Origin of the sequence: Bradyrhizobium sp. (genome assembly GCF_035309285.1) — a bacterium.
Classification (GTDB): domain Bacteria; phylum Pseudomonadota; class Alphaproteobacteria; order Rhizobiales; family Xanthobacteraceae; genus Bradyrhizobium.
On record NZ_DATGFH010000110.1, the window covers coordinates 1 to 57671 of the forward strand.

Below are 57671 nucleotides of genomic sequence, written 5' to 3' on the forward strand. Positions count from 1 at the left end.
CACGTGGGAATTGGCGGTGCCTTCCTCCAGCACCAGCCCGCGCAGCCGCTTGCGGTCGTAGTCGAGCAGTGCCGCCGGCCCCATCGCACGGGCGATCAGGATGGCATTGTCGGGCAACAGCTCGCGGGATGGCGCGTGATCCTGTCCCACCAATTGCCGCATCAGGCGATGACCGAGGTCTTCGAGGTCATGCAGACGATCGCGCAAATAGGGATCGGTGGAACGCAGGATCCGAGCGCGGGTGTCGGACTGCACGCGTTCGACGGCGGCCTCCGCGGTCAGGCCGGTGGCGACCGCCTCGTGCAGCTTGTGCGACCAGCCATGGTCGTTGGCGAACATCCGGTAGGCTTCCAGCACGTCGCGGTGCTCGCCGCCGTCGGCGACGTCGCCGCGCTCCAGCATGCGATCGAGGTCGGAGCGCAATTTGGCGAGTGCGGTCTCGAGCCGCTTCAATTCCTTTGGCAGGTCCTCGGCGATGTAGTCCTTGATGACGACGCGCGGCTCGTGCAGCACGACGTGGCCGAGCGCGATGCCGTCGGACAGGATCGCGCCTGTCTTGTGCATGGAATGCCGCGCCGCAGGCTCGGCGCCGGGCTGCGCCAGCGAGGTCAGTTCACCCGAGGCGATCAACTCCGCCAGGACCATCGCGGTGGTCTGCAGCGCCTCGAGCTCTTCCTCGACATAGGTGCGCTTGGCGCGGTTCTGCACCACCAGCACGCCGAGCGTGTTGCCGGCGCGCAGGATCGGCACGCCGAGGAAGGAGTGATAGATTTCTTCACCGGTCTCCGGCCGGTAGGAGAACGCCGGGTGGCTCTGTGCGTCGGAGAGGTTGAGGGGCGTCGCCTCGCTGGCGACGAGACCGACCAGGCCCTCATGGGCGCTCAGCACGGTGCGGTGCACGGCGTCGCGGTTGAGGCCTTCGGTGGCGTAGAGCTCGAGCGTGTTGTCGATGCGCAGCACATAGCAGGAGCACACCTCGGCCACCATGTTGGCCGCGATCAGGACCACGATCTTGTCCAGCCGCTCCTGGGCCGAGACCTGCTCCGCCATGGTTTCGCGAAGCCGTCTCAACAGGACGCGGGGGCCTCCCGACGCGCTTCGCATGAGCTTAAATCCCCCTCCCTCGAAGCCAGCCCGGCGGGCGGCCGCGAGCAGGCGTTAAGAACCGGAAAAACACCAAATTTTATACATTCGGCGCCGCCGCAATGCCGATCATGCGGGCCGAATCAGGAGAGGCAACCGTGGCACACTTTGCGGTCGCCCTTCCTGTCCGCCGTATAGCGAATTGAGGCTTGTTTTGCCAAGCAAAACGCCTGCCAGCAGGACGTGTTGCCACCAGCGAAATTGCTGCGCCAGCGAAGCGCGTGAAATCCGGAATCGGGAACACGGTGTGGTGCCCCCGGGAAAAAATTTCTACGTCTGGTCGAGTCCGTAGAGCGTGTGTAGCGTCCGCACCGCCAGTTCCGTGTAGGCAGCGTCGATCAACACCGAAAACTTGATCTCGGAGGTCGTGATCGCGCGGATATTGATGTTGCGCGCCGCGAGCGCAGCGAACGCTTGCGCAGCGACGCCCGCATGCGAACGCATGCCGCTGCCGATCACGGAAACCTTCGAGACGTCGGTCGCGGTGTCGAGCCGGGCGAAGCCGATTTTCGCCCTTGCAGCAGTAATGGTCTCCTTGGCGCGCGTATAGTCGGCGGCCGGTACCGTGAACGTGAGGTCGGTGGTCTTGCCGTCCTCGGAAACGTTCTGGACGATCATGTCGACATTGATGTTGGCTTCGGCGAGTGGGCCGAAGATCGAGGCGGCAACGCCGGGCTTGTCCTGGACCTGGCGTATCGAAATCTGCGCTTCGTCCCTGGAGAAGGCTATGCCGGTAACGACGTGGCTTTCCATGATCTCCTCCTCGCTGCAGATCAGCGTGCCCGGCGGCTGGTTGGCGTACGGGTCGATATCCTCGGGCTTGTCGAAGCTGGAGCGCACGAAGATCGGCATGTTGTGCACCATGCCCAATTCCACCGAGCGCACCTGCAGCACCTTGGCGCCCTGGGAAGCCAGCTCCAGCATATCCTCAAAGGCGATCCTGTCGAGCCGGCGCGCCTTCGGCACCACGCGCGGGTCCGTCGTATAGACGCCATCGACGTCGGTGTAGATATCGCAACGGTCGGCCTTGACGGCGGCGGCGACCGCGACCGCCGAGGTGTCCGAGCCGCCGCGGCCGAGCGTGGTGATGCGGCCAGTCTGCGGATTGAGACCCTGGAAACCGGCGATGACGGCGACCTCCTTGCGATCCTTGAAGCGGCTGATGATCTCGCTGCCGTCGATGTCGAGAATCCGCGCGGAGGCATGCGCGTCAGAGGTCTTGATCGGAATCTGCCAGCCCTGCCAGGAGCGCGCCTGGATGCCCATGCCCTGCAGCACGATGGCAAGCAGGCCGGAGGTGACCTGTTCGCCGGAGGCGACCACAGCGTCATATTCGCGCGCATCATGCATCGGAGACGCCTCGGTGCACCAGGCCACCAGCTCGTTGGTCTTGCCGGCCATCGCCGAGACCACGACGGCGACCTCGTGGCCGGCATCGACCTCGCGCTTCACATGGCGCGCGACGTTGCGGATACGGTCGATATTGGCGACGGATGTGCCGCCGAATTTCATCACGAGGCGGCCCATGACGACGCGCTTTTTTCTCCAGTGGTCCACTAGGGATAAGTATACCCGACTGCTCAAAAGCTGAGGCGCGCGGGCCGAAACGCGCGTATACATAGCGGCGCGGCCCGCCGCAAGCCGGTTCCGCGCTGGGCGGGTCCAGTGGGGTTGAGTTAAGGGTAGGAGATGGCGCGTTATATCGACGAAATCCTGCAGCCCGGCGAAAAGGTGCTGTATTCGACCAACGCGCACTGGATCTTCTACCTGCCGGCGATCGGCGCCTGGATCGTGGCGCTGATCCTTCTCATTGTCTCTGGACTGGCCGCGGCGGTGCCGGCCCTCGTTCTCGCGTGCCTCGCGGCGGCCGCGGTCGTGGCGCTGATCGCGCTTTATCTGACCATCAAGGCCTGGTTCCATCGCTGGACCACCGAGACCGACGTCACCAACATGCGCGTCGTGCACAAGACCGGTTTCATCAAGCGCCGCACCTTCGAGATGGCGCTGGACAAGGTCGAGAGCGTCGACGTCAATCAGAGCATTCTGGGACGCCTGCTTAATTATGGCGACGTCACGATCATGGGCGTCGGTGAGGGCCGGGAGACCATCTCCACCATCGCATCCCCGCTGGCGTTCCGCAGCGCCATCACCACGCGATAGGATGCCTGCCATGGCCGCGCAATCCAACGCTTCCAGCACGACCGTCGACGCGAGCGAGATCGCGAAATTCTCCAAACTGTCGGCAGAGTGGTGGGACCCGAACGGCAGGATGGCGCCGCTGCACAAGATCAATCCGCTGCGGTTGACCTATATCCGCGACGCGGCGGCGCGCAAGTTCGAGCGCAACGTCAAGAGCCTGAATTGCCTCTCGGGCCTGCGCATCCTCGACATCGGCTGCGGCGCGGGGCTTCTGTGCGAGCCGCTGACGCGGCTCGGCGCGCAGGTGATCGGTGTCGACGCTTCGGCCTCCAACATCGCCGCCGCCAGGCTGCACGCCGACAAGGGGCATCTGTCCATCGACTACCGCTGCACCACCGTGGAAGAGATGGACGTGCGCGAGCGTTTTGACGTCGTGCTGGCGATGGAGGTGGTCGAGCATGTCAGCGATGTCGCGCTTTTCCTCTCCCGCTGCGCGGCGATGCTCAAGCCCGGCGGGCTGATGGTGGTGTCGACCTTGAGCCGTACCTGGAAGAGCTTTGCGCTCGCCATCGTCGGCGCGGAATACATCTTGCGCTGGCTGCCGCGCGGCACCCATCGATGGGAGAAATTCATCACCCCCGACGAGCTCGCCAAATACCTGCTCGACAACCGCCTTATCATCACCGAGCAGACTGGCGTGGTCTACAGCCCCTTCACCGACAAATGGAGCCTCTCCTCCGACACCGACGTGAACTACATGGTGATCGCCGAGGAGATGACGTGACGGACTCGCCGTCGTCCCCGCGAAGCAGGGACCCATACCGGGCGATCCCTGAATTGGGCAGGCCGGTCGTAGCGATGTTCTTCGCCAAAACTGCTCCCTGGGGTTACGGGTCCCTGCTTTCGCACGCGTTCGCCGGGACGACACTGAATTTGTGCTAGCTGCATGCAATCCAGCCGGTTGACCGCGCGAGCCGCGCCCGGCACGGTGGCGACCCCTTTTCACCCCGGTCATCGCATGCTGTCGGTCGCCTCGCTCTGGATTCCCTTCACGATCGTTGCCGCGCTCGGTCAGGTCGCGCGCAATGCGATGCAGCGTTCGTTGACGGGGCCGCTCGGAACCTGGGGCGCGACCAATATCCGCTTCCTGTTCGGCTTTCCGTTCTCGATCGTGTTCTTCGCGAGCGTGCTGATCTTCTCCGGCGATCACGTGCCGTGGCCGGCCGCGACGTTCTGGCCGTGGCTGTTGCTCGGCGCGCTGAGCCAGATTGTCGGCACCGGCATGATGCTGGTCGCGATGAACGACCGCTCCTTCGTGGTGACGACCGCGTATCTCAAGACCGAGGCGATCCAGACCGCGATCTTCGGCTTTGTCTTTCTCGGCGACCATCTCACAGCATGGAAGGTGATCGCGATCCTGATCGCGACCGCCGGCGTCGTCATCACCGCGCTCAGACCTGGTGGCGAGAAGAGCTTTGCCGAGTTGAAGCCGACAGTGGTTGGCCTTGTGGCTGCGGCGGCCTTCGCGCTGTCGGCGGTCGGCTATCGTGGCGCCATCATCACGGTACACGGCGTCAGCTTCGTCACCGCCGCCTCCTACACGCTGGTGTGTGGCCTGTTCGTGCAGACCGTGGTGCTCACGATCTACCTTTTGTGGCGTGCGCCCGACGTTCTGAACAAGATCCTCGGCCTGTGGCGGCCGTCGATGCTCGCGGGCTTCGTAGGCGCGTTCGCCTCCCAATTCTGGTTCCTGGCGTTTGCGCTCACCGCCGCGGCCAATGTCCGCACGCTGGCGCTGGTCGAGGTGCTGTTCGCGCAAGGCGTCGCCTACTACTCGTTCAAGCAGCCGGTCTCGGCTCGCGAGATCTCCGGCATCGTGCTGATCGTGATCGGCGTGGCGCTCTTGGTCGCCGCTTAGCGAGAGGGACCGGCTTCGGGCGCCATCTGTCCCACTTCTGCAAGCGGAGTTTAACGGCTACGATGACCGTCCCTTAGTGCGGGGATCGGATGAGGCGGCGGGAGTTCATAGGCCTGCTCGGAGGCATGACGGCCTCATGGTCTTTTGCCGCATACGCGCAAGAGACGATGCGGCGCATCGGCGTGCTCTCCAACCTCGGCGAGGACGACGCCGAAGGCCGCAGCCGGAATGACGCTTTTGTGCAGGGGCTGCAGCGACGCGGCTGGGTCGTTGGACGCAATCTGCAGATCGACTATCGCTGGAGCAATGGCGATGCCGACAAGCTTCGAGCCGATGCGGCCGACCTCATCGCCCTGAAGCCCGACGTCGTGCTGGCAACGTCGGGCGTTTCGATCCTGCCGTTGCAGCGGGCGAGCCGCGACATCCCCCTGGTGTTCGCGCAAACCATCGATCCGGTGGGTCTCGGCGTCGTTGAAAGCCTGTCCCATCCCGGCGGCAACGCCACCGGATTTACTCAAATCGAGTTCGGCATCACGGCCAAATGGCTGGAGCTGCTCAAGCAGATGGCACCCGCGACGACACACGTAGCGGTTCTGCGCGATCCCTTCGATCCCGCAGGAATAGGTCAATGGGCAGCGATGCAGTCGGTGGCTCCAGTGCTTGCCCTGGAGCTAAGCGTGGTCAACATCCGTGACGCCGACGCGCTGGAAAGCGGCGTGAACAAAGCCGCGCGGCTTCAGAACGCAGCGCTGCTGATCACGTCCTCGGCGCCGGGATCGGTTCATCGAGACCTGATCATCCGTCTCGCCGCCCGGCACCGGCTGCCCGCGATCTATCCCTACGGTTTTTATGTCAAGGCGGGCGGTCTGTTTTGTTACGGGCCCGACACTCTTGATCAATATCGCAGCGCGGCCGGCTATGTCGACCGCATTCTCAAGGGCGAAAAGCCGGCCGATCTGCCGGTGCAGGCGCCGACCAAGTATGAATTGGTGATCAACCGCAACACCGCCAAGGCGCTAGGCATTAACGTGCCCGCCGCGCTGCTTGCGGCAGCCGATGAGGTGATCGAATAGGGACGATCGGCCAGGCTAGCTCTTGACCGCGATCAGCACCGCGCCGGCTGAGATCAGCGCAATTCCGAGCCAGCCGTTGAGCGAGGGACGTTCGCCGAGAAAGGCGACGCCGAACAGCGCCACCAGCACCACGCTCAATTTATCGATCGGCGCGACCAGCGTGGCGGGACCAAGCTTCAGCGCGCGGAAATAGCAGAGCCAGGACGCGCCGGTGCCGAGCCCCGAGAGCAGCAAGAACAGCCAGCTTTTGGCGGAGATCGGCCCGGGATGGCTGAACTGTCCGGTGGCGAACAGGATCAGGGTGAGCGTGATCAGCACGATCACGGTGCGGATCAGCGTCGCGAGGTCGGAGTTGATGCCTTCGACGCCGACCTTGGCAAAGATCGCCGTCAGCGCTGCGAACACGGCAGAGAGAATGGCCCAGAGCTGCCATGACGATGTCAATTGCGGTCTTCCGGCAGCACCGGCAGCGGTGACACCTCGACGCCTTCCTCGATCAGCGACTTGGCTTCCTCGGGGGAGGCCTCGCCATAGATCGGGCGGTGCTCGATCTCCCCGTAATGCATCTTGCGGGCCTCGTTGGCGAAGCGCTCACCGACATTGTCGGCGTTCTTTACGATGTGGTCGCGCAATTCCTTCAGCTTGGCGCGCAGCTCGCGCTCCTGCGCCATCATCAGCGGCGTCGTGCTGGTCGCGGGCGTCTCGGCAACAGCCGGCGCGGGCGGCGTAGGCTCGGCGACGCGCTCGCGGCCCTTCTTGCTCACGATGCGCGGGGCCATGATCGCCTTCTCGATCTTGACCGAGCTGCAAACCGGGCAGCTCACAAGCTTGCGCTTGATCTGCTGTTCGTAAGCCGAAGAGTCCTGGAACCAGCTTTCGAAGGCGTGGTCGTGCTCGCAGTGGAGCGCGTATCGGATCATGCCGATCCCCGCACCAGATGCAGATGTTCCGGGCCGGCCTTCGGATCGGCGACCGAGAAGCGGCGGCCATGTTGCAGCGACGGCACGGCTTTGCGCGCAGTCTCGACCTTGGACGGATCGATCCTGGCGAGGAATACGCCGGGCTCGACGCCGCCTTCGGCCAAAATCTCGCCCCAGGGCGCCACGATCAGCGAGTGGCCAAAGGTCTCGCGCTTGTTCTCATGCAGCCCGGCTTGGGCTGCGGCGAAGACGAAGCAGCCGGTCTCGATGGCGCGCGAGCGGAGCAGCACATGCCAATGCGCTTCGCCGGTCTTGCGGGTGAACGCGGACGGCACGGTCAGGAACGAGGCGCCGGCTTCAGCCAGCGCACGGTAGAGCGCGGGGAAGCGCAGGTCGTAGCAGATGGTGAGCCCGATGCGGCCCCAGGGCAGGTCGGAGATGACCGCAGTCTCGCCCGGCTGGTAGTTGGCGGATTCACGATAGCTCTCGCCGCCCGGCAGATCGATATCGAACATGTGGATCTTGTCGTAGCAGGCGAGGATCATGCCGTCGGGCGCGATCAGGAACGAGCGGTTGACGGCTTTCTCCGGCGAGAAGCGCAGCGCCAGCGAGCCGATATGCAGATGGATCTTCAGTTCCTTGGCGAGCTCGCGATAGGTCTTGAGCGAAAGGTCGTCCTCTTCGGTCGCCAGATGCTCGAACAGCGCCTTGCGATTCAACTGCATCATGTTGCTCACTTCGGGCGTGAGCACATAGTCGGCGCCTTGCTTGACCGCCTCGCGAATCAGTTTGATGCCCTGCTCGAGGCTTGGCTCGGGTAAGAGGCTGGTGCGCATCTGCACCATCGCGGCAGTGAAGGTGTTATCCTCGCTCATCACGCCTTCTCGCCGGCCAGCAGCGCATCGAGCTTGCCTTCGCGGTCGAGCGCATAGAGTTCGTCGCAGCCGCCGACATGGGTCTTGCCAATGAAAATCTGCGGAAAGGTCGAGCCGGCGCCGGCACGGTCGTACATCTCCTGGCGCACGGTCGGGTCCCGTCCTGCGTCGTACTCGGTGAACGTGGCTTTCTTGCGATTCAAAAGCGATTTGGCCGCGCTGCAATAGCCGCAGCCCGGGCGGGTGAAGATTTCGATCGCAGCAGTCATCTGGCGCTCAAGTTTCTTTCAAATGAACGCCAATTATATGGGAGCTTTGGGGCTATCGACAACCCGGGCGAACACCAGCACGTCGACCTGCGCTGCCTTGGCGCGCAGAAGCGCCCGGGCGCAGGCATCCACGGTGGCGCCTGAGGTCAGCACATCGTCGATCAAAATCACCTTCCGGCCGGCAACCTCGGACTGCCGGTCGGCGGGTACCTTGAATGCGCCCTGCACATTGCTGGCCCGCTGTGGTCGCGACAATCCGACCTGCTGCTCGGTCTTCCGAATGCGCTGCAACAGATCGCCGCGCAGCTTCACGCCGCTCACCCGCTCGATCGCCCGGCCCAGCGCGCCCGACTGATTGTAGCGGCGGTGCCAGGCGCGGCGCCAGTGCAGGGGCACCGGAATGAGCATGTCGGCGCCGTCGAGCAGCTCGCGGCCGGCACGCGCCATCCAGCGGCCCATGGCGGGCGCGAGGTCGGTGCGGTCCTGGTATTTCATCGCATGCACCAGCGTGCGCGCGACGTCGTCATAGCGCACCGCGGCGCGGGCTCGACTATAGGCCGGCGGATTGGCGATCGCCTCCATCGACAACAGGTCGGGGCCTGGATCGTAGACAAAGGGAATGCCAAGCCGCGGGCAGTAGGGCCGCTCGATGAACGACAGTTTCGACCAGCATCCGGCGCAGACGCCTTCGCCTTCGACCGGCTCGCGGCAGGCCACGCAGAGCGTCGGCAGCGCAATGTCGAGCACGAATTTGGCGGCGTGCGCCCACGCGCCGCGACAGGCGGCGAGCGCCGCGCGCGCGTGCCTGCCAATCGAGCGGGGAGGGGCGATTTCGACGTCCATGCAATGCAGGCTAACGCGGTGAGGGCGCGATTGCCAGAGACCCCGTGCCACCGTATCTACCGGCATGGCCCCAAATCCATCCGCCGCGCCCGTTCTGTTCGACCGCGCCTTGCTGCGAAAGCGGCTGGATCGCGCGCGAAAGCTCGGACCGGTCACCTTCCTCTTCGAGCGCGTCGCCGAGGATCTTGGCGACCGCCTGCAGGCGGTGACGCGGAATTTTGCCGATGTCGCCGACATCTGGTCGCCCGGCGGCTTGCGGCTGCCCGATCATTTCAAGTCGGTGGAGCAAATCGCGCTTGCGTCCGATACCGAAACGTTGCCGCTGAAAGCGGAAGCGCTCGATCTCGTCGTCTCTGCGCTCGCCTTTCAATTCGTCAATGATCTGCCGGGCGTGCTGGCGCAGATTCGGCGCGCGCTGCGGCCTGACGGGCTGTTGCTTGCGGCGATGTTTGGCGGCGATACGCTGACTGAGCTCAGGCAGTCCTTCGCCGCGGCGGAGGCGGAATGCGAAGGCGGGGTGTCGCCGCGCGTCGCGCCGTTTGCGGATTTGCGCGACATCGGCGGCCTCTTGCAGCGCGCCGGGCTCGCGCTGCCCGTCACCGATGTCGACCGCATCGTCGTGCGCTACGATAACGCCTTCGCGCTGATGGCCGATCTGCGTCGCATGGCCGCGACCAACATCCTGGTCGAGCGGCGGCGCGCGCCGACGCGGCGCGCCACCATGCTGCGGATGGCCGAGGTCTACGCCGAGCGCTTTGCCGATCCCGACGGCCGCATCCGCGCCACCTTCGATGTGATCTGGCTGTCCGGCTGGGCGCAGCACGAGAGCCAGCCGAAGCCGTTGCGGCCGGGCTCGGCGACGGCGAGTCTGGAGGAGGCGGTGAGACGGGGGAGGAAGACTTAAACTGTACTTGTCCCGGCGATCAACGTTTGCACCGTCATTCCGGGGCGATGCGAAGCATCGAACCCGGAATCTGGAGATTCCGGGTCTGGTCCTTCGGACCATCCCGGAATGACGGTGCAAGGAAGACGTGGATGCGCGGGTCAAGCCCGCGCATGACTAGGGAAAATGTCGCACCTCACAGCAACAACTCCTCCAGATGCGGGATCAGCGGAATGTCCGCGGGAGGCATCGGATAGTCGCGCAATTTGTTGGCGCGCACCCAGGCCAGCTTCTGGCCCTCGCGCGCGACCACGAAGCCTTCCCAACGCCGGCAGATGTAGAGGGGCATCAAGAGGTGAAAGGTCTCATAGGCATGGCTTGCAAAGGTGAGCGGCGCGAGGCACGGCTCGCTCACGGTGATGCCGACCTCCTCATGCAGCTCGCGGATCAACGTCGTCTCTGGCCGCTCGCCGGGCTCGACCTTGCCGCCGGGAAACTCCCACAGGCCCGCCATCGATTTGCCTTCCGGCCGCTGCGCAATCAGGACGCGCTTGTCGGCATCGACGAGCGCGCAGGCAGCGACGAGGGTGAGTTTGAATTCAGCCATGCGAGGCGGCTTTTGACGACGGGGGCTTTCTCTGCGGGAGTGGCGGCGAGAGGGTCCCGCAGGTAAGGCTTCATTAACCAACTTCGTCCCGCGTTTCTATGGTCGGCATAAGCCATATTTAATCGAGGGTGTCTAGGTTGCGGGGTCTCAACACGGTACAGGCCCCCGTCCCATGATGCGCGCGCTTCTTCGCATGATCGAAAGCTTTGCCCGCGATTCCCGCGGCAACATCGCCCTCACCTTCGGCATCTGCTCGGTGCCGCTCCTGGTCGCGGTCGGGGCCGGCGTCGACTATTCGCTTGCGACGCGGATGAAGGCCAAGCTGCAGTCGGCGGCAGACGCAGCAGCCGTTGCCGCGGTCTCGGAAAACGGGGCGGGCTATCTGGCGGCAACGCAGATGCAGTCGGACGGCTCGGTGCCGGCCGGCGTAACGGACGCCAACAACGTCTTCAACGGCATCATGAACACGATCACCGGCTTCACCAACCTGACCGTGACCCCGACTGTCACCAAGACCGGCGTGAATCTCCAGGCGAATGTGACGTTCTCGGCCCAGGTGCCGACCACGTTCATGAATCTCGCCGGCTTCTCGGAGATGACCGTCACCGGCAGCTCGGCCGCCACCGCCACGCTGCCGCTCTATCTCGATTTCTATCTGACGCTGGATGTCTCGGGATCGATGGGCCTGCCGTCGACGCCGGCGGAAGCTGTGCGGATGCAGAACGTCAATCCCGATAACTATCGGCAGTATCCGACCGGCTGCACGCTCGCCTGCCATTTTGCGCCGCAGAACAGCGCCTGCACCAATTCCGGCACGCAGGGATATCCGACCAACAACTACTGCCTGGGCTATGCGATCTCGCGCGTCAGCCAGTCCGGCTACCAGTCTACCCTGATCAATCAAAGTCCGCAGGGAACATATCCCTGGAAGAATCCCGCCAACAATAAGTACCAGCAGCTGCCAAGCTCGATTGTCTCCGGCTTGCCGGGCTCGCTCACCGCTCCCAAGTCATCAGGCGGCGCAGGCCTGGCCGCAGTGACATCCTGTCCCACCGACGGCACCGACGCCTGTATCCAGCTCCGTCTCGACGCGGTGGGTTACGCCGTGAACCAGATGTTCGCCCTGGCCAACCAGAAGGAGGTCATTACGAACCAGTTCCGGATCGGCCTCTATCCGTTCATCAGATATCTCTACCAGTATTTCCCGCTGACTTACAGCATCAATGGCTCGCAGAGCACGCCCGGCACGATCAACTACGCTGCCGCCAACCTCGCCACGCTGCTTGACACCAACACCAATGCCAACCTCGGCTCCGGTGGCACACATATCGACAACGGATTGAGCAGCATCAACACGATCATCACGAACGTAGGCGACGGCTCGACCTCGACCAACACGCTGCCTTACGTCTTCCTCATCACCGACGGCGCGGAGGATCCGCAGGTCAAGGGCGTTCCCAACGGCAGCTGGTCCGGCAGCAATCACGCGACCACGATCGATCCGACCACGGTATGCACGCCGCTCAAGAACCGCGGCATCAAGATTTCCGTGCTCTATGTTCCCTACGTGAAAATCAATCCGGTGAACGCCTCGTTCGCCAATGACGAGGACGACTACGCCAACAACAATATCCCGAACATTCCGGGGAGCCTGTCAGCCTGCGCCTCTCCGCCGGACTCGTCGGGCAGCTACTTCTACACCGCGAGCACGCCGCAGGAGATCAACGATTCCCTGCAGGCGATGTTCAACCACGCGCTGATCACCGCGCACCTGACGAATTAGGATGCCGGCAGCGGCATCTCGGCCTTAGTGTTTAAGCTCGTCATGCCCGGCCTTGTGCCGGGCATCCACGTCTGTGGTGCCGCATGCAAGCAAGACGTGGATGGCCGGGACAAGCCCGGCCATGACGAGAGCGAAATCTACGGCGCGATTTTTCGGATCAAGCGCTCACGACCGATAATCGCCGTTGATCGCGACATATTCCTTGGTGAGGTCGCAGGTCAGCACGCGGTCGCGGCCCTTGCCGAGCCCGAGGCCGATTTTGATCTGGATCTTTGGGTTCTTCATCGCCTCCGAGACCTCGGCCTCGTTGTAGGAGGGGTCGCGTGCACCGCTCTTGGCGACGCGGATGCCGTTGAAGGCGATCGACAGCTTGTCGCGGTTGGCAGGCTCGCCGGCCTTGCCGACCGCCATCACCACCCGGCCCCAATTGGCGTCCTCGCCGGCGATCGCGGTCTTCACCAGCGGCGAGTTCGCCACGCTCATCGCAATTCTGCGCGCGGACGCTTTCGTCGTGGCGCCTTCGACTATGATCTCGACGAGCTTGCGCGCGCCCTCGCCGTCGCGTGCGACCTGCTCGGAGAGGTCGGCGAGCACGCCATGCAGCGCCTTGGTGAAGGCTTTCAGCCTGGGATCGCTGGCGCGGCTGATCTTCGGCGCGCCGTTTGCGACGGCTGCCCCCGTCGCGAAGGCGAGCAGCGTATCCGAGGTCGACGTGTCGCCGTCGATGGTGACGGCGTTGAAGGTGTCCTCGACGCCGCTCTTGAGCAGCGATTGCAGCGCGGCAGGCGCGATCGGGGCATCGGTGAACACGAAAGACAGCATGGTCGCCATGTCGGGCGCGATCATGCCGGCGCCTTTGGCCATCCCGTTGATGGTCACGGTGGCCTTGCCGAGCTTCACCTTGGCGGTGGCGACCTTGGGAAACGTGTCGGTGGTCATGATCGCCTTGGCCGCGCCCATCCAGTCACCGGGCGCTGCAATCTCCGAAAGCCGGCCGAGCACGCCGTCGAATTTGGTAGCATCGAGCGGTTCGCCGATCACGCCGGTGGACGCGAGAAACACCTCGTTCGGGTTGCAGCCCACCGCCTTGGCGGCGATCTGGGCGGTAAGCGCGGTCGACTGCTTGCCGTTCTTGCCGGTGAAGGCATTGGCGTTGCCGGAATTGACCACCAGCGCGCGCGCGGTCCCGCGGGAAAGTTTCGCGCGGCACCATTCAACCGGCGCCGACGGGCATTTGGATTTGGTGAACACGCCGGCCACCGCCGTGCCCTTGTCCAGCACGGCCAGCAGCACGTCGGTGCGGTTCTTGTAGCGGATGCCGGCTTCCGCGGTCGCAAGGCGGACGCCTGCGAGCTCGGGCATGTCAGGAACGTTGGTGGGGGCGAGCGGGGAAACGGAGGAGGACATGGGAGCGCCTATCGACAAAGGAATGCCCGGCACAAGGCCGGGCATGCCGTCAAATTAGCGAAGTCCAGGTGCGAAGTCGAACTACTTCTTCGCCGGGGGCGCCATCTTGGAGTCCTTGGCGGCATCGGGCGTCTTGTCGGGCGTCTTCGCGGCATCCGCCGGGGCGCCGGCCGCGGCCGGCGGCGTGTTGGCGGCCTGGTCAAAGCGCTCGATCTTGGCTCCCTCGCGAAGCTTGGCGACATAGTCGGCCTGCGCCTTGCGCGTCACATACGTCTCGATCTGCGACTTCACCTGATCGAATGCCGGCGGCTTGCGATTGCGCTTTTCCTCGACCTTGATGATGTGCCAGCCGAACTGCGATTTCACGGGATCGGAGATCTGGCCGGGCTTGAGCTCGAAGGCGACTTTCGAGAATTCCGGCACCATCTGCTCCTTGGTGAAGAAGCCGAGATCGCCGCCGTCGGAGGCGCCGGGATCCTTGGATTTCTTCTTGGCGAGCTCGGCGAAATCCGCGCCCTTGTCGAGCTCGGCCTTGATCTCCTTGGCCTCTTCCTCGGTCTCGACCAGAATGTGGCGGGCATGGACCTCCTCCTCGCCTGCAATCTGCTTGGAGGCTTCGTCATAGACCTTCTTCATGGCCTCGTCGGTGGTCGCCGCCTTGCCCTTGGCGGCGAGCAGGCTGTCCATCAACAGCCGGTTCTTGGTGAACGCCATCCGCTTCTTGAAATCGTCGGAATCCTCGATCTTCTCGTCCTCGGCAGCCTTGGCGACGACCTTCATGTCGATCAGAAACGCCAGCACATTCTGGTCCTTGGTGGCCGGATCCATCTGCGCGAGGCTTGGGCCCAGTTCCTCCTCGGCCAGCGCCACGTCGCTCTGATGGATTTCGGAGCCGTTGACCTTGGCGAGCACCTTGTCTTCGGCCCGGACCGGGCCAGCCAGCAGCACCATCGCGAGGACACCGGCGGCAAAGCCGAGGCAGGAGCCGGTTTTCGTTACCGGGAACGAGGTGGTCATGGAAAATCCTTACTAGTTCGGGATGGGCTAACTGAGCGGGGCGGACACTCGCCCAATCGGGTTGCCTTGGCAACGCGAAAGTCGGGCAAAAAGATGAATTCTGCGGCGGTTTTCCGAGGCCGGTCGCGCCGTTGACAAGGCTTTGGCCCAGCCATATCTCTGCCGCGTCGTGTCAATGGCGATAGCGCTTATTTTGCTGACGTTTTTGGCCGTTGAACCCAGGTTTGCTTATTTCCCACTCATTCGGCGAACGGTCTCTGGTCGGGGCTTTAAGCTGTTGCGCGTCACGGTGAGTTGATGAGCAATCCGGGTACTACCTCACCGCGGGAACACTTTTAGCCGCGAGAACAGGATTTAGGCATGATCGGCGCGCTCGCCCGCAAGTTTTTCGGCTCCGCCAACGACCGGCGGGTGAAGAGTTACCAGTCCCGCGTCGACGCCATCAATGCGCTCGAGCCGGAAGTCGCCGCGCTTTCCGACGAGGCGCTGAAAGCCCGCACCGAGGCGTTTCGCAAGGAGCTTGCCGAGGGCAAGACGCTCGATGACATCCTGGTTCCGGCCTTCGCCACCGTCCGCGAGGCAGCCAAGCGCACGCTGGGCCAGCGCCATTTCGACGTTCAGCTCATCGGCGGCATGGTGCTGCATGAGGGCGACATCGCCGAGATGAAGACCGGCGAAGGCAAGACGCTGGTCGCAACGCTCGCGGTCTACCTCAACGCGCTCGCCGGTAAGGGCGTGCATGTCGTCACCGTCAACGACTACCTCGCCCGCCGCGACGCCGACTGGATGGGCCAGATCTATTCCTTCCTCGGGCTTTCCACCGGCGTGATCGTGCACGGCCTCGACGATGGCGAGCGCAAGGAGGCCTATGGCTGCGACATCACCTACGGCACCAACAACGAATACGGCTTCGACTATCTGCGCGACAACATGAAGTACCGCCTGGAGGACATGGTCCAGCGCGGGCACTATTTCGCGATCGTCGACGAGGTGGACTCGATCCTGATTGACGAGGCGCGCACGCCCTTGATCATCTCCGGCCCGCTCGACGACCGCTCGGAGTTCTACAACACCATCGACACCTTCTTCCCCCAGCTCGACAAGTCCGACTACGAGGTCGACGAGAAGCAGCGCACGGTGACGTTGACCGAAGCGGGCATGGAGAAGATCGAGACGCTGCTCCGCGACGCCGATCAGCTCAAGGGCGGGTCGCTCTACGACGTCGAGAACGTCTCCGTCGTGCACCACATCAACCAGGCGCTGCGCGCGCACACGCTGTTCACCCGCGACAAGGACTACATCGTCCGCGACGACGAGGTCATCATCATCGACGAGTTCACCGGGCGCATGATGCCGGGCCGGCGCTATTCGGAAGGCCTGCACCAGGCGCTCGAGGCCAAAGAGCATCAGACGGTGCAGCCGGAGAACCAGACGCTCGCCTCGATCACCTTCCAGAACTACTTCCGGATGTATGAAAAGCTCGCCGGCATGACCGGCACGGCGGCGACCGAAGCCGACGAGTTGTTCGATATCTACAAGCTTGAGGTCGTGGAGATCCCGACCAACCTGCCGGTGGCGCGCCTCGATGAGGACGACGAGGTCTATCGCAGCCAGAAAGAGAAATACGCGGCGATCCTGGCGGAGATCGAGCGCGCCAACAAGCGGCTGCAGCCAGTGCTGGTCGGTACCGCTTCGATCGAAAAGTCCGAGGTGCTGGCCGAATACCTGAAGAAGAACGGCTACAAGCAGATCGATTTCGGCAATCACGGCGCGCTGGACAAATTGTACGCGGCCGCCCGTGCCGGCAAGCCGGCAAAGCTGTTCGCCGTGTTGAACGCGCGCTTCCACGAGCAGGAAGCCTATATCGTCGCCGAAGCCGGCGTCCCCGGCGCGATCACGATCGCAACCAACATGGCCGGCCGCGGCACTGACATCAAGCTCGGCGGCTCGCTGGAGATGCGCATCCAGCAGGAGACCGCAGGCATCGAGGATGAAGCCGAGAAGGCCAGGAAGATCGAGCAGATCAAGGCGGACGTCGAGCGCTTCCGCGAGATCGTGCTGAAGGCGGAGGAGATCGTCGAGGTCGAGCCGGCCAAGGGGGCCAAGCCTGCTAAGACCGTGACCAAGCCGGGCGGCCTCTACATCATCGGCTCCGAGCGCCATGAATCGCGGCGCATCGACAACCAGCTCCGCGGCCGTTCCGGCCGCCAGGGCGACCCTGGACGCTCCAAGTTCTTCCTGTCGCTGGAAGACGATCTGATGCGCATCTTCGGCTCCGACCGGCTCGACAGCATGCTGACCCGGCTCGGCCTGAAGGAAGGCGAGGCCATCATCCATCCCTGGATCAACAAGGCGCTGGAGAAGGCGCAGCAGAAGGTCGAGGCGCGCAACTTCGACATCCGCAAGAACCTGCTCAAGTTCGACGACGTCCAGAACGACCAGCGCAAGGTGATCTTCGACCAGCGCGTCGCCCTGATGAAGGACGAGAGCGTTGCCGAGACGGTTGCCGATATGCGCCACGCCTTTGTCGAGGACGTCGTCACCAAGCACGTGCCCGAGCATGTCTATGCCGAGCAGTGGGATGTCGCAGGCCTCAAGGACGAATTGCGGCGCGTGCTCGACGTCGATCTTCCCGTGGACGAATGGGCCAAGGAAGAAGGCATCGCCGACGAGGAGCTGCTCGATCGCATCGAAAACCACGTCGACGAGCGGATGGCGGCCAAGGTCGCGCAATGGGGCGCGGACGTGATGCGCTACGTCGAGAAGACCATTTTGCTGCAGACGCTCGACCATCTCTGGCGCGAGCATCTGATCATGCTCGATCATCTGCGCCAGGTGATCGGCCTGCGCGGTTACGGCCAGCGCGATCCGCTGCAGGAGTACAAGTCGGAAGCCTTCAGCCTGTTCGAGGCCATGATCGCGCATTTACGCGAAGCCGTCACGGCGCAGCTCATGCGTGTCGAGATCGTGCCGCCGGAGGAGCAGCAGCCGCTTCCGCCGATGCAGGCATCGCACCTCGATCCCAATACCGGCGAGGACGAGCTCGCCTTCGCCAATGCTTCGCTGGTGCCCCAGGCCAACGCCGGGCGCGAAACCGCGGCAGCCCGCGATCCGAAGAACCCCGCAAGCTGGGGCAAGGTCGGCCGCAACGAGGATTGCCCCTGCGGCTCGGGCCGCAAGTACAAGCACTGCCACGGCAAATATGCGTGAGATAAGCGGCGGTCCGCGCCGCTTGCTTTCTGTCTATTCACTATGAAGGCCTCGGCAATGCCGGGGCCTTTTGCTTTCGCGATAAGTGCCGGAATACGCGGGGGATATCCCCTTCGCCCCGCCATCGCGCACAAGCTGCGCGCTACCTCTTGAAGCCGAAAATCCGCGTCGGGCCCGGCCCGCCGCCGCTTCCGGCCACCTGACGTGTCACAATTCCCCGGCTATTTATGACAGAAACAATACGCTAACGTGTCAGTTCGATTAAATTTCGGAGTGGCTGATGCCGTTGCTGTGGCGCACGAAATCCAATCCTTTGGCCCTGTGGTGGGCGCTGCTGACGCTGGCCAGCATCGCCAATATCGCGGTGTGGTTCTTCCTGTACCGCGAGCTGCATAGCCAGGCCTTGGGTGGCTCGTCCGGCATCGAGCTGATGCTGCTGCTTTGCGCTGCCTATGTGTTCGGCTGCGCGTTCCGTTCCGTGCTGCCGCGCGCCGATGTGCAGCGCATCTGTCTGTTCGACCACTGGCTGTCGAGCGTTTTCGTCGGCCGCTCTGTCGCCACCGTGGCGGAGGTCTGCTTTGTCGCGCAGTGGGCGATCATCCTGGGCCAGCTCGGCCGGCTGACCGGCGCCGACACCACGCTCAATATCGCTTGGGTGATCGTGCCCCTGATCGTCATCGCCGAATGCTGCTCCTGGTATGCGGTGCTGACCACCAATTATCTCTACAACGCCATCGAGAATTCGATCTGGGCGGTGGCGTTCCTCATCGTCGGGGTGGCGCTGTGCCGCCTGCTGCCTGAATTTCACGGTCTGGTGCGCTGGGTGCTGGTCGCTGCCATCGCCGGCATCGTGCTTTATCTGGCCTTCCTCGTCACCGTCGACGTGCCGATGTATCTTGCGCGCTGGAAGGACGGGCTGGCAGACGGCAGCAAGCTGCTCGGGCTCCTCGAAGGTCTGCGCGACGTGCGCACGCGATGGGTCGTGACCCACGACATCACGCATTGGAAAGGCGAGATCGCCTGGATGTCGCTCTACTTCACCGGCGCGGTGTGGGCGAGTCTTGCTCTGTGCGCCTGCTATTCGCTCGACGATTACCTGCCGCGCTACCGCACCGAGGCGGCCGCGGTGAGCTGGACGGCGCCCTCGCTGCCGCACGCCGTAAGCAGCGACATGCTCCTCGGGGCGTTCTCCCGGTAAGGCGCTAGCTGCACACCACCTCATGCCGCATCACGAACGGCGCGAGCATGGTGTGCACCTCGTTGGTGACGGCTTCGCGCTCGTCCTTCCCGACACCTGAGAGCGTGACAGTGGCGACACTGCCATGGCTGCCGTGAGCGCCGACCTTCACCTTGCAGTCGATGCCCCGCTCGAGCAGCGGACTGAGCACGCCGGAGAACACGCGCTGTGCCGCGTCCCAGCGAAGCTGCGGCTTGAACACCTTGCCGACGCCCGTGAGCGGCATCGGATCGATTGGAATGATCTGTACCGGCACTGCGGCGCGCTCGGGCGTACGCTCGCGCACGAAAGCTTCCAACTCGCCGGGCTCAACGCTCGTGCCCGGCTTGAGCTGCACATAGCCGACCGGCAGCTCGCCGGCATAGACATCGGGCTGGCCGACCAGGGCGGCAAGCCCCACGGCCGGATGCTGGAACATGATATCTTCAATGGGCGCGGGATCGATATTGTGGCCGCCGCGGATCACGAGATCCTTGGCGCGCCCGGTGATCCAGAGATAGCCGTCGGCATCGAGCCGGCCGAGGTCGCCGGAATTGACCCAGCCGTCCTCGATGAACGCGCCCACATTATGGATGTCGTTGAGATAGCCGCCGAACACGCCGGGCCCGGCCATGGCCACGACGCCGATCTCGTCTGTCGCGCAATCGCGCAGGTAGCGGCCGTTCGCATCGAGCTTGACGATGCGGACGCGGCTATAGGGCACAGGCAGGCCAGCCGAGCCGAGCCGGATCGGGCGCGCCGGATAGGCGATGGTGTGCACGCTCGAGGTCTCGGTCATGCCGTAGACTTCCAGCACCGGCAACTTGAGCTTGTCCTGGATCGCCTTGCCGACCGCGACCGGAATCGCCGATCCGCCGGCGGCGGCGAATTTCAGGCTCGAGATATCCGCCTTCCCCGGCGGAATGCCCATCGCCGCCGCCAGCACCGTCGGCACGCTGGAAAACGCCTCGCATTTGAAGCGATCGATCAGCCCCCAGATGTTCTTGACGGACGCGGCGTTGCGCCATCCCGCCGGAGACAGCACGACGAGGCAGCCGCCGGCACAAAGCGTGGCCAGCGTCTGGGTCAGCGAGCCGCCGACATGGAACAGCGGCATGCCGAACAGGAGATGGCCGCCCGGATTCGTTTTCAGCATCAGATTGACGGCCCAGGCCTGGTAGACCTGATTGGCATGGGTGTGGCGCACAAGCTTTGGCGTGCCCGTAGTTCCACCGGTGTGGAAGTAGGCCGCGACGTCGCTGCCCCTGATCTCGCGACCGCTGACCAGCCGGTCCGAAGGCTGCTGCTTGATGAGTTCGCCGAATGAATGGACGCCAGCGGCCGCATCGCCCGGCCCGACCCGTACGATCGCCTTCAGATGTTTCAGCTTGCCCCGCACCTGCTCGACCTTCTGCCAGATGTCCGTGCCCGGCATGGGGCCTAGCGTCACCAGCACTTTGGTGTGCGCGGCTTCCAGGATTTCGGCGATCTGGTGCGGCTCGAGCAGCGGGTTGACGGGATTGGCGATGCCGGCGGCCTCGGCGCCGAACAGCGTCGCGAACGCCTCCGGGAGGAGTGGCAGCAGGAAGCTCACGACGTCGTCTTTTCCGACGCCCAGCGCGTGAAACATGTTGGCGGCCTGCGTCACGCGGCCAATGAAATCGCGGTGGGAGATGACGAGCGGCTGGTCGGCCGGATCCGCGTTGGCGAGAAACTTGATCGCGGGCGCATCCTCGTTGTGCGCCGCGCCAAGCTTGATCGCCTCGTAGGTGCTTTGGGCGGCGATGCGGTCCGCATAGGGCGTCTTCTCGAATGCGCGAACCTCCGCGTCATCTTTGAGGTCAGGATATTCGGTGCCGATGACGCGATCGAGCAGATGGATGCCCGCCATAATCCCGCTTCCTCCATGATGGCCGGCCTTCTGCGACGCCGGCGCCAGTGTGATTATTGACAAATAGAATTATCGATTATTGGGCGCGCGTCCATGCCCGGATGGCCTCTATCGCGGCGACCGATCTGCCATCTGGCAGGCGGTTCGATTTTGCGCTTGCGAAGTGGCGTGCGTGTTCCCGCGGCTTCCGCCTCGCCATCGGCGGGTGCGCAAATTGGAAGATGCATAGCGCCTTTTGTTACCGCTCCGTGCCGCCGATCCGTCTTGATCGGGGTAGCAAGGTCGTGTCAGCATTTCGATGGATGGATTCGTCAGGAAAGTCTTAAGCGTCCGTGTGATCCAATGCGGCTTGCCCTGCCCCCGCGCCAGATTGAGGGATCGTTGATGCAGGTGCTTTTGGTCCTCCTTCCGCTCGCGATCCTGGGAGCCTGCTCCCGGGAAGGGGATGTTACGGGGACGACCAATCAGTGCGCGGCGGCCTACGATCAAAGGAACTTCGATCAATGCGTCGCCGCCTGCATCAAGTGCGAGCATGGCGTCACCACCACCTGCTCCACCGCTTGCCGGCTGAGAGGCGCGAAGTGAGTGTGGGACAAAAATCGTTGGGCTAACCCACCCCTACGCAACGGCGCTACATCCTTCGCCGTCCCGCCGCGGAAGCCTCGACCACATTGTCGACTTCCTCGCGCCAGCGCAGGATCTCCATCGCCAGCACCGGATGATTAAAACCCTTCAGCACGAGATCGTCGAGCGGGCGGGCTTCGACCCACTGTTCGACCATGCCGAAGACGCGCCTTGACACCACGATCTGGTTGGCCTCGGCCTCGTCGCACAGGCGCGAGGCGAGGTTGGTGACGCTGCCGATCGCGGCATATTCCAGACGCTGCTCGAAGCCGATCTGGCCGAGCGTAGCATAGCCCAGCGCAATGCCCATGCCGAAGCCGAGGCTGTGCCCACGGTTGCGCCATTTCTCGGTCAGCGCGCCGATGGTGTCGCGCATCTCGCAGGCCATCTTCACAGCGCGCTTGGTGTGGTCCTCGAACTGGATCGGCGCGTTGAACAGGATCATCACGCCGTCGCCGGCATAGCGGTCGAGCGTGCCCTCGTAACGGAAGATCAGTTCACCGAGGGCCGCGTGATATTCGCGCAGCACGTTCATGGCCTCTTCCGGCTCGGTCGCCTCCGTGAAGGAGGTGAAGCCGCGCAGGTCGCAGAACACCACCGTCACCTCGCGGCGGTGGCTGTCGAGCAAGGAATCGTGGCCGTCGGAGGAGGCGATGAGCTGCGCCACCTGCGGCGCGAGGAAGCGCTCGAGCCTGCGAATGCGCTCGATCTCGCCAAGCTGCTTCTCGACCCGCTCCTCCAGCGAGCGGTTCCAGTTCTTGAGCTGCTCGGTCTGTTCCTTGAGCTTGTCGGCTTGCTCGCGGACCACGGAATTGGCGGAGGCGAGCTCGCGGCCTTGCCGGTCGACCGCGGTGAACAGCCGTGCATTGCGCATCGCCAGCACCGACTGGTGCGCGAAGGTGCGCATCAGGCCGATCATGTTCGGCGGGAATTCGCCGGCCTCTCTCCGCAGTACCACCAGCGCGCCGAGCACGCCCTGCTGGTCGACCAGCGGCACCACCAGCACGGCATGGAAGCCGGCCTCGATCACGATGTTGCGCAGCACGTGGTCGGAGATCGAGGTGAGATCGGCGATCGCGATCGGCTCGCCCTTGCTCGCTGCCAGCCCCAGAAGGGTGTTGTCCTCGTCGATGACGTGGTGCTGACCCTCGACCGATTTGTCGATGCCGCCGGCTTCGGTCAGGTTGTATTGCCGCTTGGCAGCGTCATAGCTGTAGATCAGCACCGCATCGGCATGGGTGATCTCGATCGCGCGGGAAGCCACCGTCGGCAACACCGCGTTGAGATCGAGCGAAGAGGAGACCGCGCGGCCGACCTCTTCGAGCACTTTCAATTCGCCGATCGATCGCGCGAGGTCGCGCGTGCGTTCGTCCACCTTGGCTTCCAGGTCCGAATAAGTCTGGCCAAGCTGGCTTGCCATGCTGTTGAACTGACTGGCGAGCTCTTCCAGCTCGTCCTTGGTGTTGACCTCGATGCGCTGGCTGAAATCGCCCGCGCCAAGACGGCGCGCGCCGCTGCGCAGCGCATTGATCGGAATCAGCATGCGCCGCGCCAATACGGTGCCCGCGAGGATGGCGATGATGAGCCCGAGCCCGATCAGGAGCGCGCCTCGCACGAGCTGGTCGCGGATCGGCGCCAGCGCCTGCGCGGTCGGCTGTTCGAAGAACACGACCCAGCCGAGCTTCGGCACGGCTGACGACGTCGTCAGCACATGATAGCCGTTGACGTCGGTGCCGGAGGTGAGCGGCTGGCCATCCGGCGCGATCAGGGCGGCGACCTGCGGCAGCTTGGAGAGATCGGCGCCGACATCGGGGCCGCGCGAGGATGAGGCCAGCACCCGGCCGTGCGTGTCGACCACGTAGGCAAACGTCGTCTTGCCGACCTGGGTGTCCCCCAGGAAGTCCGCAAGGAAGTTCAAGTCGATCTCGGCGACCGTGACGCCGGCGTTGAAGCCGGAATGTGCTTCCGAAATCGACATGAAGGGCTTGTTGTCCGAGAAGAACGCCGGCGAGAAGCTCACCCCGCGCGCCACCGCCTCGGTGAAGCGCGGGTCATGCGAATAGTCGGCGTTGCTGTTGATCGCGAAGTGGTTGCGCGAAAGCCGCAAGAGCTCGCGGCCCTGGCCGTTGAGCTGGGAGAGTTGATTGACTGCGGAGATCTGGTTCAGGAGCTGTGCATAGTCGGCGCGGCGGTCCTCCAGCTTCACCACGCTGGCCCGGGTGACCCAGCTGATCTGCCGCTCCAGCTCGAAGATCGACTGGTCGATGCGTTTGCTGGTTGCATCGGCCTTCTCCGACATCGCATCGATCAGGGTGGTCTTGGTCGCGCGGTAGCTGATCCAGGTCTCGGTCGCACCGTTCACGGCCAGCACGAACACGACGAGGCCGACCATCGACATCACGTATTTCGCGAACAGGCCCTCGCGGAGAAACCAGATCTTGTCCTTGACCGCGATCATCCAGACCCTCGTGGGCGACTCTCGATCTAACGCCCGATCGGCGTATCCGCCGCCGGGTCGGCGGCGTCACTGCAAAATGTCAGGGCCGCGCGATGCGATCCGGCCTCTTGCCGGAAGCGGGCAAGCCCAGGAAAAAACCAAGGTCCCCAAGGGAAAACCGAAGGAAAATCCGTGGGAGTTACCATGGTGAGCGTCCCGGCCAGCAATGTTTCTAGCACAATTTGAGGGGGTTGGCCGGCTGGCTCCAGGCTTGGTTACCACCCATCTGAACGGTTTCGGTGTGACGCGGCCTGCGACCGATCGCCTCCGCCCCGGGACGGAGTAGGCGGTTACCCCGTTCTGGTTCGGTTCCCGGCGCCGGTCGGTTCGGCCCGACCAACGAGGGGTGGGGTGGGACAAATCACCTGTTGAAGAGCTGCCGCAGCACGTCGTTCATCGGCTGGCTGTCCTGCGTGCTATCGGCCGCCGGGGGCGGGGGCTGCGTTTGGGATTGCTCTTGCGCTTGCGGCGCAGCCTGCGGCGTGTCGGGCGAGGGGATGCTCCGGTTCTGGCCCTTCACTCCATTTCCGAACAGGTTACCCAGCGCCTGGCCGATGTTTCCCCCCAAGGCCCCACCAAGGGGATCGTTGGAGGTGCTGCCCGGGGTGCCATTGTTGGCGTTATTGCCTGGCGGGTTGCCGGTGAGCGCGCTGAGGCCGCCGAGGATGCCGCCGAGCCCGCCGCCATTCGAGGAGAACAGGCCCTTGCCCATCTCGCGAAGCTTGGCATAGGCGGCGTCAGGATTGTCGAGCACGCCCTGCATGTCCGGATAGATCCGAGGCTGCGACCACGGCCCTTCGAGCATCACGGGAATGCCAAAGCCGACCGGATCGGCCGTACTGCCCTGGCCTTCGGTGGTCATCACCAGCTTGGGCTCGACGCGGAAACCGATCATCTGGGTGCCGAGGTCGATGGTTCCGACGCCCGTGACGCGCACCAGCGGACCGACCAGACTCAAATCGGTGGTCACCGCTTGGCCGCGGTCGATCTTGAACGAGGCCGACAATTGCGTCATGTCGGTCGCCTGCTGCTGCTGCTCCTGCCAGCCGTTCAGCGTGCTCGCCGTCAACGAGCGGATCATTTGGGCGACGTTGACGCCCCGGATCTGGCCGTCCTGGAAGTCGAGGAAGGCCGTGCCCGACATATTGGCCATGATGGCGTGCTGGCTTGCGCCGGCGGATCGTGCAGCGATTTTCGCCTGCATCTTGCCGTCGATCTTGTCGAAGCCGGCAAGGCTCGTCAGCAAAGGCAGCGCGCGCACGCCAACGAGATCAGTGTGCATGGCATAGGTCGGGGCGCCGGACGAGGCATCCACGATCACCTCGCCGCTCGCCTGCCCGCCATAGGCGCCGAGATTGGAGAAGGAGGCCTTGAGCACGCCGCCGGCGAGCGTCGCGTCGACCCCGGCGGGCGCGAACTGCGTGCCTCCGATATCGAGCTCGGATGCGGACAAGCGAACCTGCGCATCGACATAATTGAGCCCGGTCAGGTTGAGCGGCGCGTCGCTCCAGCCCTGCGAGGCGGACGAGGTCGAACCCGTCTTGGTGCCCGCGAACTCGAGCCGCTGGAAATCGAGATCGACCTTTACCAGCGGCTTGCTGCCGGCCTCGACCGAAGCCCAGCCGTTGAAGGTGCCGCCGCCGAGCGTACCCGTAACGCTGTTGATCTTCACCGCTGGGCCGCTAAAGCGGACTTCCGCTTTCGCCGAAAGTGGCGCGCTCAGGAGGTCGGGCGCTTCGACGTTGAATTCGACCGGAACAGGCTCGTGCTCGGCCGGCGGCAGGGTCGCGTTGGCGTCGAACTTGAGCGGCGAGTCATTGGTTCGCGCGGTGCCCGCGAGCTTGACCTTGCGGTCGCCTTCAATGGTCGCATAGACGTTGATGCCCTCGATGCGATGTTCAAACCGGTCGCGGGTGTTGGACGCAATGATCGCACCGTCGATGATTTTCACGCGATCGACGGTGACGGCCTCGGACTCAGTCGTGGATTTCGTCGCGCGCGGTGGGGCATCAAGCGTGCGCTCGCGCAAGAGCGGCCGATACACCACGGGCTTGGTAATCACGAGCTCCGAAACGTGCGGATGGCCCGACCACACGCTCGAAAGCGTCATGTCGGCCTGCACCTTGGCGACCGTCACGCGGCTCGCGCCGTCGCGGTCCTTCGGGTCCTGCAGTGTCAGATCGCCCAGGCTGATATTCAAGGTCGGCCACAGGCTGATCTTGGTCGAGCCCGCGATGGTGAGCCGATAGCCGGTCTGGCGCTCGACATGGTCCTGGATCGCCGACGTCAGGAAGCCGGAGGGGATTCCGATGACGAGCAACAAGGCAACGACTAGGACGACGGCGGCAATTGTGGCGCCTGTGATTTTGACTGCTTTCATGTCGACGTTTCCCGGGCAACGGCACCATGGAAGCCTGGCGTCCCCTCCGCCGGGCCGATTGCTTAAGCTTATCGCGGAAATGGGCGATGGCTCAAAAGGGGTCCATAAATAATCAGAAGGGCTGCAAAGTTATGTGACCTATGGCACACTTCTGGGTGGTGGATCCCTGAATTCGACTCGAAGGCATTGACATGAGCAAACAGGCCGAATTTGCGGTCATTCTGAAGATGAACCCATTGTTCGCGGATTTGGGTTCCGACGAGTTGCACCGGCTATCCAACCTCTGTCACACCCAGCATCTGGCCACGGGCGAGGTCCTGTTCCAGAAGGGCGACCTGGGCGATGCGCTGTTTGGGGTCCGCCGCGGCCAGATCCGGATCGAGACCGGCGCGCCCGACGGCAGCCGGCTGACGCTGAATTTCATGGGGCCCGGCGACCTCTTTGGCGAGGTCGCCGTGCTTGACGCGCAGCCTCGCACCGCGGATGCGACCGCGGGCGAGGCGAGCGAATTGTTCGTGCTGCGGCGGGAAGACTTCATGAGCTTCCTGGAGCGCGAGCCCAAGGTTGCGATCAAGATCATCGAGCTCCTGTGCCAGCGCATCCGCTGGCAGAGCGAGCGGATGGAAGAATCGATGCTGCAGCCGCTGCCGGTCCGGCTTGCCCGCCGGCTCGTCGCGCTGGCCGCCGATTTCGGTTCCGAGGTGCACATCTCGCAGGAGCAGCTCGGCATCTTCGTCGGCGCGGCGCGCGAGAGCGTCAACCGGCAGCTTCAATCCTGGCGCAAGGACGGCATTCTCGACCTGCAGCGCGGCCGCATCCTGTTGCAGAACATGACGCGGCTGACCGCGATCGCGCGCAACGAATAAGCGGTTTGACCCAACCCGGTCCGAAGATGCCGAATCGTTCCCACCGCAACGCCGGGCATATCGGGATGAACCGCCTGCGCAAGAACGGGCAGTTGCATTCCTCCGCGCGCGTGGCGGCGGTGGACGGCGCAGCGGCGACGTCGCACATCGTCGCGATCGCCGATTGCCTCGCGACGCTCAAGAGGATTCCGGATCAGTCCATCCAGCTCGTGATTTCCGATCCGCCCTACAACATCAATGTCGCCGATTGGGACGATCTTGCTCACTATGTCGACTGGGCCGGCCGATGGCTTGCCGAGGTCGAGCGGGTGCTTTCTCCGTCCGGGAGCTTCGTGTTGTTCGGCGGCCTGCAATATCAGGGTGAGGCCGGCAGCGGCGACCTCTTGAGCCTGATGAGCTGGATGCGCCAGCACAGCCGGATGCTGCTCGCCAATCTCATCATCTGGAATTACCCGAACGGCATGGGCGCGCAGCGCTTCTTTGCCAACCGGCACGAGGAGATCGCCTGGTTTGCCAAGACGCCGAAATACTATTTCGACCTCGACGCGGTCAGGCAGCCGCTCGATCCGAAGATCCTCGAGCTCTACAAGCGCGACAAGCGGCTCAACGCGGAGAGCCTCAAGAAGGGCATCAACCCGACCAATGTCTGGAAGATCCCGCGGCTCAACGGCAATTCGAAGGAGCGCGTCGGTCATCCGACGCAGAAGCCGAAAGAATTGATCGAGCGGCTGATCCGCTCGCTGTCGTTTCCGGGCTCGACGGTGCTCGACTTTTTTGCCGGCAGCGGCGTCACCGCCCGTGTCGCGATCGAGACGGGCCGGCATTCGATCTCATCCGACCTCGACGAGACGCTGCCCACTTATTTCAGGCGACAGGTCGCGCAGATCGGCCGGGATGGTGCGGTGCCCACGGACTACGCGCTGATCGAGGACGGCGACTGGTCTCGGCACCCGGCGTTTCGGCAAGCCGCCGAAAGAAACAGGCGCTTAAAGGCTAGCAAATAGTCGCTATGCCGGTTGGCTGGTCTTGCCTCGATGCTCCGACCAGACCTATCGTTGCGGACGCCGGGTTCATCATCGGGGGATGGCAATGACGACGGTGTCTGCGGAAACGCGCAGTGCGGTGGGATCGACGCGCTGGTTTCAGCTTGTGCTCGGCTTGATCGCGATGATGTCGATCTCGAGCCCGCAATATGTCTGGACGCTGTTCACCGGGCCGCTCAATCAAAAGCTCGGCACCACGTTGGCCGAGCTGCAGTTCACCTTCTCGCTGCTAATCATCCTGCAGACCTTCTTCTCGCCGTTCCAGGCGTTCCTGGTCGACCGCTTCGGGCCAAAACTCCTGATCTCGCTCGGCGCTATCATGTCGGGCGGCAGCTGGGTGCTGGCGGCGCAGGCCCAAAGCCTCACCGCGCTCTACCTCACTTACGGTGTGATCGGCGGCTTCGGCACCGGCATCATCTATGTTGGCATCATCGGCTTGATGGTGCGCTGGTTCCCGGATCGGCGCGGCCTCGCTACCGGGCTTGCGGCTGCGGGCTACGGCTTCGGCGCCTTCTTCACGAGCTTCCCGATCGACAACATGATCAAGAGCTCGGGCTATCAGCACGCGCTGGTGGTTTGGGGCATCATCCAAGGCATCATCGGCGTCGCCGCCGCGCTCGGCCTACGCACGCCGCCGGAGGACTATCGTCCGAAGGGCTACGACCCCGCTACGGTGCGGACCGAGATGCAGGCGAAACGCAGCTTCACGCCGGTCGAGATGCTACAGAACCCGATCTTCTATCTGCTCTTCATCATGATGACGATGATGTCGACCAGCGGTCTGATGGTGGTGTCGAACGTCGGCCCCTTCGCCAAGGAATTCAAGGTCGCCGACGTGCTGGTGCTCGGCATGGCGGCGCTGCCGCTGTCGCTCACGCTCTCGCGCGTCACCAACGGTCTTACCCGCCCGTTCTTCGGCTGGGTGTCCGACCGTATCGGCCGCGAGAGCACGATGGCGCTCGCGTTTGCGCTCGAGGCGGTCGCGATCCTCATCCTGTTCGCGTTCCTCGACCATCCGGCGATGTTCGTGGTGCTCACCGGCCTCGTGTTCTTCGGCTGGGGCGAGATCTTCTCGCTGTTCCCGGCGACGCTGACCGACACGTTCGGGCCGCGCTACGCCGCCACCAACTACGGCTTCCTCTACATCGCCCAAGGCGTCGGCTCGATCTTCGGCGGCCCGGCCGCGGCCTATCTCAAGCAGATGACCGGAAGCTGGACCGCGGTGTTCATCGTCGTCGCCTGCCTCGACGCGCTGACCGCCGTCCTCGCCTTCACGGCGCTCAAACAGATGCGCCGCCGGCACTTCGAGACGACGAACTGAGTTCTGAAACGGCGGGCGCCTATTCCGCGGCCGGTGCGATCGGCGGCGGCTTTTGTCGCGACTGGGCCGGCGGCTCGTGGGCGGTCGGCTTCGCATGGTCGCCATGGCCGGAATCGCCCGAGGAGACGATGAGCCTCTTGCCGAAGCGCCAGATCAGCGAGCCGAGATCGTCCATCACCATGAACATCGCCGGCACGAACACCAGCGACAGGACGGTCGAGAACAGCAGGCCGCCGATGACGGCGAGCGCCATCGGCGAGCGGAACTCGCCGCCGGCGCCGAAGGCGAGCGCGCTCGGCATCATGCCGGCTATCATGGCGATGGTGGTCATCACGATCGGGCGGGCGCGTTTCATGCCGGCGTCGATCATGGCTTCGTCGCGTTTCTTGCCGGCGTGGATAGCTTCGATCGCGAACTCCACCAGCATGATGGCGTTCTTGGTGACGATGCCCATCAGCATCAGGATGCCGATCCACACCGGAATGGTGAGCTGCTTGCCGGTCAAGAGCAGCGCCCCGACCGCGCCGCCGATCGACAGCGGCAGCGAGAACAGGATGGTGAGCGGCTGCAGGAAGGTGCCGAACAACAGCACCAGCACGGCGTAGACCATCAAGAGGCCCGTCCCCATCGTGGTGGCGAAGCCGTCGGTCAGCTCCTTCTGGCTTTCGGCGTCACCGCCTTCGCTGACGGTCACCCCCTTGGGCAGGCTCTTCATGACAGGCAGCGCGTATATTTCCCTGGTCGCTTCGCTCCGCGCCGAGAAACCCGCGAGGTCGGCTGCGACGGTCGCCTGACGCTGGCGGTCATAGCGGTCGATGCTGGTGGGTCCCTGGTCAAGCTTGACGTCGGCGACCACCGACAGCGGCACGCCGCCCTTCTCGCCGTGCTCGCCGAGCGGCACGCGCAACTGTTCGAGGGTGCGGATATTGCCGCGCGCGGAATCCTCGAGCTGGACGCGGATCGGCACCTGGCGGTCGCCGGCGTCGAATTTGGCCAGCGCCGGCCCGACGTCGCCGATGGTGGCGACGCGGATCGTCTGCGACAGCGTCTCCGTTGTCACGCCAAGCCGTGCGGCGAGGTCGGCGCGCGGCTCGATGCGCAGCTCGGGCCGGTCGAGCGCGGTCTCGGAAACGACGTTGGAAATGAGCGATATCCGCTTCATCTGCGTCGCCAGCTCGCTGGCAACGTTGTTGACGATGTTGCTGTCGTTGCCTGCGACGATCAGCGAGATCGCGCGATTGCCCTGATCGTCGAGGAACCAGAACCGGATGTCGGGTATGTTGTCGAGGTCCTGACTGATCGAGTTCTCGAGCTCGCGCTGGGTCACGCTGCGCTGGGTCTTCGGCGTGTAGTTGATGATGATGGTGGCGCGGCGCACTTCCTCCGAGCCTTTCGGATCGCGGCCGCCATCGACGAAGACGCTCTTCACCTCGGGCCGGCGGCGGAGCAGCGCGACGATGTTCTCGGTCACCTTCTCGGTGTAGGCGAGCTGCGTGCCCGGCGGCAGCTCGAGGCCGAGCCAGGAGCGCGCGGAGTCCTGCGCCGGCAGGAAGCTCTGCGGCAGCAGCGTGATGCTCCAGATCGATGCGGCGAAGATGCCGACCCCGATCAGCACGGTGAGGTAATAGTGCTTCACCGACCAGGTGACGAGGCGATGATAGCCGTTGAGCACGCGTCCCGGCGGCGGGTCATCGTGATCGTGGTGCTTCATGAAATAGGCCGCCAGCATCGGCGTCACGAAGCGCGCAGCCAGGAGCGAGAAGAACACCTGCACCGACACGGTGATGCCGAACTGCTTGAAGAACTGCCCGGCGATGCCCGGCATGAAGCTCGCCGGCGCGAAGATCGCGATGATGGTGAGCGAGATCGCGATCACGGCAAGTCCGATCTCGTCGGCCGCATCGAGCGCGGCCTGATAGGGCGTCTTGCCCATCCGCATGTGGCGGACGATGTTCTCGATCTCCACGATGGCGTCGTCGACCAGGATACCCGTCGACAAGGTGATGGCGAGGAAGGAGATCAGGTTCAGGGAGAAGCCGAGCAGGTCCATCGCCCAGAACGCCGGGAAGATCGACAGCGGCAGTGATACCGCGGCAATGATGGTGGCGCGAATGTCGCTCAGGAACAAAAGCACGATGACGACGGCGAGGATGGCGCCCTCGAACAGGGTCTGGATCGCGGCGTCGTAGTTGCCCTGGGTGAATTTCACCGACGTGTCGATCAGCTTGAGGTCGACGTCGGGGTATTGCGTCTTCAACTCATCGATGCGCTTCTGCACGAGGCCGGCGACCACGACGTCGGAGGCGCCGTTGGAACGCTTGATGCCGAGCGCGACCACCGGTTCGCCGTTGTAGCGGGCGAAGGTGCGGCGGTCAGCGATGGTGTCGGTGACGGTGCCGAGATCGTCGAGCCGCACCTCGCCTCCGCCGAACAGCGGGATCATGGTGCCGGCGAGATCGTTCAGCGACTGCGCGCCAGCAAGCGTGCGGATCGCCTGGTCGTTCTTGCCGATCTCGGCGCGGCCGCCGGCGAGATCTTCGTTGGTCCCGCGCAGGTGCTGGCTCACATTGACCGCCGTCAGGCCCACCGCCGCCAGCCGGTCGGGATCGAGCGAGATCAGGATCTCGCGCTCGACACCGCCGATGCGCGCGACTTCGGCGACGCCGCGCACGCCCTGTAGCGCGCGCTTGACCACGTCGTCGACGAAATAGGAGAGCTGTTCCGGTGTCTTGCCTGGCGAGATCGCCGCATAGGTCATGATCGGCAGGCCGATCACGTCGACGCGCTGGACCAACGGCTCGTTGACGTTCTGCGGCAGGTTGGCGCGCACGCGGGTGACGGCGTCCTTGACGTCGTTGAGCGCGCGGTCGGTGTTGGTCTCCAGCGCAAACTGGATTGTCGTCACCGACATGCCGTCGGTGATCTGGGAGGTGATGTGCCGGACGCCCTCGACGCCGGACACGGCGTCCTCGATGGTCTTGGTGACCTGGGACTCAAGCTCGGCGGGCGCGGCGCCGAATTGCGCGACCGCGACCGAGATCACCGGGATGTCCGCCGAGGGGAGGTGCGTGATCGCGAGCTTGGTAAAGCTGAGCCAGCCCAGCACCAGCAGGATGATCGAAAAGACGACGGAAGGAAGCGGGTTTCGGATCGACCATGCCGAGATATTGATTGCCATCAGCGTACCCGTCGATCGAGTTCGTCGGCGAACATGGTCTTGACCTGGTCGCCGTCATGCAGCGAGGAGCCGGCATCCGCCACTACGGTTTCGCCGACATCGAGGCCCTCGAGAATCTGCGTGTTGGTGTCGGAAGTCAGCCCTACCTGCACCCTGCGCGTCTCCACCGTATTTCCTTTGATCACCTGAACGGTCAAATGGTCAATGGCGGTGTTGGGAATGGCGACGCCTGCACAACTCCGGCTGGCGTCGATATTGGCGCGCGCGAACATGCCGACCTTCAGCGAAGGATTGTTGGTCAGTGTGATCCGGACATGGCCGAGCTGGGTGGAGCGGTCGATCTGGGGCGACACGAGGCGGACGCGACCGATCAGATCCGGCGCATTGTCGCGGCTGATCCGCACGGTCGCGCCCGGTTTGAGCTTGGGCAGGTTCACGCTCGGCACCTGGGCATCGAGCTCGAGCTCGTTGTTGACGGCGATGCGGATCATCGGCCCCGCCTGCGGCGAGGCTGGGGCGCCGACGGCGGTCCTGACCTCGGTGACAAGGCCCTGTGCCGGCGCGCGGAGCGAGACCGGTCCGCTGCTGTTGCGCTGCCCGGGCTGCTGCGGCGGCGCTGTGAGCCGCACCAGCTCCTGGTTGTCCGACACCATGTCGCCTTCGCGGACGTAGAGATCGGTGACCTTCGAGCCTTCCTGCTCGGGGCCGACCACGGCCTCCCGGCGCGGCACGATAAAGCCCGTCACCCGCACCTGGTCGGAGAAGCAGGCCTTGGTGGATTTCGTCACCACCACGAGCGCTTCACCCGCGGTGTTCTTTTCCGCGGGCTCGGGGCGGTGCTCCCACCAATAGTCCCCGCCCGCGAGCAAGAGGAAGGCCGCCAGTGCAATGCCGGGCTTGATAAATTGGGAGTAATTCATCGCCGGATCAGTCCAACGCTGGTGGTGGGGGCGCCGCGGCAACGAGCTTGCCGCGGTCCGGCAGGAGAGCAGAGCCTCAAGACGACCGCGCGTCCCGCAAGCCTTGCGGGACGCATCTTCGCTTGCAAAACGCTACGCGGCGCCACTTCCGTTGCCAGGCCAGGTGCGTCGGTCGTTACTTCGACGCCGTGGTCTTGTTCTCCATGTTCACCACCTGCACCCGGCGGTTCACTTCCGACAGTGGATGATCCGGATCCTTGAGCTTGGTCTTGCCGTATCCGACGGTGACGAGATCGGCGGAGGCGATGTGATAGTTGTCTATCAGGTAGCGCTTGATCGAATCGGCGCGCCGATCGGACAGGTCCTGGTTGTAGGCGTCGCTGCCGGCGGCATCCGTGTGTCCCGCGAGCAGGAAGGTCGAGCCCTGCAGGCTCGCGCTGGTCAGGGCACGGCCGAGCTTCTGCACGTCAGGCAGCGATTTGGCGCTGATCTCGGCCGAGTTGTAGTCGAAGTTGATGGTGAGATCGATATTCGGCTTGTCCTTGGCGGCGTCGGCGATCTCGTCGCGCTCCGCGCTGGAAAGTGAGCGGGTGGTGCGGCCACGGACGCTGTCGAGCAACTTGACTTCCGCCGGGTTCACCGCCGGCTCGGCCCTGTCGCCGACCGACAGGCCGCGGGTCAGCGGCGCTTTCGGCTTCGGGGTGAGCGCCCGCACGATCTGATCCTCGGTGACGTTGTCGCCGGCGCGCGCCTCAGTCATTCCGAACGAAATGGCGGCGCCAATGCTTACAATCGAAAGGATCGCCACAAGGAAATTGCGTTTTGCAGACATCTTGGTCATTGCCAGTCCCTCCTGCGCTGCCCGCGCCGTTCTCAAATCTGCCAGGCGACCGCGGCAAAATGAGTCGCGATCGTAACAACTTAACTACTCTGTCTCGGGGCCCTGCCGCGGGGTTCAGCGGCGGGCGCGGTCCAACTTAAATAATTCTCAACGCACCCCGTAACTGTCGAATTCCTGGACGATGTTGGGGTCCATGGCCTTCGCATTGGCTATATCCAAATTGCCCTCGGAAATCGAGCCGTTACGCTGCTTGGCAAGCCCCCTACCATAGAGGGAGGAGGTCAGCCGCGGATTGATCTTCAGCGCAGCGTCGAAGTCGGTAATGGCGTTCTTGGTCGCCCCGCTCTTGAGGTTGACCAGCCCGCGGCTGTCGAGGGCGTCGACGAAATTCGGCCGCAGTCGCAACGCCTCATTGCAGTCCTTCAGGGCGGCCTGGAGGTTGCCGATCACGGCGCGGGCCCAGCAGCGGTTGTTGAGGGCTTCGACGTCCTTCGGATTGATCCGCAGCGTTGAGTCGAAATCCTTGATCGCGAGGCTATAGGCGCCCTTGCTCGCATAGACCTGCCCACGGCGGTAGAGCGCGCTGACGTCGTCCGGATTGGCGTCGAGCTTGGCCGTAAGGTTCTTGATGGTCGGGTCGTCGGCCAGCGCGACCTGGGTCGGCGAGGGCGTAGGAGTCGTCGGCGCCTCGACCCGCGCAGGCGGCGGGGGTGGGGGCGGTGGCGGCGGTTTGGTCTGGGCCACCGGAGGTGGCGGTGGCGGAGGTGGTGGCGGCGGCGGAGCCGATGCCATCGGTTTCGGCGTAGCTGCGACCGACGGCGGAAGTGGGGGCGGTGCGGCGGTGGCGACCGGGCGCGGAGCCAGTGCCGGCGGGCGGCTGCCCGGGACCCCCGGAATGAACGAGAAGTCCTCAGCCAGCGAAGACGAAATCCAGGGCACCTGCTCGCCGCGGGAGGCGCGGGTGACGCCGACGCGGGTCCGGTTCAACGTCTCCTCGGCCATCAGGTCGGGGACGCGGATCTCCTTGAGCAGCTCTTGCACAAACAGGCTGTGATCGCCGCCATTGTCCGAGACGACCGACGACAGTGCGGCTGAATACATCACCAGCGTGCCGTTCGGCGCGATCACGGGCGCCAATCCGGCCGAGAAAGTCCGGAAACGCCGTTCATAGGGGTTGCGCCGGGAGGCATCGACCAAGGCGATCTTGACGCCTGCGCCGCGGCTGTTGATCTCACCCAGGACCGTTTCCAGGCTGACGCCGTCGTGACGGACGTCCTGCTCGGTCCAGATCTGGGCGTCGACCGGGATCATGTAGCTCTGGCGATTGGACTGGATGCCGAAGCCGGAAAAGAAGATCAGGGCGACTGAGCCGGGCTTGATCTTGCCATACAGCTTGTCGAAGGCGCGGTGCATCGCCTCGCCGGTCAGGTTTTCCCCGATATCGACGTTGAAGCCATCGCGCTTGAGCTCGTCGGCGACGTCGCGCGCGTCATTGATGGGTTCCTTGAGCGGGGTATCGGCATCCGGGTATTTGGCGTTACCGATCACAAGCGCGTAGCGGTCGCCTGCGGCGGACGATGGAGCGGTCCAGGCGACCGAGAGCAGAGCAGTCAGAAGCAAAGCAAGGAGAATCTTCATAATCACGGCGGTCCAAGGAAAAGGGCGCCGAGCCCCCTCGCGCCTCAACGACATTACTCTACGCCTTCCGCATTATCAAACCACGGCCACGACGCGTCAACTGCTTGCAAAATCGCGGTTATCGCGACAAATCGCCCACGGCTTCCTGTCCCCATCATGAAGGAAAACCTGCGCATCGAGATTGATCTCCCGGCGCACGTCCCGACGGTCGCGCCAGGTTCCCACAATCGTCGGCGCTCTAATGTGATTGGGCTCACATTACGGAGTCTCTGCGTCATTCCGGTGACAGATCACCGCGCCACCGCGAATGGAAACGGAGGTCAAACCTGCGCTCGCGCGGTTTGACCTTTGTCGGCAGCGATGGCTTGGTGTCGCGGTCCGACGATCCGACAACCGCGACAAGAACAACAACGAGGGAGCGATGGGAAACGCCTGCGAAATTTATGCCATTCGATATGCGACGATGCAGCGCACGCCGCAGATGAATTTTCTCTCGCCCGATCCGCACGAGACCTCGGCGCAGGACCTGGATTATTTCGTCTGGTTGATTCGCAGCGGCGGCCGCGACATCGTCGTCGATACCGGCTTCAATGCGGAGGAAGCCAAGCTGCGCGGCCGCAAGCTCATGCTCAATCCGGTCGATGCGCTTAACGGATTCGGAGTGAGGGCCGAGGACATCAAGGATATCATCGTCACCCACATGCACTACGACCACGCGGGCAATCTCGACCGCTTCCCCAATGCGCGTTTCCATCTGCAGGACAAAGAGATGGCCTACGCTACCGGACGCTGCATGTGCAACGGCTTGCTGCGGCATCCGTTCACGGTGGAGCATGTCACGCAGATGGTGCGCCATGTCTACGGCGAGCGCGTCACCTTCCATTCCGGCGACGGCGAGGTCGCGCCCAGCATCACCGTGCATCGCGTCGGCGGCCATTCCGACGGCTTGCAGGTGGTGCGGGTCGAGACCGAGCGCGGCCCGGTGGTGCTGGCCTCGGACGCATCGCACTATTACGCCAATTTGCATCGGCGCAGTCCGTTTCCGATCGTCTACAACGTCGGCGATATGGTGACGGGATGGGAGACCGTCGAGCGCCTCGCCGGTCATCCCGATCGCTTCATTCCCGGCCATGATCCGATCGTCTGCGAAATCTATCCGCGCGCCAGCGACAAGGTCGACGCCTTTGCCCTGCACAAGGCGCCGTCGCGTTCGTTTGTGAAGTGACGGCGCAGCCGTCATTCCGGGGCTCGCGAAGCGAGAGCCCGGAATCCAGAAGTTGCTGAGCGAGAGATTCCGGGTTCGCCGCTGTCGCGGCGCCCCGGAATGACGAGTTCAACTAATACGCCTCCTTCGCGTCGGCCTCCTCGCTGGTCTGCACCAGCGCAAGGCTCTTCTCGATCTTGCCGAGGAGGGCGGCAAAGTCCTTGCGCTCCTGCGCGGTGAGGCAGGAGAGGATCTCCTGCTCCCTGCGCAACAGGCGCGGGATCAATTCCTCATAGAGCGCGCGGCCCTTGCGCGTCAGCCGCAGGCGGAATTCGCGGCGGTCTTCCGCGTTCTCGACGCGTTCGACGATCTGCCGCTCCATCAGCGCAGTCACCGCGCGGCTGATGGTCGATTTGTGCGTGCGCGTGCAGTCGGAAATGTATTGCGCGCTGCAGGCGTCACTGCGGAAGCCGAGCGTCGCCAGCACCCGCCATTCCGGGATGTCGAGCCCGTAGCGCACCTGGTATTCGTCCGACAGCGCGTTGCTTACCTCGGCGGAAAGCCGGTTCAGGCGGAACGGCACAAAGCGGAACAAATCGAGCCGCGAGGCTTTCCTGCGGGTGGAGGTTTCCTCGCGGGCCGAGGGGTTTAGCGCTGTCGCCAAATTTCTCTCCAATGCGGGTTGCGTGCAGGGGCGCGCACGGCTAAGATAGTTGCATCTGCGACTAATTTAGCAGAGCGCCCCCAAGCTGGCTAGTAGAGAACGCATGGCCCAGGCCAAAGCTCAAGCCAAGACCCAGTTCGGCTATCGCCGCCATCCCGACCAGGATCGGGCCGGGGCGGATTTGGCCGAATATCCGGTTGCCGTGGTCGGCGCGGGTCCGGTGGGGCTGTCGCTGGCCATTGATCTGGCCCAGCGCGGCCAGCGCGTGGTGCTGCTCGATGATGCAGACCGGATCGGCGAGGGCTCGCGCGCGATCTGCTTCTCCAAGCGTTCGCTGGAGTACTGGGATCGCCTTGGCATAGGCCAACGCATGGTCGACAAGGGCGTGGTGTGGAGCGTCGGCAAGATCTTTCACGGCGCCTCGCAGCTTTACCAGTTCAACCTGCTGCCGGAGCCTGGCCACAAGCGCCCCGCCTTCATCAACCTGCAGCAATTCTATGCCGAGGCCTATCTCGTCGACCGCGTCGAGGAGCTTCCTGCGATCGACCTGCGCTGGCGCAACAAGGTGACGGCGCTGGAGCAACGCAATGACGCCGTGGCGCTGACGATCGCAACACCGGACGGGCCATATCAAATTCACGCCGGCTACGTCATTGCCTGCGACGGCGCGCGCTCCTCGCTGCGGCAGATGGTGGGCGCCGAATTTTCCGGCCAGATGTTCGAGGATCAGTTCCTGATCGCCGACGTGAAGATGACGGCGGAGTTTCCGACCGAACGCTGGTTCTGGTTCGATCCGCCATTCCATGCCGGGCGCTCGGCGCTGTTGCACAAGCAGCCCGACGACGTCTGGCGCATCGATCTGCAGCTCAGCCGCGATGCCGATCCCGAGGTCGAGAAGAGGCCCGAGAATGTGCGGCCGCGAATCGCGCGCATGCTTGGTCACGACAAGTTCGAATTCGAATGGATTTCGCTTTACAAGTTCCAGTGCCGCCGCATGGACCGCTTCATCCATGGTCGCGTGATCTTTGCCGGCGATGCCGCGCACCAGGTCTCGCCGTTCGGCGCGCGCGGCGCCAATTCGGGACTCGAAGACGCCGAGAATCTCTCCTGGAAGCTCAACCGCGTGCTGGGGAAACAATCGCCGGCGAGCCTTTTGGAGAGCTATCACATCGAGCGCAGCGCGGCGGCCGACGAGAATATCCGCGAGTCCACGCGCTCGACCGATTTCATGGCGCCGAGCACGCGGCAGGAAGCGCGGCTGCGCCAGGCCGTGCTGTCGCTCGCCAGCGAAACCGAGTTCGGCAAGCGCATGGTCAATGGCGGCAGGCTGTCGGTGCCGTCGGTCTACGATTCGCCGCTGTCGACGGCGGACCACGATCAATGGCGCGGCGGTCCGCGGCCTGGCGCGTCCATGCTGGATGCGCCGCTTGCCTTCCGAGATGGACAGGCCCGATTTCTGACCGATGCATTCATCAGCGTCGGAAAGAATTTCACCCTGCTTGGGTTTGCGCCGGACGAGGAACCGGAGGCCGTGAGCGCGATCCGGATCGGCGGCGAATACGGCTATCTCGATCCGCAGGGGCTTGCCGTTTCGCGCTACGACGCTGAACCGGGCACGAGCTATCTGCTGCGGCCGGATGGCTATGTCGCCGCGCGCTTCAAGCGCCCGACGCCCGCGTTGCTGGAAGCGGCGCTGGCGCGGGCCGCTGGCTTCTCATGACAGGGGCGCTGGCCATGCCGCTCTCGACCAGCTCGAACTTCGCAAAGCCGGACGACGCCTTTCGCGCCGTCGTCGAGGCGCATCGGGGCTTAAGCGACGAGCAGAGCGCCGGGCTCGACGCAGCGATGGTTCTGATCCTCGCCAACCATATCGGCGACATCGAAGTGCTGCAGGAGGCGATTGCGCTCGCCAAGCGCCGCGTGCTCGATGCAAGCCAGCAGCAACAACAGCAACAACAATAGACGTCAGGGAATGAATTGATGGCGAAGGGTTTTGCGTCCACCACCGATCTTGCGGAGAAGAAAGTGACTTTCTCCGAGATCGGCACTGATCTCTATGCCTTCACCGCGGAGGGCGATCCGAACACGGCCGTGATCGTGGGGGAGGACGGCTGCCTCGTGTTCGACGCGCAGGCGACGCCCGCGATGGCGAACAAGGTGATCGAGCGGGTGAAGACCGTGACCGACAAGCCGATCAAATATGTCGTGCTGTCGCACTACCACGCGGTACGCGTGCTCGGCGCTTCGGCCTATCGCGCAGAGGCCATCATCGCCTCGGAAGAGACGCGGCGCCTCGTCGCCGAGCGCGGCCAGCAGGACTGGGATAGCGAGTATGGCCGCTTTCCCCGCTTGTTCCAGGATGCCCAGAGCATTCCCGGCCTGACCTGGCCGACGCTGACCTTCGAAGGCGAGATGTCGATCTATCTCGGAAAGCGCGAGGTGCGCTTGATGCAGCTCGGCGCCGGACATACCTCAGGTGACATCGTCGCCTGGGTGCCGGATGCCGAGGTGATGTTTTCCGGAGACCTCATCGAATATCACTCGGCCTGCTATTGCGGCGACGCGCATTTGCGGGAATGGCCGATGACGCTGAACGAGATCCGCGCCTTCAATCCGAAGGCCGTCGCGCCGGGCCGCGGCGACGCCCTGAAAGGGCTTGGCACGGTGCGCGACGCCATCGCGATGACGCGCGACTTCGTCACCACGCTGTACAACGCCGCGGAAAGCTCCGTCGCACACGGCCGCAGCCTCAAGGAATCGATGGCCGCGACGCGCGATGTGATGGACCCGAAGTTCGCAAGCTTTGCGATATACGAGCACTGCCTGCCGTTCAACGTCTCGCGCGCCTATGAGGAAGCGTCGGGTATCGACGATCCCGTGATCTGGACCGACAAGCGCGACCGCGAGATGTGGGCCGCCCTGCAAGGAGGAGGATAGTCATGAACATCAACACCTCGCCTGATCAAATCATCAGAAGCTCCGCGCAAGTGACGCCGGGCTACATGTCCGGCTTCGGCAACAGCTTTGAGACGGAGTCGCTGCCCGGCGTGCTGCCGATCGGCCGCAACTCGCCGCAGCGCGCAGCCTACGGGCTCTATGCCGAGCAATTGTCGGGCTCGCCTTTCACCGCGCCGCGCGGCACCAATGAGCGCTCCTGGCTCTATCGCATCCGTCCTTCGGTGAAGCATTCGGGGCGCTTCAAGAAGGTCGATCCCGGGCTGTGGCGCTCGGCGCCGTGTCACGAATATGATCTTCCGATCGCGCAACTCCGCTGGGATCCGACGCCGATGCCCAAGGAAGAGATCACCTTCCTTGAGGGCGTGCGCACCATGACGACCGCCGGCGACGTGAACACGCAGGCAGGCATGGCCGCGCATGTCTTCCTGATCACCAAATCGATGGTCGACCAGCATTTCTACAATGCCGACGGCGAGATGATGTTCGTGGCGCAGCAGGGTAATCTGCGCTTCGTCACCGAGTTCGGCCGTATCGATATCGAGCCCGGCGAGATCGCGGTGATCCCGCGCGGGGTGAAGTTTCGCGTGGAAATCCCCGCGGGCCCGGCGCGCGGCTATCTTTGCGAGAACTATGGCGGCGCCTTCACGATGCCGGAGCGCGGTCCGATCGGCGCCAATTGCCTTGCCAATGCGCGCGACTTCCTGACGCCGGTGGCGGCCTATGAAGAGAAAGACACGCCGACCGAGCTCTACGTAAAATGGGGCGGCTCGCTGTTCGTAGCGGAACTACCGCATTCGCCAATCGACGTGATCGCCTGGCACGGCAACTACGCGCCATACAAATACGACCTCCGCCATTTCTCGCCGGTCGGCGCGATCTCCTTCGATCATCCGGATCCTTCGATCTTCACCGTGCTGACTTCGCCGTCGGAGACGGCAGGGACCGCGAATATCGATTTCGTGATCTTCCCGGAGCGTTGGGCGGTCGCGGAAAACACCTTCCGCCCGCCCTGGTATCACATGAATATCATGAGTGAGTTCATGGGGCTGATTTACGGCGTCTATGATGCGAAGCCCGAGGGCTTTGTGCCGGGCGGCATGAGCCTGCACAATTGCATGCTGCCGCACGGCCCGGATCGCCAGGCCTTCGATCACGCGTCGAACGGCGAGCTGAAGCCTGTGAAGCTTACGGGCACCATGGCCTTCATGTTCGAGACCCGCTTTCCCCAGCGAGTCACCCGATACGCGGCGACCTCGGCGACCTTGCAGGACGACTATGCCGATTGCTGGAAGGGACTTGAGAAACGGTTCGATCCGAACCGGCCGTGATTTCTGTCATTCCGGGGCGCCGCGGAGCGGCGAACCCGGAATCCATAACCCCGAGCTGTGGTTATGGATTCCGGGCCTGCGCGCTCCGCGCGCATCCCGGAATGACGATCGATAAGGTTTTCGCGATGAGGAAATCATAGTGCCCCACCCCAACGACCCAAAACTCCGCTCCTTCATTTCCGTCGATCCCACATCCGACTTCCCGATCCAGAATCTGCCTTACGGCGTGTTCTCCGCGCGCGGGCTTGCGCCGCGCGTCGGCGTTGCCATCGGCGACTACGTGCTTGATCTCTGGGAGCTCGAACAGGACGGGCGCTTCGCCTTCGGCGAGATCGGCGTGTTCTCACAAAGTTCGCTCAATCCGTTCATGGCACTCGGGCCAAAGGCCTGGTCAAAGACCCGCGCGCGGATCAGCGAGCTGTTGCGCCACGATCACCCGGAGCTGCGCGACAATGAGGAACTGCGCAAGCGGGCGCTAGCGCCGATGCGCGAGGCGAGGCTGCACCTGCCGCTAGCGGTCTCCGGCTACACCGACTTCTATTCCTCCAGGGAGCACGCCACCAATGTCGGCGTGATGTTCCGCGGCAAGGACAATGCGCTGCAGCCGAACTGGCTGCACATGCCGATCGGCTATAACGGCCGCGCTTCGACTGTCGTGGTGTCGGGTACAAAGGTGAAGCGGCCGCGTGGGCAGTTGAAGCCGCCCAATGCCGATGCGCCGAGTTTTGGCGCCTGCAAGCGGCTCGATTTCGAGCTCGAGATGGGCGTCGTGGTCGGCCAGGCCTCGACGATGGGCGAGATGCTGACCGAGCAACAGGCCGAAGAGATGATTTTCGGCTTCGTGATCCTGAACGACTGGAGCGCGCGCGACATCCAGCAATGGGAATATGTGCCGCTCGGCCCGTTCCAGGCCAAGGCGTTTGCGACCTCGATCAGCCCGTGGATCGTGACGCGCGAGGCGCTGGAGCCGTTCCGCCTGCATGGGCCTCAGCAGGATCCGCAGCCGCTGCCCTATCTGCGCCAGGCGCAGCCGAATAATTACGACATGGAGCTGGACGTCTCCTTGCGCGCGCCGTCCATGAACGCGGCGCAAAGCATCTGCCGCACCAATTTCAAATACATGTACTGGTCGTCGGTGCAGCAACTGGTGCACCACGCCTCGAGCGGCTGCGCGATGAACGTCGGCGATCTCCTGGGCAGCGGCACCATCTCGGGTCCGGAGAAGCACCAGCGCGGCAGTCTCCTCGAAATAAGCTGGAACGGCACGGAACCGGTCGCGCTCGACGGCGGCATCAAGCGCTCCTTCCTGGAGGACGGCGATTCTCTCGTCATGCGCGGCTGGTGCCAGGGCGATGGCTACCGCGTCGGCTTCGGCGAGGTAGAAGGCACGATCCTGCCGGCGGAGTGACGCGTCAGGCTTGTAGGGTGGGGAAAGGCGCGAATGCGCCGTGCCCACCACCTTTCCATCCGCCAAACTGGTGGGCACGCTCCGCTTTGCCCACCCTACAATCTCGAGATTCCGGGTTCGACGCTTCGCATCGCCCCGGAATGACGACGACAACTCCGTTACCGCTCTTGCGGCGCGATATCCTTCAGCCGCGCCACATGCGCAGCGATATCATCGAGCGGATATTTCAGGTGCACGCGTTTGTCCGACGGCGGCTGCTTCAGGACGCAGGCGCCCGGCCGCCATTCCTTCGCGGGCCGGATCGGCCGTGGGACAAAGCCGCCGCCGCAATTCGGGCAGACGTTGTTCAGTTTGTTCTCGGCACAATCCGCGCAGAAGGTGCATTCATAGGAGCAGATGCGCGCGTCAAGGGCACTTGGCGGCAAGTCCTTGTCGCAATATTCGCAGTTCGGTCGCAGTTGCAGCGCCATGATTCTCGTCCCGGTGCGATCGTCGATGTTTGCAAATCGCTTGTGAAATGCGAACGGCGAATTTCCCTCGATTTGCGTCATAACGGATATCTACGTTCGTCATGCCCGGCGTCGTGCCGGGCATCCTCGTCTTTCGGGGCGATCTGAAAGAAAGTCGTGGATGGCCGGGATAAGCCCGGCCGTGACGAAAATGATGCGACTTGAGCGATCCTCTCAAGAGCGCAGCGGCAACTTCGCGCTCTCCTTCAGCCGGTCCAGCACGATCGAAGAGCGGACATGGGCGACGCTCGGATGCGGCATCAGCACGTTGTTGACGATATCGGACAGGCTCTTGAGATTGCGCAGCACGGCTTTCAGCACATAGTCTGCGTCGCCGGTCAGCGAATAGGCCTCCTGGATCTCGTCGACGCGGTTGACGAGCGCGCGAAACTTCTTCGCGTTGTCGGGCGAATGCGTCGCCAGCGTGATGTGGATGAAGGCGATCAGGTTGAAGCCCAACGCCTCGGCGGAGAGATCGGCGTGATAGCCGGAAATCACCTTCTCCTCCTCCAGCCGCATCCGTCGCCTTGAGCATTGCGAGGCTGATAGCCCGATGCGATCGGCGAGCTCCTGGTTGGTGAGCCGGCCGTCATCCTGCAGCGCGGTCAGAATTTTGAGGTCGAAGGCGTCCACGTCGATCATGCGTCAAATATCCGGATCGTGCACAAAACGTGCATGATCTTAGCGAAACGTGACCTCGTTTGCATGCACTTTGTGCGGGATTCGGCGGAAAATCACTCCAACAATTGAGGGAGAGTCCGCCATGGGTCCATTTCCGCACGACGCGCCGCCAGCCACCATCAGCGCCGACAATCCAATGGGCACCGACGGTTTCGAGTTCGTCGAATATGCACACCCCGAACCCCCGAAGTTGCATTCGCTGTTCAAGCTGATGGGCTTTGCGCCGGTTGCGCGCCACAAGACCAAGGCGATCACGGTCTACCGCCAGGGCGATATCAACTATCTCGTCAACGAGGAGCCCACTACCCACGGCTTCGACTTCGTCGCCGCGCACGGCCCGTGCGCGCCGTCGATGGCGTTCCGCGTGGTCGATGCGATGGCCGCCTATCAGCGCGCGATCGCGCTGGGTGCAGAGCCCGCGGATGTTTCGCAGGCCGAGAAGACGCTCGATGTTCCCGCCATCAAGGGCATCGGCGGCAGCCTGCTCTATCTCGTCGACCGTTATGGCGCGAAGGGCTCGACCTATGATACCGAGTTCGAGTGGCTCGGTGCGCGCGATCCGCAGCCTCTCGGCGCCGGACTGTTCTATCTCGACCATCTCACCCACAACGTCCACCGCGGTCGCATGGATGTCTGGGCGGGTTTCTACGAAAAGCTCTTCAACTTCCGCCAGATCCGCTTCTTCGACATCGAGGGTCGCGCGTCGGGCCTGTTCTCGCGGGCGCTGACGAGCCCGGACGGAAAAATCCGGATTCCGATCAACGAGGACGCCGGCGATTCCGGCCAGATCGAGGAGTATCTCAAAGTCTATCGCGGCGAGGGCATCCAGCACATCGCCTGCGGCTGCCGCGACATCTATTCGACAGTGGAGCGCCTGCGCGAGGCCGGTCTGCCGTTCATGCCGTCGCCGCCCGATACCTATTTCGAGAAGATCGACACAAGGCTGCCCAAGCACGGCGAGGACGTCGCGCGACTCAAAAGGGACGGCATCCTGATCGACGGCGAAGGCGTGGTGAACGGTGGCCAGACCAAGGTGCTGTTGCAGATCTTCTCGGCGAACGCGATCGGGCCGATCTTCTTCGAGTTCATCCAGCGCAAGGGCGATGACGGATTCGGCGAGGGCAACTTCAAGGCGCTGTTCGAATCGATCGAGGAAGACCAGATCCGCCGCGGCGTGCTCAAGGTGGAGCACGCGGCGTAGTCTCTCCTCCGTCATTGCGAGCGAAGCGAAGCAATCCATCGCGCCACACGTGGAGATATGGATTGCTTCGTCGCTTACGCTCCTCACAATGACGGTGGAGACTTATCGTCCAGCCTTCCACGCACTCACCAGCGCGCCGATCTCCGCCACCTCCGGCTCGCGGATCGCCGACGGCGTGCGGGAGAAGCGCGGGGCGGGGGCGGGCTGGGTCACGCCATGGCGCTCGACAAAGACGTTTCGCGCGGCCATGTGCGGATGCTTCGGCGCTTCCGCCATGGTGAGGATCGGCGCGAAGCAGATATCTGTGCCTTCCATGATTTTGCACCAGTCCTCGCGCGTCTTGCTCTTGAATATCTTTACGAGCTTCTCCCGCAACTGCGGCCAGGCCTTGCGATCCATCTGCGCGTCGAAGCATTCCTCCGAGAGCCCCGCGTGCTGGCGCAGCAGCGCGTAGAATTGCGGCTCGATCGATCCGACCGAGACAAAATTGCCGCAGGAGCATTCGTAGACGCCGTAGAAATGCGCGCCGCCGTCGATGAAATTGTTCTCGCGGCCCTCGACCCAGCGGCCGATCGCGGTCATGTCGAAGAACATCGACATCAGCGACGCCGCGCCGTCACACATCGCGGCATCGACCACCTGGCCCTTGCCGGATTTCGACGCTTCGAGCAGCGCGGCGAGCACGCCGACCACGATATAAAGCGCCCCGCCGCCGAAATCGCCGACCAGGTTGAGCGGCGGCACCGGCCGTTCCTTCGGCCCGATCGAGGCCAGCGCGCCGGTAATCGAGATGTAGTTGATGTCGTGGCCGGCGGCATTGGCGAGCGGGCCTTCCTGGCCCCAGCCGGTCATGCGGCCGTAGACCAGCTTCGGATTGCGCGCGCGCACGACATCGGGGCCGAGCCCGAGCCGCTCCATCACGCCGGGCCGGAAGCCTTCGATCAACGCATCGGCACCGGCGAGCAGGTCGAGCACCTGCGCGATCGCGGCCTTGTCCTTCAAATCCAGTTCGACGATCTTGCGGCCGCGGCCGGCGACCGACTTCAGGCTCTTCTTGGCGCCGACGCGATCGAGAGTCACGACCTCGGCGCCCATGTCCGCCAGCATCATGCAGGCGAAGGGACCCGGGCCGATGCCGGCGAACTCGACAATGCGGAAGCCAGCCAAGGGGCCTGTGGCGCGAAGTTGCGATTGCGGAGCGGGCTTGTCGAGCATGTCGTGATGTCCTGGAGCGTTTCCGGCCAAATTGTCTCGCCTCGCGGCGAAGGTGGCAAGCGCCTTTAGCGCGACGTCCGCGCAAAAACAAATCGGCGCGCATCGCTGCGCGCCGCTTGGTTGTTGTGTCTAGACGCTATCGCGGCGCAATCAGCCTGCAGCAGTCACCGCCCGTTGCGCCATCACCTTGATCAGATTGGCGCGATAATCCGCGGAACCGTGGATATCGCTCAACAGGCCGTCGGCTGAAATCTTGACGCCATCGAGCGCGCCCGCCGACCAGTTCGATTTCAAGGCGGCTTCGATCGCACCAATCCGCATCACACCGCTTTGCGAAGCGCCAGTTGCTGCAGCGCGCACATCGCCGGACCTGGTTCTGGCGACGAACACACCGGTCAGCGCAAAGCGCGAGGCCGGGTGCGGGAATTTGGCGTAACCCGCCTTGGCTGGAACCGGGAACGAGACGGCAGTGATGATCTCGCCGTCCTGCAACGCGGTCGAGAACAGCCCTTTGAAGAATTCATCGGCCGCAATCGAGCGCTTGTTGGTCTTCACCGTCGCGCCGAGCGCCAGCACCGCGCTCGGATAGTCGGCTGCCGGATCGTTGTTGGCGAGCGAGCCGCCGATGGTGCCGCGATGGCGCACGGCGGGATCGCCGATGGTGGACGCGAGATGCGCCAGCGCGGGAATCGCCCTCTGCACATTCGCATTCGTCGCGACGTCATAATGGGTGGTCGCGGCCTTGATCGTCACGGCATCGCCGGACACCTCGACGCCGACCATGTCCTTGATCTTGCCGAGGTCGATCACGTCGGAGGGCGACGAAAGCCGCTGCTTCATGACCGGGATCAGGGTCTGCCCGCCGGCGAGGTATTTGGCTTCCTTGCCCTTGGCGAACAACGCCGCGGCGTCGTCGATCGAGGAGGCGCGATGATAAATGGTCTCGTACATGATGTGCTCCTCCTCTCAGGCTGCGTGGATCGCGTGCCACACGCGGTCGGGCGTCGCCGGCATTTCGAGCTTGTTGTTGCCGATGGCATCCGTGATCGCGTTGATCACGGCGGCAGAAGCGCCAATCGCGCCGGCCTCGCCGCAGCCCTTGACGCCGAGCGGATTGCCCGGACACAGCGTCGTGGTGTGCGACAGCTTGAACGACGGCAGATCGTCGGCGCGCGGCATGGTGTAGTCCATGAACGACGCGGTCACGAGCTGGCCCGAGCCGTCATAGACCACGCCTTCGAGCAGCGCCTGGCCGATGCCCTGCGCGAGCCCGCCATGGACCTGGCCTTCGACGATCATCGGGTTGATGAGCCGGCCGAAATCGTCAGCTGCGACGAAGTTGACGAAGCTGGTCTTGCCGGTGCCCGGATCGACCTCGAGCTCGCAGATATAGGCGCCCGCCGGGAAGGTGAAGTTGGTCGGGTCATAGAACGCGGTCTCCTTCAGGCCGGGCTCCATGCCTTCCGGCAGGTTGTGTGCGGTGTAGGCCGCAAGCGCCACCATCGGCAGCGCCAGCGATTTGTCGGTGCCGGTGACCTTGAACTCGCCGTTCTCGATGACAATGTCGCCCTCGGACGCTTCGAGCAGATGCGCCGCGATCTTCTTCGCCTTGGACTCGACCTTCTCCATCGCTTTCACGATGGCGGTGCCGCCGACCGCGATCGAGCGCGAACCGTAGGTGCCCATGCCGAACTGCACCTTGTCGGTGTCGCCATGGACGATCTGCACCTGGTTGATCGAAACGCCCAGGCGCTCAGCGATCAATTGTGCAAACGCCGTCTCGTGGCCCTGGCCATGGCTGTGGGTGCCGGTGAGGACCTCGATGGTGCCGACCGGGTTGACGCGGATCTCGGCGGATTCCCACAGGCCGACGCCGGCGCCGAGGCTGCCGACGGCTTTCGACGGCGCGATGCCGCAGGCCTCGATGTAGCAGGAGACGCCGATGCCGCGGAGCTTACCCTCGGACTTTGCTTTGGCCTTGCGCGCGGCGAAGCCGGCATAGTCGATCGCCTTCTTTGCCGCTTCCAGCGACGCATGGAAGTCGCCGGTATCATAGGCCATGATCACAGGCGTCTGATAGGGGAACTGGGTGATGAAATTCTTCGCCCGCAGCTCGGCCGGATCGACCTTGAGCTGCCGCGCTGCGGTCTCCATCATCCGCTCGACCAGATAGCTCGCCTCAGGCCGGCCCGCGCCGCGATAGGCGTCGACCGGCGTGGTGTTGGTGTAGACGCCCATCACCTCGGCGTAGATCGCCGGGATGACGTATTGGCCCGAGAGCAGCGTCGCGTAGAGATAGGTCGGCACCGCGGACGAGAACAGCGACATATAGGCGCCGAAATTGGCATGGGTCTTGACCTTGAGCCCCAGGATCTTGTTGTCCTTGTCGAAGGCCATCTCCGCCTTGGTGACGTGGTCGCGGCCATGCGCGTCGGTCAGGAAGGATTCGGAGCGGTCGCCGGTCCATTTGATCGGCCGGCCGACTTTCTTTGACGCCCACAGGCACACCATCTCTTCGGGGTAGATGTAGATCTTCGAGCCGAAGCCGCCGCCGACGTCGGGCGCGATCACGCGAAGCTTGTGTTCGGGCGCGATGTTGTAGAACGCCGACAGCACCAGGCGCGCAACATGCGGGTTCTGCGAGGTGGTGTAGAGCGTGAAATGCTCTTCTGCGGTGTCGTAGTCGGCGATCGCCGAGCGCGGCTCCATCGCATTCGGCACCAGGCGGTTGTTGGTGAGCTCCAGCGTCACCACATTGGCCGCCTTGGCAAAGGCGCCCTTGACCGCCGCCTCGTCGCCGAGATGCCAGTCATAGACCACATTGCCGGGCGCCTCGGGATGAAGCTGCGGCGCGCCGGACTTGATCGCGGCCTTGATGTCGGGCACGGCCGGCAGCTCTTCATAATTGACCACCACGGCTTCCGCCGCGTCTCGCGCCTGATTCTTGGTCTCGGCGATCACGACCGCGACCGCCTGCCCGACATAGCGCACGGTCTCCGGCGCCATCGCGGGATATGCGCCCATCTTCATCGGCGAGCCGTCCTTGGAGGTGATGGCCCAGCCGCAGATGAGGTTGCCGACCTTGTCGTCGACAAGCTGTTGCCCGGTCAGGACGGCGATCACGCCGGGCATTTTCGCGGCCGCGGACGAATCGATGCTCTTGATCTTGGCGTGTGCGTGCGGGCTGCGGATGAATTGGGCAAAGCTCATGCCCACCAGCTTGATATCGTCGACGTAACGGCCCTTGCCGGTAATAAAACGCTTGTCTTCCTTGCGCACCACGCTGGCGCCGATGCCTTCAACACCCATGTCTCTTCTCCCTACCGGAGTTTCGCTAAACCACCAATTCCATCGAACGCGGCGGTCTTGATTCAATGATGTTCGGAGCGGACGGCTATTCGGCCGCCTGCGCGACCTTCATGCGGCCGGCGGCGTCCAGCACCGCCCTGACGATATTGTGATAGCCGGTGCAGCGGCAGATATTGCCTTCAAGCTCGTGGCGGACGGTGGCCTCGTCGAGCTTGCCACCATAGCGATGGACGATGTCGATAGCCGACATGATCATGCCCGGGGTGCAATAGCCGCACTGCAGGCCGTGATTGTCGCGGAACGCCGCCTGCATCGGGTGCAGCTCGTCACCCTTGGCGATGCCCTCGATGGTGGTGACGCTGCTTCCGGCGGCCTGGGCCGCCAGCATGGTACAGGATTTCACCGCGCGGCCGTCCATATGGACGACGCAGGCGCCGCATTGGCTGGTGTCGCAGCCGACATGCGTGCCGGTCAGGTTCAGATGATCGCGCAGGAGATGGACCAGAAGCGTGCGGTCCTCGCAATCGACCGAGACCGCCTTGCCGTTTACCGTCAGTTTGACCGTCGACACTTATCCCTCCCGATGATTTTTGATTGGTCTGATTAGAAACAGCGGGCGGGTGACTTTGCAACGGGAAAATCGTCGCGAAAGGCATTGTGACGCCGACGCATCCTCCGTCTGACACTCTATTATAGAGGTGCCAATATCGAGGTCCCGGCCAAGCTGCCTGCCTCGTATATTTACGTAGCCTTATCCATTCTGGCCTAAGTTTGCCTGGTCAAGCCGGGGGGCTGCGCTCTCCGGCTTCGCTTAGGTTGGGACTTGGGGTTTGGACTCGGGGTTTGGACTCGGGGTTGGGACTCGGGTTTGGGCCGGGCTTGGAATTGGGGGGTAGGCATGCCGGGAAGTGTCCGTTTGAAATCATTGTTTTCCTGGCTTCCGACACTCCGCTTCCGCGCCAAGATCATGCTCGGTTTTGGGCTGGTGCTGGTGATCTCAGCCGTCAGCCTCGGCATGGCCTATTTCGGCTTCGCGCGCGTCTCGGAGGCGGTCGGCTCCTACCGGAGCAGCGTCTCGGAGGCCGACCTTGCACGCAACATCGACCGCGAGCTGATCTCCTATCGCTCGCTGGTGAAATACTACGTGGTCACCGGCAAGGACGACGACGCGAAGGCGGCGCAGGCGGCCCAAGCCGGTCTGAAAGCCGCCATCGAGCAGGCGCTCGCCAGCACCAAAAAGCCCGAGCGGCGCGAGGGGCTGAACAAGCTCGCGACCGAATTCAAGAATTTTTCCTCGACCTTTGCCAGGATCGTCAAGGTCAAGGGCGAAAGCCAGTTGATCGTGCAGAATCTGCTGCAGACCAACGCCAACATGTTCAAGTACAAGCTCGATGACATCGCTAGCAACGCGCCGGACTCCGAAGCGCAGGCGATCGAATCCGGCACCAAGCGTGTCAACGAGCAGTTCCAGGCCGCAAGCGCCGCCGCCAACATCTTCGTCATCAATTCCGACCAGACGGTCGCCGCCAACGCGCTGGCCCGGCTGGATTTCGTCGATGCCGCCTTCGGCCAGGTCTACTCCATGGATGACAAGATCGTGGCGGAGCTGAAGGAGGCCAAGGGCTTCCTTGCAGCCTATCAAAAGGCGCTGAAACAGCTCGTCGAGAACTCCAAGACGGTAGCCGATCTCGTGACGGAGATGAAGGGCTCTGCCGGCGCGATCAGCCAGGGTGCGAGCGCCATGAAGGACGATCTCGTCGCAGAACAGCAGCGGCTGGAAGCCCAGAGCAACGACATTGTCGGCCAGACCGAGAAGCTCATCATCGTGCTTGCGATCGGCGGCACGCTGCTCGGCGCCGCGTTTGCGGTGCTGCTCGGCCGCGGCATCTCGCGGCCGATGATCGCGATGTGCAGGGCGATGCGCGAGCTCGCCGCCGGCAATTTCGACGTCGTGCTGCCGGGCCTCGGACGCAAGGACGAGCTCGGCGAGATGGCGGGCGCGGTCGAGGAGTTCAAGATGCAGGCGGTCGCCAAGGCCGAGCGCGACGCCGCCGCCCAGGATGCGCAGAACCGGGAGGCGAGCGCCGCGCGCCGGGTCGAGCTGATTCGCTTTGCCGACGATTTCGAGACCGCGGTCGGCTCGATCGTGTCCAACGTGTCCGCTTCCGCGGTTCACCTGGAGCAGGCGGCCGGCACGTTGACGCGCACTGCGGAAACGACGCAGGGCCTGTCGAGCCATGTCGCCGGCGCCTCTGAAGTCGCTTCCACCAACATCCAGTCGGTCGCGTCCGCCACGGAAGAATTGTCGGTCTCGGTCGATGCGATCGGCAAGCAGATGCGCGAATCCAACCGCATTGCGGAAGACGCCGTCAAGCAGGCGCAACAAACCGACGCGCGCATCGGCAAATTGTCCCGCGCGGCACAGGAGATCGGGGACGTGGTCAAGCTGATCACCGCGATCGCCGAGCAGACCAATCTGCTCGCGCTCAATGCCACAATCGAGGCCGCGCGCGCAGGCGATGCCGGTCGCGGCTTCGCCGTGGTCGCCTCCGAGGTCAAGTCGCTGGCGAGCCAGACCGCGAAAGCAACCGAGGACATCTCGAACCACATCGCCGGCATGCAGGATGCGACCGCCGAATCGGTCGCCGCGATCAAGGAGATCGGCGCGACCATCGGCCAGATCTCGACCATTGCCACCTCGATCACCAGCGCCGTCGAGCAGCAGGGTGCTGCGACGCAGGAGATCGCGCGCAGCGTGCAGAGCGTCGCGCAGGGCACGCGCGAGGCCGCCTCCAACATCGTCGAAGTCAACCGCGGCGCCACCGAAACCGGCTCGGCATCGGAAGAGGTCTTGAGCGCTGCCAAGGCGCTGTCGAGCGAAAGCACGCGGCTGCGCGCCGAGCTCGATCGTTTCATGCAGAATATCCGCGCGGCGTAGGCTCACTCCATCCTCGCCACACCCACCACCGTCGTCCCCGCGAACGCGGGGACTCATAACCACAGGCCGGTGTTGTTGCGCTTGGTGATTGCGTCGTCATTGCGAGGAGCGTAAGCGACGAAACAATCCAGATCTCCTGTACCGCTCTGGATTGCTTCGCTTCGCTCGCAATGACGGCAAAAAACAGCCGCTTGTGGTTATGGATTCCGGGCTCGCGCTGACGCGCGCCCCGGAATGACGTCGGAATGCGTGGCGGTCACTCTCTACCGAACTGACGCTTCAGCTCCACCTTCGCGCGCTCGAGGCGTTGGCGTTGCGTCTTGGGCAAATTCTTGCCCGCGCGGTTGATATAGAAGGTCAGCATCGACAGCGCGGAACGATAGGCGCCGGACTTGCGGCGCTTGCTGCGCTCCGCCGAACGCTTGAGTGATGCGGCGATCTGTCTCGCACTGGTCAGCCTGAACACTCCGCGCTGCAGGTCGAGCGCGTCGCTCTCGCGTGTCACGCGCGCCGACCAGCGTTTTGGCGTTGCCTTCCGGGCCGTCTTTCGCGACATCGTTCTCCGCACGGCGGTCTTCCTGCGTGCTGTCATGGCCAAATCCTTTTCAGGGAAAACTCCGGCATTTCAAGGAAAAGAGAAATCGCGCCATGCAGTTCCTCATCGCTCGCCGGGGGAACTACGCGCTGGTCGCGACGTTATCGCCCGTGGCAGGCTTGAGCTTCGCCGCATTCGCGTTTCAAAATCCTCGGCGGGCGCGCTGTTCCCAGGCATCTTGCATTTGTTGTCCCAATGTCCCTGCAGCAAAGTCCGGCGTTCGATCACGGCGTGGCCGGTTCCGCGGTCGCGGCGCGGACCGATGACCGCATCATCGAAACCTCGATCCCGTCGCGGCTTGACGCGCTCTCCTGGAGCGGCTTCCACACCCGCGTCGTGCTCGCGCTCGGCATCACCTGGATTCTCGACGGGCTGGAAGTGACATTGGCCGGCGCCTTGTCCGGCGCGCTGAAGGAGAGCCCGAGCCTGCATTTTTCCAATTTCGACGTCGGGCTTGCCAACAGCGGTTATCTCGCCGGCGCCGTGCTGGGCGCGATCGGCTTTGGCTGGCTCACCGACCGCATCGGACGCCGCAAATTGTTCTTCATCACGCTGGCGCTCTATCTCTGCGCCACCGCGGCCAGCGCGCTGTCGTGGAGCGTCGCGAGCTACGTGCTGTTCCGCTTCCTCACCGGCGCGGGTATCGGCGGTGAATACACGGCGATCAACTCCACCATCCAGGAACTGGTGCCGGCGCGCTATCGCGGCTGGACCGATCTCGTCATCAACGGCAGCTTCTGGATCGGTGCGGCGCTCGGCGCCACGAGCGCGATTGTGCTGCTCGATCCCGCGGTCACCGGTCCCGACGTCGGCTGGCGGCTTGCTTATCTCACGGGCGCGGCGCTCGGCCTCATCGTCCTGGTGATGCGGATGTGGATCCCGGAAAGCCCGCGCTGGCTGATGATCCACGGCCATCCGGACGAGGCGCATCAAATCGTGGATGGTATCGAGCGCTCCGTGATCGGACATACGCAGGACCCGCAGCATCAGGCCTTCGCCAGGATCAGATTGAAGATGCGCGATCATACGCCGCTCGCGGAGGTCGCGCACACGCTGTTCTCGGTTTATCGCCAGCGCTCGCTGGTGGGACTGACGTTGATGGCCGCGCAGGCGTTCTTCTACAACGCCATCTTCTTCACCTTTGCGCTGGTGCTGACCGACTTCTATCAAATCCCCGCCGATCATGTCGGCTGGTACATCCTGCCCTTTGCCGCCGGCAATTTCCTGGGCCCACTGCTGCTCGGCCGCCTGTTTGATACGCTCGGCCGCCGTACCATGATCACGGCTACCTATGGCGTGTCCGGCGTGCTGCTCGCCCTTTCCGGCTATCTGTTCTCGATCGGCGTGCTGAGCGCGCAGACGCAAACTATCGCCTGGATGGTGATCTTCTTCTTTGCGTCGCCCGCTGCGAGCGCGGCGTATCTCACCGTGAGCGAAAACTTTCCGCTCGAAGTGCGCGCGCTCGCGATCGCGCTGTTCTATGCCATCGGCACCGGCATCGGCGGTATCATCGGTCCCGCGCTGTTCGGCGCGCTGATCGACACCGGAGCGCGCGAGAGCGTGTTCGGAGGCTATCTGCTCGGCGCCGTCCTGATGGTCGCGGCGGCCATCGTGGCATGGCGCTATGCGGTCGCTGCCGAGCGACAATCGCTGGAATCGGTTGCAAAGCCGCTTGCATCCGTGGAGTAGGATACGATGGATCAGGACTTGGCCGCGATGCGATCGAAGGAAACAAGCCCGCAGCAGCAGGATGCGCCGGACGCCGTTCCGGTGCCGCATCTGCTTGTGCCGCATCTCGTCACGACTGCGATCCTGCTCGATATTGACGGCACGCTGCTCGATTTGATGCCGACGCCGCGCGAGGCGTTTGCGCCGCCGGAGCTTTCCAGGACGCTGAACGGCCTCCTTGCAAGAACCTCCGGCGCGCTGGCGCTGGTCAGCGGCCGCTCCCTCAACGACATCGACCTGATCTTCGCACCCGACCAGTTCCCGGCCGTCGGCGGCCACGGTGCCGAAATGCGCCTCGATCCGGATGGAGAAGCGGCCGAGACCCGCGCGCCGCCGCTGGACAAGGAATTGAAGCGGCGGCTTGCCACGATCGCGAAGTTGAGCCCGGGAATCCTGCTGGAAGACAAGGGCTATTCGCTGGCATTGCATTACCGCCTCGCGCCCCACGCGGAGAAAGCAATATATGAATCGGTATCGCTGATCCGAGCCGACCTGCCGAATGCGCCGATCGAAGTGCTGCCCGGAAAATTCGTCTGCGAGATCAAGCATTCCGGCTTCACCAAGGCGAGCGGCGTGCGTGAATTGATGACGCATCCGCCGTTCAAGGGGCGCAGACCGCTGTTCATCGGCGATGACGTTACCGATGAAACCGTATTCGCAATCATGCCCGATTTCGACGGGGCTGCCTTCTCGGTGGGCCGCCGCGTCCACGGCGTCGACGGACATTTCGATACGCCGAGCGACGTGCGCACTTTCCTCGCGCGCCTGCTCGATGACCAAAGCGTGGCGCAATCGCCATAAGCGGTTCGCGATTGAGAGTCATTTGTGGCGCTCGCGCGGTTTTCCCTTCGCTAACGTGCTTTTCCTGCATCAGATTTTATCTTTATGCGAAGGAACCCCGGTTCCGTCGCGTACAGTCTGAATTCGGTTTCAATTCATCAGACATCTTAAAGGAACCATATTGATGAACGGCAGTTAAATGCCCGCACTGCCCAGGAGGGACTCGTGAACCTGGTCGTCGTTTCAAATCGCGTGGCGCGCGCCAATACCAATGAGCCCATGACCGGCGGGCTCGCCGCCGCGCTGCTGCCCGTGGTCGAGAATTCCGGCGCAATCTGGGTCGGTTCATCGGGCCGCGTGCGCGACGGGTTCCAGAAGGAACCGCTTGCGGAGATCGAAGCGCTCGGCGCCGGCGCGCTGGCGATGCTCGATCTGCCGGCGGCGCATTATGGCGGCTATTACGAAGGCTTTGCCAATTCCGCGCTGTGGCCCGCGCTGCATTCGCGCAGCGACCTGATTCGCGTGACCGAAGGCGATTATCTCTCCTACCGCGAGGTCAACGCCTTCATGGCGCGCGCGCTGCTGCGCTTCAACAAGCGGGAAGCCGCATTCTGGGTGCAGGATTACCACTTCCTTGCGCTCGGCGCGGAA

General features: G+C 63.8%; 47 protein-coding genes (1 of these 47 running past the window's edge). 22 read left to right on the forward strand and 25 right to left on the reverse strand.

What is annotated here, in order from left to right:
• Positions 1 to 1104: phosphoenolpyruvate-utilizing N-terminal domain-containing protein (locus tag VKR55_RS21835; RefSeq protein ID WP_324406551.1), on the reverse strand; the 1104-nt coding region annotated here is incomplete at its 3' end.
• A gap of 309 nt (positions 1105 to 1413) precedes the next feature.
• Complete coding sequence (locus VKR55_RS21840; protein ID WP_324406552.1) at positions 1414 to 2670, reverse strand: aspartate kinase; 1257 nt, start codon at positions 2668 to 2670, stop codon at positions 1414 to 1416.
• Positions 2671 to 2832: 162 nt separating this feature from the next.
• On the opposite strand from VKR55_RS21840, the gene VKR55_RS21845 reads away from it, so the two are divergent.
• The 4 genes from VKR55_RS21845 to VKR55_RS21860 all read left to right on the forward strand — a co-directional run bounded on the left by VKR55_RS21845 (position 2833) and on the right by VKR55_RS21860 (position 6273).
• A complete protein-coding gene (locus tag VKR55_RS21845; RefSeq protein ID WP_324406553.1) occupies positions 2833 to 3303 on the forward strand; it encodes a PH domain-containing protein in 471 nt (156 codons plus the stop codon).
• 10 nt (positions 3304 to 3313) lie between these two features.
• A complete protein-coding gene (ubiG, locus tag VKR55_RS21850; protein WP_324406555.1) occupies positions 3314 to 4066 on the forward strand; it encodes a bifunctional 2-polyprenyl-6-hydroxyphenol methylase/3-demethylubiquinol 3-O-methyltransferase UbiG in 753 nt (250 codons plus the stop codon).
• A gap of 234 nt (positions 4067 to 4300) precedes the next feature.
• A complete protein-coding gene (locus VKR55_RS21855; protein WP_324406649.1) occupies positions 4301 to 5200 on the forward strand; it encodes an EamA family transporter in 900 nt (299 codons plus the stop codon).
• A gap of 125 nt (positions 5201 to 5325) precedes the next feature.
• Positions 5326 to 6273: an ABC transporter substrate-binding protein gene (locus tag VKR55_RS21860; protein WP_324406557.1), complete on the forward strand. Its 948-nt coding sequence runs from the start codon at positions 5326 to 5328 to the stop codon at positions 6271 to 6273.
• Positions 6274 to 6288: 15 nt separating this feature from the next.
• Here the strand turns inward: VKR55_RS21860 and VKR55_RS21865 are convergent, their stop codons facing one another.
• The 5 genes from VKR55_RS21865 to VKR55_RS21885 are packed head-to-tail and all read right to left on the reverse strand — an operon-like array spanning position 6289 to position 9180.
• Positions 6289 to 6717 (reverse strand): EamA family transporter, encoded by a 429-nt coding sequence (locus VKR55_RS21865; protein ID WP_324406558.1) that lies wholly within the window; start codon positions 6715 to 6717, stop codon positions 6289 to 6291.
• Positions 6714 to 7193: a DUF1178 family protein gene (locus tag VKR55_RS21870; RefSeq protein WP_324406559.1), complete on the reverse strand. Its 480-nt coding sequence runs from the start codon at positions 7191 to 7193 to the stop codon at positions 6714 to 6716. Before VKR55_RS21870 ends, VKR55_RS21865 begins: the two co-directional genes overlap by 4 nt.
• Positions 7190 to 8068 carry a carbon-nitrogen hydrolase family protein gene (locus tag VKR55_RS21875; protein WP_324406560.1) on the reverse strand — a complete coding sequence of 293 codons (879 nt, stop codon included), beginning with the start codon at positions 8066 to 8068 and terminating at the stop codon, positions 7190 to 7192. Before VKR55_RS21875 ends, VKR55_RS21870 begins: the two co-directional genes overlap by 4 nt.
• Positions 8068 to 8337 carry a glutaredoxin 3 gene (gene grxC, locus VKR55_RS21880; RefSeq protein WP_324406562.1) on the reverse strand — a complete coding sequence of 90 codons (270 nt, stop codon included), beginning with the start codon at positions 8335 to 8337 and terminating at the stop codon, positions 8068 to 8070. The genes VKR55_RS21875 and grxC overlap by 1 nt, the downstream gene beginning before the upstream one ends.
• A 33-nt stretch (positions 8338 to 8370) precedes the next feature.
• On the reverse strand, positions 8371 to 9180 hold the full coding sequence (locus VKR55_RS21885; RefSeq protein ID WP_324406564.1) for a ComF family protein: 810 nt from the start codon (positions 9178 to 9180) through the stop codon (positions 8371 to 8373).
• Positions 9181 to 9244: 64 nt separating this feature from the next.
• Here VKR55_RS21885 and VKR55_RS21890 point away from each other — a divergent pair, with 64 nt between their 5' ends.
• Positions 9245 to 10084 (forward strand): methyltransferase domain-containing protein, encoded by an 840-nt coding sequence (locus VKR55_RS21890; protein ID WP_324406566.1) that lies wholly within the window; start codon positions 9245 to 9247, stop codon positions 10082 to 10084.
• Between the two features lie 175 nt (positions 10085 to 10259).
• On the opposite strand, the gene mutT is transcribed toward VKR55_RS21890, so the two are convergent.
• Positions 10260 to 10670, reverse strand: a complete 411-nt coding sequence (mutT, locus tag VKR55_RS21895) for an 8-oxo-dGTP diphosphatase MutT (RefSeq protein ID WP_324406567.1) — start codon at positions 10668 to 10670, stop codon at positions 10260 to 10262.
• A gap of 175 nt (positions 10671 to 10845) precedes the next feature.
• Between mutT and VKR55_RS21900 the strand changes: the two genes are divergently transcribed.
• On the forward strand, positions 10846 to 12453 hold the full coding sequence (locus VKR55_RS21900; protein WP_414642410.1) for a TadE/TadG family type IV pilus assembly protein: 1608 nt from the start codon (positions 10846 to 10848) through the stop codon (positions 12451 to 12453).
• Between the two features lie 165 nt (positions 12454 to 12618).
• Here VKR55_RS21900 and argJ read toward each other — a convergent pair whose 3' ends face one another.
• Both argJ and VKR55_RS21910 read right to left on the reverse strand, forming a co-directional pair.
• Complete coding sequence (gene argJ, locus VKR55_RS21905; protein ID WP_324406569.1) at positions 12619 to 13860, reverse strand: bifunctional glutamate N-acetyltransferase/amino-acid acetyltransferase ArgJ; 1242 nt, start codon at positions 13858 to 13860, stop codon at positions 12619 to 12621.
• A gap of 81 nt (positions 13861 to 13941) precedes the next feature.
• Positions 13942 to 14877 (reverse strand): peptidylprolyl isomerase, encoded by a 936-nt coding sequence (locus VKR55_RS21910; protein ID WP_324406570.1) that lies wholly within the window; start codon positions 14875 to 14877, stop codon positions 13942 to 13944.
• A 360-nt stretch (positions 14878 to 15237) separates the two neighbouring features.
• On the opposite strand from VKR55_RS21910, the gene secA reads away from it, so the two are divergent.
• Both secA and VKR55_RS21920 read left to right on the forward strand, forming a co-directional pair.
• Entirely contained in the window at positions 15238 to 18087 is a 2850-nt protein-coding gene (gene secA, locus VKR55_RS21915) for a preprotein translocase subunit SecA (protein ID WP_324406571.1), read from the forward strand.
• 280 nt (positions 18088 to 18367) lie between these two features.
• Positions 18368 to 19285: a hypothetical protein gene (locus tag VKR55_RS21920; protein WP_324406572.1), complete on the forward strand. Its 918-nt coding sequence runs from the start codon at positions 18368 to 18370 to the stop codon at positions 19283 to 19285.
• A gap of 4 nt (positions 19286 to 19289) precedes the next feature.
• On the opposite strand, the gene VKR55_RS21925 is transcribed toward VKR55_RS21920, so the two are convergent.
• The 3 genes from VKR55_RS21925 to VKR55_RS21935 all read right to left on the reverse strand — a co-directional run bounded on the left by VKR55_RS21925 (position 19290) and on the right by VKR55_RS21935 (position 26695).
• Positions 19290 to 21194 carry an acyl-CoA synthetase gene (locus tag VKR55_RS21925; RefSeq protein ID WP_324406573.1) on the reverse strand — a complete coding sequence of 635 codons (1905 nt, stop codon included), beginning with the start codon at positions 21192 to 21194 and terminating at the stop codon, positions 19290 to 19292.
• Between the two features lie 631 nt (positions 21195 to 21825).
• A complete protein-coding gene (locus VKR55_RS21930; protein ID WP_324406574.1) occupies positions 21826 to 24276 on the reverse strand; it encodes an adenylate/guanylate cyclase domain-containing protein in 2451 nt (816 codons plus the stop codon).
• Positions 24277 to 24676: 400 nt separating this feature from the next.
• Positions 24677 to 26695: an AsmA family protein gene (locus VKR55_RS21935; RefSeq protein WP_324406575.1), complete on the reverse strand. Its 2019-nt coding sequence runs from the start codon at positions 26693 to 26695 to the stop codon at positions 24677 to 24679.
• Positions 26696 to 26886: 191 nt separating this feature from the next.
• Here VKR55_RS21935 and VKR55_RS21940 point away from each other — a divergent pair, with 191 nt between their 5' ends.
• From VKR55_RS21940 to oxlT, 3 genes are all read left to right on the forward strand, one after another.
• The gene (locus VKR55_RS21940) at positions 26887 to 27561 is read left to right on the forward strand and encodes a Crp/Fnr family transcriptional regulator (protein WP_324406576.1); all 675 of its coding nucleotides are present in this window, start codon (positions 26887 to 26889) and stop codon (positions 27559 to 27561) included.
• 65 nt (positions 27562 to 27626) lie between these two features.
• Entirely contained in the window at positions 27627 to 28565 is a 939-nt protein-coding gene (locus VKR55_RS21945) for a DNA-methyltransferase (RefSeq protein ID WP_324406577.1), read from the forward strand.
• Positions 28566 to 28650: 85 nt separating this feature from the next.
• On the forward strand, positions 28651 to 29925 hold the full coding sequence (gene oxlT, locus VKR55_RS21950; protein WP_324406578.1) for an oxalate/formate MFS antiporter: 1275 nt from the start codon (positions 28651 to 28653) through the stop codon (positions 29923 to 29925).
• Positions 29926 to 29944: 19 nt separating this feature from the next.
• Here oxlT and VKR55_RS21955 read toward each other — a convergent pair whose 3' ends face one another.
• The 4 genes from VKR55_RS21955 to VKR55_RS21970 all read right to left on the reverse strand — a co-directional run bounded on the left by VKR55_RS21955 (position 29945) and on the right by VKR55_RS21970 (position 36502).
• Complete coding sequence (locus VKR55_RS21955) at positions 29945 to 33103, reverse strand: efflux RND transporter permease subunit (protein ID WP_324406580.1); 3159 nt, start codon at positions 33101 to 33103, stop codon at positions 29945 to 29947.
• A complete protein-coding gene (locus VKR55_RS21960) occupies positions 33103 to 34023 on the reverse strand; it encodes an efflux RND transporter periplasmic adaptor subunit (RefSeq protein ID WP_324406582.1) in 921 nt (306 codons plus the stop codon). The genes VKR55_RS21955 and VKR55_RS21960 overlap by 1 nt, the downstream gene beginning before the upstream one ends.
• Positions 34024 to 34198: 175 nt before the next feature.
• A complete protein-coding gene (locus VKR55_RS21965; protein WP_414642411.1) occupies positions 34199 to 34855 on the reverse strand; it encodes an OmpA family protein in 657 nt (218 codons plus the stop codon).
• Positions 34856 to 35011: 156 nt separating this feature from the next.
• Positions 35012 to 36502: a caspase family protein gene (locus tag VKR55_RS21970; RefSeq protein ID WP_324406585.1), complete on the reverse strand. Its 1491-nt coding sequence runs from the start codon at positions 36500 to 36502 to the stop codon at positions 35012 to 35014.
• Positions 36503 to 36923: 421 nt separating this feature from the next.
• Between VKR55_RS21970 and VKR55_RS21975 the strand changes: the two genes are divergently transcribed.
• Positions 36924 to 37727, forward strand: a complete 804-nt coding sequence (locus tag VKR55_RS21975; protein WP_324406587.1) for an N-acyl homoserine lactonase family protein — start codon at positions 36924 to 36926, stop codon at positions 37725 to 37727.
• 112 nt (positions 37728 to 37839) lie between these two features.
• On the opposite strand, the gene VKR55_RS21980 is transcribed toward VKR55_RS21975, so the two are convergent.
• A complete protein-coding gene (locus VKR55_RS21980) occupies positions 37840 to 38370 on the reverse strand; it encodes a MarR family winged helix-turn-helix transcriptional regulator (RefSeq protein ID WP_324406589.1) in 531 nt (176 codons plus the stop codon).
• A 103-nt stretch (positions 38371 to 38473) separates the two neighbouring features.
• Between VKR55_RS21980 and VKR55_RS21985 the strand changes: the two genes are divergently transcribed.
• The 5 genes from VKR55_RS21985 (at position 38474) to fahA (ending at position 44064) form a co-directional block, all read left to right on the forward strand.
• Positions 38474 to 40090 carry an FAD-dependent oxidoreductase gene (locus VKR55_RS21985; protein ID WP_324406591.1) on the forward strand — a complete coding sequence of 539 codons (1617 nt, stop codon included), beginning with the start codon at positions 38474 to 38476 and terminating at the stop codon, positions 40088 to 40090.
• 14 nt (positions 40091 to 40104) lie between these two features.
• Positions 40105 to 40332, forward strand: a complete 228-nt coding sequence (locus VKR55_RS21990) for a DUF2783 domain-containing protein (RefSeq protein WP_324406593.1) — start codon at positions 40105 to 40107, stop codon at positions 40330 to 40332.
• A gap of 18 nt (positions 40333 to 40350) precedes the next feature.
• Entirely contained in the window at positions 40351 to 41307 is a 957-nt protein-coding gene (locus VKR55_RS21995; RefSeq protein WP_324406594.1) for an MBL fold metallo-hydrolase, read from the forward strand.
• A gap of 2 nt (positions 41308 to 41309) precedes the next feature.
• Positions 41310 to 42656 (forward strand): homogentisate 1,2-dioxygenase, encoded by a 1347-nt coding sequence (gene hmgA, locus VKR55_RS22000; protein ID WP_324406595.1) that lies wholly within the window; start codon positions 41310 to 41312, stop codon positions 42654 to 42656.
• Between the two features lie 139 nt (positions 42657 to 42795).
• Positions 42796 to 44064 carry a fumarylacetoacetase gene (gene fahA / locus VKR55_RS22005; protein ID WP_324406597.1) on the forward strand — a complete coding sequence of 423 codons (1269 nt, stop codon included), beginning with the start codon at positions 42796 to 42798 and terminating at the stop codon, positions 44062 to 44064.
• 158 nt (positions 44065 to 44222) lie between these two features.
• Here the strand turns inward: fahA and VKR55_RS22010 are convergent, their stop codons facing one another.
• Positions 44223 to 44534, reverse strand: a complete 312-nt coding sequence (locus VKR55_RS22010; RefSeq protein ID WP_324406598.1) for a DUF1272 domain-containing protein — start codon at positions 44532 to 44534, stop codon at positions 44223 to 44225.
• Positions 44535 to 44747: 213 nt separating this feature from the next.
• Positions 44748 to 45215, reverse strand: coding sequence for an Lrp/AsnC family transcriptional regulator (locus VKR55_RS22015; RefSeq protein WP_324406600.1), 468 nt, complete (start codon positions 45213 to 45215; stop codon positions 44748 to 44750).
• 121 nt (positions 45216 to 45336) lie between these two features.
• Here VKR55_RS22015 and hppD point away from each other — a divergent pair, with 121 nt between their 5' ends.
• Positions 45337 to 46455, forward strand: a complete 1119-nt coding sequence (gene hppD, locus VKR55_RS22020; RefSeq protein ID WP_324406602.1) for a 4-hydroxyphenylpyruvate dioxygenase — start codon at positions 45337 to 45339, stop codon at positions 46453 to 46455.
• Between the two features lie 102 nt (positions 46456 to 46557).
• On the opposite strand, the gene VKR55_RS22025 is transcribed toward hppD, so the two are convergent.
• The 4 genes from VKR55_RS22025 to VKR55_RS22040 all read right to left on the reverse strand — a co-directional run bounded on the left by VKR55_RS22025 (position 46558) and on the right by VKR55_RS22040 (position 51550).
• Positions 46558 to 47670 carry a CaiB/BaiF CoA transferase family protein gene (locus VKR55_RS22025; RefSeq protein ID WP_324406603.1) on the reverse strand — a complete coding sequence of 371 codons (1113 nt, stop codon included), beginning with the start codon at positions 47668 to 47670 and terminating at the stop codon, positions 46558 to 46560.
• A gap of 150 nt (positions 47671 to 47820) precedes the next feature.
• Positions 47821 to 48621 (reverse strand): FAD binding domain-containing protein, encoded by an 801-nt coding sequence (locus tag VKR55_RS22030; RefSeq protein WP_324406604.1) that lies wholly within the window; start codon positions 48619 to 48621, stop codon positions 47821 to 47823.
• A 15-nt stretch (positions 48622 to 48636) separates the two neighbouring features.
• Positions 48637 to 50979, reverse strand: a complete 2343-nt coding sequence (locus VKR55_RS22035; protein ID WP_324406606.1) for a xanthine dehydrogenase family protein molybdopterin-binding subunit — start codon at positions 50977 to 50979, stop codon at positions 48637 to 48639.
• Positions 50980 to 51064: 85 nt separating this feature from the next.
• Positions 51065 to 51550: a (2Fe-2S)-binding protein gene (locus VKR55_RS22040; RefSeq protein WP_324406607.1), complete on the reverse strand. Its 486-nt coding sequence runs from the start codon at positions 51548 to 51550 to the stop codon at positions 51065 to 51067.
• A 327-nt stretch (positions 51551 to 51877) separates the two neighbouring features.
• Here VKR55_RS22040 and VKR55_RS22045 point away from each other — a divergent pair, with 327 nt between their 5' ends.
• Positions 51878 to 53917, forward strand: coding sequence for a methyl-accepting chemotaxis protein (locus VKR55_RS22045; RefSeq protein WP_324406608.1), 2040 nt, complete (start codon positions 51878 to 51880; stop codon positions 53915 to 53917).
• 256 nt (positions 53918 to 54173) lie between these two features.
• On the opposite strand, the gene VKR55_RS22050 is transcribed toward VKR55_RS22045, so the two are convergent.
• A complete protein-coding gene (locus VKR55_RS22050; protein WP_324406609.1) occupies positions 54174 to 54509 on the reverse strand; it encodes a DUF3175 domain-containing protein in 336 nt (111 codons plus the stop codon).
• A gap of 198 nt (positions 54510 to 54707) precedes the next feature.
• On the opposite strand from VKR55_RS22050, the gene VKR55_RS22055 reads away from it, so the two are divergent.
• The 3 genes from VKR55_RS22055 to VKR55_RS22065 all read left to right on the forward strand — a co-directional run.
• Entirely contained in the window at positions 54708 to 56201 is a 1494-nt protein-coding gene (locus tag VKR55_RS22055) for an MFS transporter (protein WP_324406611.1), read from the forward strand.
• A gap of 6 nt (positions 56202 to 56207) precedes the next feature.
• Positions 56208 to 57041 (forward strand): trehalose-phosphatase, encoded by an 834-nt coding sequence (gene otsB / locus VKR55_RS22060; RefSeq protein WP_414642409.1) that lies wholly within the window; start codon positions 56208 to 56210, stop codon positions 57039 to 57041.
• A 204-nt stretch (positions 57042 to 57245) separates the two neighbouring features.
• Positions 57246 to 57671, forward strand: the 5' portion of a protein-coding gene (locus VKR55_RS22065; protein WP_324406613.1) for an alpha,alpha-trehalose-phosphate synthase (UDP-forming). 1035 nt of this gene lie beyond the right edge of the window; only the first 426 of its 1461 coding nucleotides appear in the window; it begins with the start codon at positions 57246 to 57248; its stop codon lies off the right edge, out of view.

Coding starts and splice junctions, on each gene's coding strand:
- VKR55_RS21840 (WP_324406552.1), bottom strand. CDS start 2,670: ATGGGCCGCCTCGTGATGAAATTCGGCGGCACATCCGTCGCCAATATC.
- VKR55_RS21845 (WP_324406553.1), top strand. CDS start 2,833: ATGGCGCGTTATATCGACGAAATCCTGCAGCCCGGCGAAAAGGTGCTG.
- ubiG (WP_324406555.1), top strand. CDS start 3,314: ATGGCCGCGCAATCCAACGCTTCCAGCACGACCGTCGACGCGAGCGAG.
- VKR55_RS21855 (WP_324406649.1), top strand. CDS start 4,301: ATGCTGTCGGTCGCCTCGCTCTGGATTCCCTTCACGATCGTTGCCGCG.
- VKR55_RS21860 (WP_324406557.1), top strand. CDS start 5,326: ATGACGGCCTCATGGTCTTTTGCCGCATACGCGCAAGAGACGATGCGG.
- VKR55_RS21870 (WP_324406559.1), bottom strand. CDS start 7,193: ATGATCCGATACGCGCTCCACTGCGAGCACGACCACGCCTTCGAAAGC.
- VKR55_RS21875 (WP_324406560.1), bottom strand. CDS start 8,068: ATGAGCGAGGATAACACCTTCACTGCCGCGATGGTGCAGATGCGCACC.
- grxC (WP_324406562.1), bottom strand. CDS start 8,337: ATGACTGCTGCGATCGAAATCTTCACCCGCCCGGGCTGCGGCTATTGC.
- VKR55_RS21885 (WP_324406564.1), bottom strand. CDS start 9,180: ATGGACGTCGAAATCGCCCCTCCCCGCTCGATTGGCAGGCACGCGCGC.
- VKR55_RS21890 (WP_324406566.1), top strand. CDS start 9,245: ATGGCCCCAAATCCATCCGCCGCGCCCGTTCTGTTCGACCGCGCCTTG.
- mutT (WP_324406567.1), bottom strand. CDS start 10,670: ATGGCTGAATTCAAACTCACCCTCGTCGCTGCCTGCGCGCTCGTCGAT.
- VKR55_RS21900 (WP_414642410.1), top strand. CDS start 10,846: ATGCGCGCGCTTCTTCGCATGATCGAAAGCTTTGCCCGCGATTCCCGC.
- argJ (WP_324406569.1), bottom strand. CDS start 13,860: ATGTCCTCCTCCGTTTCCCCGCTCGCCCCCACCAACGTTCCTGACATG.
- VKR55_RS21910 (WP_324406570.1), bottom strand. CDS start 14,877: ATGACCACCTCGTTCCCGGTAACGAAAACCGGCTCCTGCCTCGGCTTT.
- secA (WP_324406571.1), top strand. CDS start 15,238: ATGATCGGCGCGCTCGCCCGCAAGTTTTTCGGCTCCGCCAACGACCGG.
- VKR55_RS21920 (WP_324406572.1), top strand. CDS start 18,368: ATGCCGTTGCTGTGGCGCACGAAATCCAATCCTTTGGCCCTGTGGTGG.
- VKR55_RS21925 (WP_324406573.1), bottom strand. CDS start 21,194: ATGGCGGGCATCCATCTGCTCGATCGCGTCATCGGCACCGAATATCCT.
- VKR55_RS21930 (WP_324406574.1), bottom strand. CDS start 24,276: ATGATCGCGGTCAAGGACAAGATCTGGTTTCTCCGCGAGGGCCTGTTC.
- VKR55_RS21935 (WP_324406575.1), bottom strand. CDS start 26,695: ATGAAAGCAGTCAAAATCACAGGCGCCACAATTGCCGCCGTCGTCCTA.
- VKR55_RS21940 (WP_324406576.1), top strand. CDS start 26,887: ATGAGCAAACAGGCCGAATTTGCGGTCATTCTGAAGATGAACCCATTG.
- VKR55_RS21945 (WP_324406577.1), top strand. CDS start 27,627: ATGAACCGCCTGCGCAAGAACGGGCAGTTGCATTCCTCCGCGCGCGTG.
- oxlT (WP_324406578.1), top strand. CDS start 28,651: ATGACGACGGTGTCTGCGGAAACGCGCAGTGCGGTGGGATCGACGCGC.
- VKR55_RS21955 (WP_324406580.1), bottom strand. CDS start 33,103: ATGGCAATCAATATCTCGGCATGGTCGATCCGAAACCCGCTTCCTTCC.
- VKR55_RS21960 (WP_324406582.1), bottom strand. CDS start 34,023: ATGAATTACTCCCAATTTATCAAGCCCGGCATTGCACTGGCGGCCTTC.
- VKR55_RS21965 (WP_414642411.1), bottom strand. CDS start 34,855: ATGTCTGCAAAACGCAATTTCCTTGTGGCGATCCTTTCGATTGTAAGC.
- VKR55_RS21970 (WP_324406585.1), bottom strand. CDS start 36,502: ATGAAGATTCTCCTTGCTTTGCTTCTGACTGCTCTGCTCTCGGTCGCC.
- VKR55_RS21975 (WP_324406587.1), top strand. CDS start 36,924: ATGGGAAACGCCTGCGAAATTTATGCCATTCGATATGCGACGATGCAG.
- VKR55_RS21985 (WP_324406591.1), top strand. CDS start 38,474: ATGGCCCAGGCCAAAGCTCAAGCCAAGACCCAGTTCGGCTATCGCCGC.
- VKR55_RS21990 (WP_324406593.1), top strand. CDS start 40,105: ATGCCGCTCTCGACCAGCTCGAACTTCGCAAAGCCGGACGACGCCTTT.
- VKR55_RS21995 (WP_324406594.1), top strand. CDS start 40,351: ATGGCGAAGGGTTTTGCGTCCACCACCGATCTTGCGGAGAAGAAAGTG.
- hmgA (WP_324406595.1), top strand. CDS start 41,310: ATGAACATCAACACCTCGCCTGATCAAATCATCAGAAGCTCCGCGCAA.
- VKR55_RS22010 (WP_324406598.1), bottom strand. CDS start 44,534: ATGGCGCTGCAACTGCGACCGAACTGCGAATATTGCGACAAGGACTTG.
- VKR55_RS22015 (WP_324406600.1), bottom strand. CDS start 45,215: ATGATCGACGTGGACGCCTTCGACCTCAAAATTCTGACCGCGCTGCAG.
- hppD (WP_324406602.1), top strand. CDS start 45,337: ATGGGTCCATTTCCGCACGACGCGCCGCCAGCCACCATCAGCGCCGAC.
- VKR55_RS22025 (WP_324406603.1), bottom strand. CDS start 47,670: ATGCTCGACAAGCCCGCTCCGCAATCGCAACTTCGCGCCACAGGCCCC.
- VKR55_RS22030 (WP_324406604.1), bottom strand. CDS start 48,621: ATGTACGAGACCATTTATCATCGCGCCTCCTCGATCGACGACGCCGCG.
- VKR55_RS22035 (WP_324406606.1), bottom strand. CDS start 50,979: ATGGGTGTTGAAGGCATCGGCGCCAGCGTGGTGCGCAAGGAAGACAAG.
- VKR55_RS22045 (WP_324406608.1), top strand. CDS start 51,878: ATGCCGGGAAGTGTCCGTTTGAAATCATTGTTTTCCTGGCTTCCGACA.
- VKR55_RS22050 (WP_324406609.1), bottom strand. CDS start 54,509: ATGACAGCACGCAGGAAGACCGCCGTGCGGAGAACGATGTCGCGAAAG.
- VKR55_RS22055 (WP_324406611.1), top strand. CDS start 54,708: ATGTCCCTGCAGCAAAGTCCGGCGTTCGATCACGGCGTGGCCGGTTCC.
- otsB (WP_414642409.1), top strand. CDS start 56,208: ATGGATCAGGACTTGGCCGCGATGCGATCGAAGGAAACAAGCCCGCAG.